Genomic DNA, 51,022 nt, shown 5'->3' on the forward strand with positions numbered 1-51,022 from the left:
AGCGAGCTTCAGTAACGCCTTTTCACTCATAGCGGGCGAGCCGTCGGCGCGCGCGACAACCACAATGTCGGTCACGGCCGGCTTGCCGCGGGTGACCGTGCCCGTCTTATCGAGCACCACGGTGCCCACGCTGCGCAGGTTCTCCAGCGCCTCAGCGCTCTTAAACAGAATGCCCATCTCGGCGCCCTTGCCGGTGCCCACCATAATGGCGACGGGCGTGGCCAGGCCGAGCGCGCACGGACAACTGATCACCAGCACGGCGACAGCGGAAGTGAGCGCCTCGTTGATGCTTCCGGTCAGCACCATCCACGCCACAAAAGTTACGGCAGAGATTACAAACACCACGGGCACGAACACGCCGGCGACTTTGTCGGCCATGCGGGCGATGGGCGCCTTGGTGGTGTTGGCGTCCTCGACGAGCTGGATAATCTTGGCGAGCGACGTGTCGGCGCCCACACGCGTGGCGCGGAAGGTAAACGAGCCCGTGCGGTTGACCGTGGCCGCGTTGACGGTGGCACCGGCGGTCTTTTCCACGGGGATGGACTCGCCGGTGAGCGCACTCTCGTCCACGGCCGAGCTGCCCTCGAGCACCACGCCATCGACGGGGATGGACTCTCCGGGGCGTACGCGCAGGACCTGGCCGGGAAGGATGCTGTCGACGTCGACGGTGGTCTCGGTGCCGTCCTCTGCCACGACGGTCGCGCTCTTGGGCGCCAGGTCGATGAGCGCCTCGATGGCGCCGCCGGTCTTGGATTTGCTGCGTGTCTCGAGGTATTTGCCCACGGTGACGAGCGACAGGATCGTGCCCGCACTCTCAAAATACAGGTTGCCCATGCTCGTCATCATGGCCTCGTGGATTTGCCCGGCGGCCAGCTGGTCGGCCATGATAAACATGGCATAGAACGACCAGGCGACGGAAGCGGTGGCGCCCACGGCAATAAGGGCGTCCATGGTGGGCGCGCCGTGCGCGAGCGATTTAAACCCGTTGATAAAGTACGCGTCGTTGACATAGACGATGGGGATAAGCAGGACGAGCTCGGTGAGGGCGAGCGTCATGCTGTGGGTATGGTCGGTGAAAATGCCGGGCAGCGGCCAGCCAAGCATGTGCCCCATGCCTATGTAGAACAGTGGGATGAGGAATACGATCGAGACGATGAGACGAGTGCGCATGGCAGAGGCGGCGGCCTCCAGTTTTTTGGTGGGCGACTCCATATGGGCGGCGCCGGACCTGGCTTGCGTACTGCCGCTTTGGGCGGCGTCGGTGCCCGTGCTGACGGGTGAGGCCGAGTAGCCAGCACGATCGACGGCGGTGCAGATGTCGTCGGGGGTGACCTGCGCGGGGTCATAGTCGACCATCATGGAGCCGGCGAGCAGATTGACCGCGACGCTCTCGACGCCATCGAGCTTGCTCACGGCACGGTCCACGTGCGCCTGGCAGGCGGCGCATGTCATGCCGCCCACGTCGAACTTATCTTGAGCCATGGTTTCTCCTTTCTGTGACGTAGTGTCGGAAATGTTAACCAACCGATACTATACACCCATACCCCCTGGGGGTGTCCAGTAATAGTTGGAATGTATGACTTTTCATTACAGATGAGGGTGGCTGCTCAATCGGTGGCAGCTCATGTCAAACATCTCGATCTGTAACATCTAGCGGGGAAAATGACCTCTAACTGTTACAGATCGAGATTATGTTTTGCGATGTTTGAGTTCGTCTCAATCTGTAACGTGTAGACCCGGTTTTGTCTCGTAACTGTTACAGATTGAGACAATCGGCCCAGACCCGCCCCGTCATCTGTGGTTTACGTGGGGGCATGCGAAGCGCGGGTATACTAACCGGCGGCGAATCTGCTCCATCGCTTAGGGCCGCTGCGTCTGGACGGCGCGTGATAGGGCTGCCAAAGCGATCGCCAGCGTGCTGAGCAACGTCCTCTCTGTGCGCACCTGTTTTGTATGTATTAGCGCACTACCAAGCACGCCCCGCGCGGCTGCATGCCGTGCCCATAACGCGTGCAGATAAGGAACAACAACATATGCGTAATTCTGTATCTGACGTCACGGACGCCGAGATTCTGGACGAGACCCGCGAGGCCATGACCCAGGCTGCCTTCGATGCTGCCGACGAGGCCAATGCTGCCCAGGCCGTCGAGTCCGCGACCGAGAACCTGCCCGCCTTTGACGAGCTGGGACTTTCGGACGAGATGCTTCGTGCCATCGAGAACCTGGGCTACACGGCGCCCACGCCCGTGCAGGCCGGCTCGATCCCCGTGGTGCTCGAGGGCCGCGACCTGCTTGCCGCCGCTCAGACCGGCACCGGCAAGACGGCCGCCTTCTTGCTGCCGACCATGAACAATCTGGAGCACATTGCTCCGCCCAAGCCCGTGCGCGAGCGCGGCGGCCGCAACCGCCGTCGCGGCGCCAAGAAGCCCGAGGGCAACGGCCGCGGCCCCGTGATGCTCGTCATTACCCCCACGCGCGAGCTCGCACAGCAGATCGACGAGGTCGCCAGCAAGATTGCCGACGTCACCGGCCATGTTGCCGTGACCGTCGTGGGCGGCGTGAGCTACAAGCCGCAGACCGCGGCGCTCAAGTACGGCTGCGACATTCTGGTCGCCACGCCGGGCCGTCTGGTCGATCTGATCGAGCAGGGCGCTTGCCACCTGGACGAGGTCAAGGTGCTGGTGCTGGACGAGGCCGACCGCATGCTCGACATGGGCTTTTTGCCCGCCGTCCGCCGCATCGTGCGCGAGACGCCGGCCGAGCGCCAGACGCTGCTGTTCTCGGCCACGCTCGACGAGGAGGCCGTGGGCGAGATCACCGACCTGGTGAGCGATCCGGCCCGCGTGGAGATCGCGCCTGCCACGTCGACCGCCGACACCGTCGACCAGTTTGTGTTCCCGGTGTCCATCGAGGCCAAGAACAACCTGCTGCCCGAGTTCCTCAAGAAGGAGGGTCCGGAGCGCACCATCGTCTTTATGCGTACCAAGCACCGCGCCGACAGCTGCTGCCGTCGTCTGGAGCGTAAGGGCATCAACGCCGCCGCGATTCACGGCAACCGTAGTCAGGCCCAGCGCGAGCGCGCGCTCTCGGCCTTCCGCGACGGTACCGTCGACGTGCTGGTGGCAACCGACGTGCTTGCCCGCGGCATCGACATCAGCGACGTGCGCTATGTCGTGAACTTTGACGTGCCGGCCGAGCCGACCGATTACATCCACCGCATCGGCCGCACGGGCCGTGCCGGTGAGCTGGGCTGGGCCATCACGTTTGTGACCGAGCAGGACGTCGATGAGTTCTATGAGATCGAGAAGCTCATGGACAAGACCGCCGACATCTACGAGGCCGGCGACCTGCATGTGGGTCCCAACCCGCCCGCGGTTGATCCCGAGCGCGACCCTGCGGCCTTTAAGGTGAAGAAGAAGACCAAGCGCGGCAAGTCCAAGAGCAAGAAGAAGCTCGAGCAGGCACGTCGCGACGGCAAGCGCAACGGCGACGATTACGGCGATGTTGCCGGTCGTTCCAACCGCGGTCGCGATGAGCGTCGCGGCGACGGCGAGCGTCCGAGCCGTCCCAAGCGCGGCGGCAAGACCCGCGTGCGCGAGGGCGTTCAGGCTCGCGTGGACGAGGCTGTGGAGAGCGTGGCTCGCGAGGTGGCTGCCGAGGAGCGCGGGGGTGCTGCTGCTGTCGAGCAGACCCCGCGTGGCAACCGTGCCGAGCGCCGTGCCAAGCAGTTCCAGGGCGAAGCGCACCGCCGTCGTCGTGAAGACGAGGACCGTGGCGGTCGTCGTCGTGTTGAGCGCGAAGACGAGGGCCGCGGTTCGCGCGGTGGCAAGCGCGGTTCGGGTGACCGTCGTCGCTCCGGTCGCGATGGCGAGCGTGGTGGCCGTGATGAGCGTCGCGGCGGCGAAGGCCGTGGTTCGCGTGACGAGCGTGGTACCCGCGGTGGCGAGTCCCGCGGCGGCAAGCGCTTTGACGAGCGCGGAGGCCGCGAGGGCGGCCGCGGTGGTGAGCGTCGCGAGGGCGCTCGTGGCAACGGTGGCCGCAGCGGCGCCGGTCGTTCGAATGAGTCGCGCGATCGTCGCGACCCGCGTGCCAGCCGCGATCGTCGCGATGACTGGCGCAACTACGACGACACCCGCGATGAGCGTCGTGGCGGCTATCGTGGCGGGCGTGGCGGCAACCAGGCCGGCTCCCGCGGCGGCCGTGCCGGCGGTCGCGATAATCGTGGCAGCTATGGCAACAGCCGTGGCGGCAAGCGCGGTAGCAGCTCCCGTCGCCCCGGCGACGGCGGCGGCAAGCGCAAATAACATACGCATCGCCCGCTAGAGCGAGGTGAACCAAGGGCCCCGAGCAACTACGTTCGGGGCCCTTTTGTTTGCCGTATCCGATCGCTAGTTCAAATGTGATTTCCTCGGGAATGCATCTAGAGGATGCCGTGGGCTTGTTTCCTGCCATGCAGCAATGGGTCCTATGGGGTGCGCCGTGCATTTTTTGGAGTATTCTGCAGTTCGAGTTGTCTGCATATGATTCGACGTCGCCAACGGTGGCCTTCGGATATCCCTAGCGAGCGTTCCGAGTCAGATTTCGCCGTTTTCCGGAGCAGGGGGCGCGTCATTCTCGCCATGTCGGGACTTAGAATGATACGGCGCCCTACAGTTTTGCCCACCCGCGGCGGTGCTGGCGCGGTCACGTTGCAGAATACTCCGTTTTTTGCACGGGCCAGGATGGGGTACCTCAGGAGAACGCGGCGGTATCCCGTAAATATATACAATCTGTACCGTAATTTATACAAAACGAAGAGGCAGACAGCGTAGGGTGGGTGCATTGGGGTGCCTGGCGCACCAAAACGGGGAGCTCCCCCCATGCGCCGTATACTCTGTCTGAATGTGAAAACGGCTTGACGCGTTGCCAGGCGTAGGGAGAGGGTGCCTCGATGAGCGTATTCGAAATTGTGTTTAGTCCGACGGGTGGAACGCGGAAGGTGTCTGGCCTTGTGGCCGGGGCGCTGGACAATAATACCGTTACCGTCGATCTGACCGATAGCGGGCTAGATCTCAGCGCTGTCTCGATGGCTGAGGACGACGTGGCCGTAATCTCTGTGCCGGCGTATGCCGGTAGAATCCCGGCTGTGGTGGCTGACCGGTTGGGCATGGTGCGCGGCAACGGGGCTCGGGCTGTTTTGGTTTGTGTATACGGAAACCGCGCGTTTGAGGACACGCTCGTAGAGCTGGAGGACGTTGCGAAGCGCGCCGGATTTAGGGTGGTTGCAGCTGTTTCTGCTATTGCTGAGCATTCCGTTGCTCGTCAGTTTGCTGCTGGGAGACCGGATGCGCAGGATGCGGCGCAGCTCGCAGAGTTTGCGCAGCAAATTCAGCAAAAGCTGTTGGCTGAGGATGCGTCCGAGCCCTCTATCCCCGGCAATCGTCCTTATAAACAAGCTGGAGGTCGCCGTATGGCACCCGAGGCAACAGAGGAATGCGTCTCCTGCGGTGCATGCGCCGCGGCGTGTCCCGTTTGTGCTATCGACAAGGGCGACCCCAAGCGAGCAGCTGACGAGGCGTGCATCTCCTGCATGCGCTGCATCGCCGTATGCCCGCGAGGCGCTCGCAAGCTTGATCCCAACAAGCTATCCGCTGTTTCCCAGATGCTGAGCAAGGCTTGCGTCGTGCGGAAGGAATGCGAGCTCTTCATCTAACGCATGCGAAATTGCTGCAAGGAGTGTCCCTGGGTGCCGGCGGGAAAGGAACGTCCCTAAGTGCCGCCTAAATACCGTTTATCGAAGAAAAAATACCGCTCACCGGTCATAATGATTGTTCTGGCTTTGGGCTTGTCTACAATAACTCCCGTAAAAAGAAATGCGGAAGGTTACCGAGTCCCTCGGACGTGGGCCTAACCAAAGTCTTTGAACGGGTGTGTCTCTATGGATGCATTCGCTTGATTTTGGTTGGGCTATATTTATGAAGGGACATGCCACCATGGGTTTCTTTTCTCGCCTGATGGGCGGTTCGGATGAGCAGAAGACTGCAGCTTCCGAGTTCGAAATCCTCGCTCCCGTTTCCGGCGAGCTGGTTCATCTAGAAAATACCAATGACCCCGCTTTTAGCAGCCGTGCCGTGGGCGATGGCGTTGCCGTGGTTCCCCAAGAGGGAACGGTGTGCGCTCCTGTTTCCGGCACCGTCGCGGCGCTGTTTCCGACTGAGCACGCGCTGGGCATCATGTCCGACGACAGCTCTGCTCAGGTGATGCTGCATATCGGAATCGACACTGTTAAACTTGAGGGCAAGGGCTTCCATGCGCTTGTTGCTCAGGGTGACCATGTCGATGCGGGCCAGCCCCTCGTCGAGGTCGATTTCGACGCGGTTCGCGCCGCTGGCTTCGACCCCACGGTCTTCGTTATCGTGTGCGAGCGCTCGGAGAACTCGACTCTTCGTGAGCATGCTTCCGGCCCTGTTGCTGCTAAAGAGCCTGTCGTCTGGCTTTCCGAGTAAATTCTTGTGGTGGGTACCGTGGTTATCAAGCGAGTTTTCAACAATAACGTCGCAATGGTCACTTCGGACGATGGCTCCGAGCTCATCGTCATCGGCCGAGGCCTCTGCTTTGGCCGCCATGCCGGCGACGCTATCGATGAGGCATCGGTCGAAAAGACCTATGCGCTGCAGGAGGGCACTTCTCAGGATTCGCGCACGATTGACCGCTTGGCACATCTTTTGGAGTCCATTCCCACCGTCAACCTCGTGATTTCCGAGGACATTGTTCAGATGCTCCGTCGAGAGCTCAATGTTGATATCAACGACAAGATTCTCATTGCTCTCGCAGACCATATCAGTCTTGCTTTGGAGCGCGAGCGTAAGGGCGTCCCCTGCGAGAATCCGTTGCTGCTCGAGATCCAGCAGTTCTATCGCAAGGAGTATGCGCTTGCGGGCCGTGCGCTGCAGATTATCAAGGAGTATATGGGCATCCAGATGAGCGAAGAAGAGCAGGGTTTTATTACGCTGCATATCGTCAACGCCACCATGCCGCAGCGCTCTGACCGTCTGATTGTTTCGGTCCAGCTTGTTCGCGACGTGCTTGCGATTGTTTCCGAGCGCTATGCCACGACCCTTGACGTCACCTCGTTGCCGTACGAGCGTTTCGTTCGCCATCTGCAGTTTTTTGCGCAGCGAGCGCTCGATCCCGCGGCGGGGCAGGTCAATGGCGACGCGCTGTTCCGTATCGATGAAACGGCGTATCCGAGGGCGTTCTCGTGCGCGGAGTCAATTGCCGACCACTTAGCGTCTACCTATAACGTTGTCGTTACCGATGCCGAGAAGAGTTATCTCGCATATCACATTGTTAACCTGCTTGGAGAACCTGGTCTCTAGGCATAACGTGCCCACACATCGATTGATATAAGGCAAGGCTCACGGTCTTGTCCAGGGCACATCTGTCTTAATTTGCGGAAAAGGAAGGGGAGTACCGCTATGACCGCAAAAAAGAAGTTCAATTTCAAAGCGCCGTTGGAGGTGTTCGCGAAGTCGATCGTTCAGCCGATGATGTATCTCTCGGTTGCCGGCATTCTGCTCATCGTGGGCATTATTCTGACCAACAAGACCATCTGCGCCGTGATCCCTGTGCTGGGCTCCGGTCCGTTCCAGCTTGTGGGCGCCGTTGTCTATCAGTCGCTGATGTTTATCATCAACAACCTCTCGATTCTGTTCTGCGTGGGCATCGCCGGCGCCATGGCAAAGAAGAACAAGGGCCATGCTTCGCTGATCGCCCTGATGTCGTTCTTCCTGTTCCTGCAGGCTAACAACATCGTGCTCAACGCCACCGGCTCTCTTGCCGAAGCGAGCGGCATGCTCGGCCTTACCGGAACCGGCCAGAGCACCGTTATGGGCATTCAGGTGCTCGATACCGGCGTGTTTGGCGGCATCATTCTTGGTTGCATCACCGGTGCCGTGTTCAACAAGTACTCGAACAAGCAGTTCCCCATTGCCCTTTCGATGTTCTCGGGCGTTCGTTTTCCGTTCCTGATCATGATCATCATCTCCTGGATCATGGGTGCTGGCTTCTGCATCGTTTGGCCTCCGGTTCAGGGCGCCATCTCCTCCGTTGCCGGCATCATTAAGGAGTCGGGCAACATCGGTCTGTTTATCTACGGCATGCTCAACAAGCTGCTCGTTCCCACCGGTCTGCATCACCTCATCTACACCCCGTTCCAGTTCTCCGATGTGGGCGGCACCCTGACGCTGGGCGATCAGGTTATCGCCGGCGCCTATCCCATCCGTGTCGCCGAGATGGCAATGACGGGCCAGCCCTTCTCCGATAGCACCTACTTCAACAGCTACACCTTCAACAACCTGTGGCCCTACATCGGTATCGGTCTCGCCTTTATCTTCACCGCTTACAAGGGGAACAAGGATAAGACCAAGGCCGTTATCATCCCGCTGATCATCACCGCCGTGCTCTCCTGTGTCACCGAGCCCATGGACTTCCTCTTTGTCTTTGCCGCTCCCGTGCTCTTTGTCGTTCACTCGGTTCTTTCCGGTATCTTCCTGGTCCTGCTCAAGGTCCTCTCCGTGCCCGCTTCGACTGCAGGCGGCATCATCAACATCGTGGTCTCCAACCTGGTCCTCGGTGTCGATAAGACCAACTGGCCGGTTATGCTGGTGCTTGGAGTCGTCAACGCCGCTCTGTACTTCTTCCTCTTCACCTTCCTTATTAAGAAGCTCAACCTCCACACGCCTGGTCGCGAGGAAGAGTCCGAGCTCGCCGAGTCCGTTGCCGAGGGCGAGGCCGCCGCGTCTGTCGCGGTGAAGCAGGGCGCTGTTGCCGCGGCTCCCGCAGAGGGCGTCGATGCAGGCATCGCCGACCTGGTCGCAGGTCTTGGTGGCAAGGACAACATCGAGGAGCTCGAGAACTGCTTTACGCGTCTCCGCGTGAACGTTAAGAACCCGGACCTCATCAATGAGGACCTCATCAACCACGTGCCCAACAGCGGCATCAACCGCAACGGCAATAATATCCAGATCATCTTTGGCATGAAGGTCGCCGAGATGCGTGACAAGGTCGAAAACGCAATTGAGAAGGAGCAGTAAACAATGATCATTACTCTGTGTGGTGGCGGATCCACCTTTACCCCCGGCATCGTCAAATCCATCGCCCTGCGCAAGGACGAGCTCGACGTTGACGAGATTCGTCTGTACGACATCAACGAGGAGCGCCAGCGCAAGATCGGCGTGCTCGTGGACTGGATTTTGCACGAGGACCTCGGCCTGGACATCAAGCTCACGGTGACCACCGACAAGGAGACTGCCTTTACGGACGCGAGCTTCGTGTTTGCCCAGATGCGCGTGGGCGGCTATGCCATGCGCGAGCAGGACGAGAAGATTCCGCTGCGTCACGGCTGCGTGGGCCAGGAGACCTGCGGCTGCGGCGGCCTTGCCTACGGCATGCGCACCATCTTCCCCATGGTCGAGCTGATCGATGACGTTGAGAAGTACGCTAAGAAGGACTACTGGATTCTCAACTACTCCAACCCTGCTGCCATCGTGTCCGAGGGCTGCCGCGTGCTGCGTCCCAACGCTCGCATCATCAACATCTGCGACATGCCGATCGCGATCATCGACGTGGTTTGCGCCGCACTCGATATCGACAAGAAGGATGTCGAGTACGATTACTTTGGCCTCAACCACTTTGGTTGGTTCACCTCGATCCGCCACAAGGGCGAGGAGGTGCTCCCGCAGCTGCGCGAGTACATCAAGGAGCATGAGATTCTGCTGCCCGACTCCTACCTCAAGGGCATGGGCTCGCTCATGGCAAAGAAGCCCGAGGAGGCCACTGACGAGCACCCCGAGCAGAACCGCCACACCAAGGGCAGCTGGTACTACGTCTGGAAGGGCGAGTACGAGATCATGGAGTGCTTCCCGGAGTACCTGCCCAACACGTATCTGAACTACTACCTGCAGCAGAAGGAGTTCGTCGAGCATTCCAACCCCGAGCGCACCCGTGCTAACGAGGTTGAGGAGACGCGTGAGAAGAACCTCTTCGACGGCATCGACCACTACGAGAAGACGGGCGAGATCGACGAGAGCACGTTCTATGCGGGCAGCCACGGCGACTGGATTGCCGATTTGGCTATCGCTCTGAAGAACGACACCAAGCAGCGCTTCCTGGTCATTTGCGAGAACAAGGGCGCTATCCCCAACATGCCCTACGACGCTATGGTCGAGCTGCCTGCCTACATTGGCAAGAATGGCCCCGAGGTCATCAGCCGCGACAACATTCCTCTGTTCCAGCAGGGCCTCATGATGCAGCAGCTGAACTCCGAGAAGCTCGTGGTCGAGGCTACGATCGAGGGTTCTTACGAGAAGGCGCTCAAGGCCTTTACGCTGAACAAGACCGTGCCTTCGATGAAGGTCGCCAAGGAGGTTCTCGACGACATGATCGAGGCCAACAAGGGTTACTGGCCCGAGCTTAAGTAAAAGCAACAGGGTCGCTGGCCGCATACCTGGAGCAATGCCCCGTCCACGTGATTGCGTGGGCGGGGCATTGTCATTTGGTAACGCGTTTTACCAAATATGGCATTTATCTGCGGTAATGTTCTATTTCACCGCCGAGGGTGACATTTCATACCGCCTGCCGAACTGCGTGGAGACCTAACAACTTTTTAGGTCAGTGTTGTGCGTGTAGCAACTTCGCCCGGCCTCGCCTCCGGGCTGCCATGTGAGAGGGGATCTTATGGCTCGACTGCACGTAATGGAACGCAGCCACGCTCAGGCCGTCATGGACGACCTGCACGATGCGCTCGGACGTCGTCTGGCGGTGAGTTCGCTCGCCCCGTGCCCCGTTGAGTTTACGGCAGCGCTCGTCAATCTGTGCTCCACCCAGAGCTGCGGCAAGTGCACGCCCTGCCGCGTGGGCCTGAGCGCGCTGAGCGACCTGCTCGCCGATGTGCTCGAAGGGCGCGCCGATGAGTCCACGCTCAACTTGATTGAGCGCACCGCCCGCACCATCTATCTTTCGAGCGATTGCGCCATCGGCTACGAAGCTGGCGCCATGGCACTCACGGCCATTCGCGGCTTCCGCGACGATTTTGAGCATCACATCCGCGAGCGCTCCTGCGGCTTTGACCGCGAGGCCCGCGTCCCGTGCGTTTCGGGCTGCCCGGCGCACGTCGACATTCCCGGGTACATTTCGCTGGTCGAGGCCGGCCGCTATGCCGACGCCGTCAAGGTCATCCGCAAGAACAATCCGCTGCCGCTCGTCTGCGGCCTGGTGTGCGAGCATCCCTGCGAGATGCACTGCCGCCGTGGCATGGTCGACGACCCCATGAACATCCTCGCCCTCAAGCGTTTTGCCGTCGAGCACGGTGAGCTCAACGACCACAAGCCGCATGTAGTGGACAACACCGGCAAGCGCGTCGCCGTGATCGGCGGCGGCCCGGCCGGCCTTTCCTGCGCCTACTACCTGGCCGTGATGGGCCATAAGGTGACCATCTTTGAGCAGCGCCACCACCTGGGCGGCATGCTGCGCTATGGCATCCCCAGCTATCGTCTGCCGCGCGAGCGCCTGCAGGCCGAGATCGACTGGATTTTGAGCGCCGGCATCGACGTTGAGCTCGATCACTCCGTCAACGGCGAGGAGCTTGCCCGCCTGCGCGACGAGTTCGATGCCGTCTACCTGGCCATTGGCGCCCACAGCGATAAGAAGCTCGGCCTTCCGGGCGAAGAGGCGCCCGGCGTGGAGTCGGCCGTCAAGATGCTGCGCGCCATCGGTGACGACGAGCTGCCCGACCTGAGCGGCCAGCGCGTGTGCGTCATCGGCGGCGGCAACGTGGCCATGGACGTGGCGCGCTCTGCCGTGCGCTGCGGTGCCGAAAAGGTGAGCATTGTCTACCGCCGCCGCATCTGCGATATGACGGCTCAGGACGCCGAGATTGCCGGTGCCCAGGCCGAGGGCTGCGAGGTTCTGGAGCTGACGGCGCCGCTCGCCATCGAGACGGGCGAGGACGGTCGCGTGAGCGGCCTGCGCGTGCAGCCGCAGATTATCGGCGAGCCCCGTCGCGGTCGTCCGGCCCCGCGTGCCGCCGCCACGCCCGAGCGCGTCATTCCCTGCGAGCGCGTGTTCGTGGCCATTGGCCAGGACATCGATTCCAAGCCGTTTGAGGACATGGGCATCGTCTGCAAGTGGGGTCGCGTCGTCACCGATTCGGATGGCGCCGTGCCCAACTTCGACGGCCTCTTTAGCGGCGGCGACTGCCAGACCGGTCCCGCCACCGTCATCCGGGCCATCAACGCCGGCCGCGTTGCTTCGGCAAATATCGACCGCTACCTGGGCTTCGACCACAAGATCAAGCTCGACGTTGAGCTGCCGACCGTGCAGTTTAAGGGCAAGCACGAGTGCGGCCGCTGCGAGCTGGGCGAGCGCGAGGCCGGCGAGCGCATCCGCGATTGGAATCTGGTCGAGCAGGGCCTTACCGAGGAAGAGGCACGCCAGGAGGCAAGCCGCTGCCTGCGTTGCGACCACTTTGGCTTTGGCGCGTTCCGCGGAGGGAGGAACCTGGAATGGTAGAGCCCAACAAAACCACTGTCAGCGACAACACCGAAAGCGGAGCACTCAACATGGTCAAGCTCACGATCGATAACTGCGAGGTCGTGGTGCCCGAGCACACCACGATCCTGGATGCGGCCAAGTCCGTCGGCATCCAGATTCCCACCCTGTGCTATCTGCGCGATCTGAACGAGATCGGCGGCTGCCGTGTGTGCGTGGTCGAGGTTGAGGGCTGCGACCAGCTGGTTGCCGCCTGCAACAACTACGTACTCGACGGCATGGTGGTCCACACCAACAGCCCCAAGGCCCGCGAGGCGCGTCGCACCAACGTGCAGCTGCTGCTGTCCCAGCACGACTCGCGCTGTACGAGCTGCGTGCGCAGCGGTAACTGCAACCTGCAGACCATCGCCAACGACCTGGGCATCTTCTATCTGCCGTACGAGCAGCACCTGGCGCGCGAGGGCTGGGACTTCGACTTTCCCATCATCCGCGACAACGACAAGTGCATCAAATGTATGCGCTGCATCAAGGTGTGCGAGAGCGTGCAGGGCTTAGGGATTTGGGACCTGACCAACCGCGCCACGCATACCGCCGTGGGCACCCGCGGGCGCGCGCCCATCGGCAAGACCGATTGCGTCGCGTGCGGTCAATGCATCACGCATTGCCCGACAGGCGCGCTGCGCGAGCGCGATGACACCGAGGCCGTGTTCGACGCTCTCGCTGATCCCGACAAGATCGTGCTGGTGCAGATCGCGCCGGCCGTGCGTAGCGCTTGGGGCGAGGAGCTCGGCATTCCGCGCGAGGAGGCCACCGTCGAGCGCCTGGCCTGCGCACTGCGCCGTGTGGGCTTTGAGTACGTGTTCGATACTGATTTCTCGGCCGACCTCACCATTATGGAGGAGGGCTCCGAGCTGCTCGAGCGCCTGGGTAAGGCCGCCAAGGGCGAGGGCGACAGCCGCGGCTGGCCCATGTTCACGAGCTGCTGCCCGGGCTGGGTACGCTTTGTGAAGGCGCGCTATCCGGAGTTTGTCGACAGCCTGTCCACGTCCAAGTCGCCGCAGCAGATGTTTGGCGCTGTCGCCAAGACTTATTACGCCAAGGTTCTGGGCGTGGAGCCCGAGCGCCTGTTTGTGGTGTCCGTGATGCCGTGCACGGCCAAAAAGGCCGAGTGTGCGCTGTCGAGCATGGTGGGCGAGGACGGCGCGCCCGACGTGGACGTTGCGCTGACGGTGCGCGAGATGGTACGCATGATCCGCGCAAGCCACGTGAGCGTCGGCACGCTGGTCGAGGAGCCGCTCGATACGCCGCTGGGCTTTGGCACGGGCGCGGGTGTGATCTTTGGCGCCACGGGCGGCGTGATGGAGGCCGCCGTGCGCTCGGCATATTACCTGGTGACGGGCGAGAACCCCGACGCCGACTTCTTTACCGACGTGCGCGGCCTGGACGGCTGGAAGGAAGCCGTGGCCGATATCGATGGCACCAAGGTGCGCGTCGCCGTGGCACACGGGCTGGGAAACGCTGCCCGTCTGCTCGACGCGATTCGCGACGGCCGCGTGAGTTATGACTTCGTTGAGGTTATGGCATGCCCGGGCGGCTGCGTCGGTGGCGGCGGTCAGCCCATCCATGACGGCTGTGAGCTGGCAGCCGAGCGCGGCCAGGTACTGTGGGGCCTCGATGCGAACGCCAAGATTCGCTTCTCGCACGAGAATCCCGATGTCCAGGCGTGCTATCGCGAGTTCTTGGGTGCGCCGCTGTCGCCGCTGGCCGAGGGATTGCTGCATACCGACCATCACGCATGGACGATGCCTAACGAGGGGACGTGCTAGCGATGCGCGCGTTTGATTTTGAAATGTCGCGCCGGGGATTTGCCTCGGCGCTTGCCGCGGGCGCGTTGTCGCTTGCGCTGGTTGGCTGTGGCGGCGGAGCTGCGGGGGCGAGGTCTTCTGCGGGTTCGGCTGCTGGGTCTGCGGCGAGTGGCGCTGCCGCTGAGTCGGTCGAGGTGCGCGTTGCCTCGCTCAAGGGACCGACGTCGATCGGTCTGGTGCAGTTTATGGACCAGGCTGCCGATGGCGAGACGGACAATGAGTTCGACTTTGCGATCAGCGCCGCGGCCGACGAGATTGTGCCCAAGGTCATTCAGGGCGATATCGACATTGCCCTGGTGCCGGCCAACTTGGCGAGCGTGCTCTACAACAAGACCGAGGGTGCGGTGCAGGTCATCGACATCAACACGCTGGGCGTGCTGAACGTTGTGACGGGCGACGCAGGCGTGGCCTCGTTTGGCGATCTGGCGGGTCGTACCGTCTACATGACGGGCAAGGGCACCACGCCGGAGTACGTCATGAACTACCTGCTGGAGCGCGCGGGCCTGACCGGTCAAGTGACGCTCGAGTTTAAGAGCGAACCCACCGAGGTGCTGTCGGCCCTGCTTGCCGACCCGTCCGCCGTGGGCGTGCTGCCGGAGCCATTCAAGACCGCTGCCATCGCCAAGAGCGAGGGCAAGCTGTCGGCACCGGTGAGCCTGACCGATGTGTGGGACGAGCTCGCGGGTGACACGGGCTCCCGTTTGCTGACGGGCGTGACCGTGGTGCGCCGTGCCTTTGCCGAGGAGCATCCCGAGGCCGTTGCGGAGTTCTTGAGCTGCCATGCGGCGAGCGTTAAGGCTGTCAATGCGGCGCCGGCAGACTGGGCGCAGGCCGTGGTCGATGCCGGCATCGTGGACAACGCCAAGATCGCCGAGAAGGCGATTCCCGGGTGCATGCTTGTCTGCCAGACGGGCAAGGATATGAAGGCGGCGCTCTGTGGGTACCTGCAGGTGCTGGCCGATGCGGACGCGAGCGCCGTGGGCGGTAAGCTCCCGGCCGATGATTTCTACTACATGGAGTAGCCCGTGCGTGCGTTTGCTCGACAAATGACAGAGCGTATGAAGGCGGTGTCGGCAGCAGGTGCCGTCGCCGCCTTTTGGCTTGCCGTGTGGATGCTGGTGGCGGCGCTGGTGGCGCAGCCGCTGATTTTGCCGGGGCCGGGTGCTGTTGCCTTGGCGCTGCTGCGCCTGATATGCGATGCCGGCACGTGGGCGATTCTGGCGGGCTCGGGCGCGCGGATACTGGGCGGGCTGGCGCTTGCCGCGGTATGCGGCGGTTTGTTGGCCGGGATTTCTGTACGGTCGCGGGCGTTTGCCCGCTTGGTGGCGCCGGCGCTTTCGTTTGTTAAGGCGACGCCGGTTGCCTGCGTGGTGGTCCTGCTGCTTATTTGGTTGGGGTCGGCACGTGTGAGCATCGCGGCGGTCTTTTTGATGGCGCTGCCGGGCGTATATTTCTCACTGGTCGAAGGCTTGTCGCAGGTGGATAAGCCACTGGAGCAGATGTTCCGTCTGCATGGCGTGCGCGGCTGGCGACTGTTTTGCGCCCATACCTGGCGCGAAGTCCTGCCGTTTGTGCTTTCGTGTGCGCGTGCCGTGATCGGCATGAGCTGGAAGGCCGGTGTGGCAGCCGAGCTGATCGGCATGGCGGTGGGCACCGTGGGTGAGCGCATCTATCAGGCGAAGCTTTTGATTGAGACGGCTGATCTGCTGGCGTGGACCGTGCTGGTCGTTGCCGCCTCATGGGCGTGCGAGCGCGTGCTGGTGTGGCTGCTGCGGGTTTCGGGGCCCGTGGCGTGGGGTGCGGCCGTGCGGGCGCATGGGCATGGGCTGCGCGGGCGTGCGAGGGCTGCGGGCGATGGCGCTGCAGCGGAGCTTGCGCTTGCCGTGGGCGATCGCGCGCCCTGGGCGCCGGCGCTCGACGGGCTGGTGCTCAACGTGCCCGCGGGTGGGCGTATCTGTGTGATGGGCGCCTCGGGTGCGGGTAAGTCGACGCTCCTTGCCCTTGCGGCAGGGGAGTGCGCACCGTGCTCGATGGTGTTTCAGGATGCACGCTTGGTCGAGTCCGCCTCGGCGCTGGATAACGTGCTGGTGTGCGCCGATGCACGCGTGGACGCCTCGAGTGCTGCGGCCCTGTTGCGCTTGCTGGTGCCGGGGGTCGATGTGCATGCTCGCGTGGCCGAGCTTTCGGGCGGGCAGCGCCGTCGTGTCGAGATCGCTCGAGCCCTGCTGTGTCCGGGCGGCGCGGTGATTCTTGACGAGCCCTTTACCGGTTTAGATACCGCTGCGCGCGACGCATGCGCCGAGGTCGTGCTCGACTTGCTCGACGGCCGCATGCTCCTGCTTGCCACGCACGATGTCGCCGACGCTCAGGCCCTCGATATCTCGGATATCATCACGCTCTAAATACTAACTCAGCAACAAAATGATCCGTTTTCCTTCGTCCCCATGGGGTCGGGTGTGGTATTCTATCTGCGGGGTAATACTTAGGAATACCAAGTAATACCAACGCCGTAGAAACAAACTCCAGATGCGGGCCAATCGGGTTGCCTTCACAGCCCGTCGCCCAGCCGCGTGGCCCGCATCTATCCGCACTACCGTCGTTTCAAAAAGGAAGCGCCATGGCAGAACACATGACCCCCGTAGTCGCGAAGGTCTTGCCCGAGGAGAAGGCAGCCTTCGCGGCGGCAACCCAGCTCGTGGGCACCACGCCGTCCAACGCCATCCGCATGTTTATCGCCGCGTTCAATCGCTGCGGCACCTTCCCGTTTGACATCTCGCCCAACGGGGCTTTTGGCACTGCGCCCGATTCTCATCAATAATGACTGTCCCAAACTGCCGGCATTTGGGGACGTTCCTTTTCTGCCGGCAGTTAAGGAACGTCCCTAAGTGCCGGGTTTTGAGGAGGTTGGCATGCTCAATGCGATGATTTGGGCGCTTGCCTGTTTTGGCGTCGTCGCTGCCGATATCGCCCTGAGCGTGGTTTTGTTCTCCGCTCTGGGCGTCGCATCGGTGTTCATGGGCTTTTCGATTGACGGCCTCGATATTCAATTGCTTCAGGCTGTCGCGCAGACGGCATCGTTTTTAATGGCGCTGCTGTGGTGGCGTTATCTGTGGCCGCGTTCGTTTATGGCACGCCGGCAATGCGCGCATCCGCTCGGCGGGGGAGCGCGTGGGGCGTGGAAGCGCATCGCCTGCGTTATCGTGATCGGCCTTGCCCTGCAGGTGGTCGTTGGCTACGTGACCGACGCCGTGCTGTCGCTGTTGCCCGAGGCTGCGGCCGACTACAGCGAGCTTGTCGAGGAAACAGGCATGGGCGACACCAGCTATCTCGCCGTCCTGACTACGGTGCTCGGCGCCCCATTTTGTGAAGAGCTGCTGGTACGCGGCATTATTTTTGAGTTTTCGCTTCGAGCGTTTAATCCGCAGTGCCGCCCACTTTGGAAGCGCCGGCGTCGTGCGGGTGCGCAGGACGGCGCCATGGTGCCCTGGGCGGCCCCGAGCACGTGGGGTATCACCGCGGCGATTGTGCTGCAGGCGGCAATCTTCGGTTTTATGCACATGAATTGGGTGCAAGGTTGCTACGCGGGTGCCGCTGGCCTCATCTTTGGTTGGGTGCTCGTGACGACCGGAAAGCTCCGCTACACGATCCTGCTGCACTTCGCCTTTAATGCCGGGTCGTATCTCATGACGTTGCTCTGGTTTGTGAACACGCCGTTCGACGTGGCAATTACGGTCGCCATCGCCGGCGTCATCCTCGTTGAGGCAATGCGGTCGCTGCGCCGCGCGTGTGGGATGGATGCAGCGAGCGCACCGCTGCCCTAGTTGCGACGCCCGCCGCCGTTGGCGCCCTGTCGCCCCTGGGCCGCGCGATTGCGCCCGGCGGTGTTCTGCGCACGCGACATGCCACCGTGCCCCTTGCTGCCTTTGGGTCCCTTGCCAGCGCCGCCAACGCCACCGTGGGCCTTGCCGCCCTTCTTGCCGGTGCCATGCCCCCCGCCGGCAGATGTCTCGCCCGGGCGCGGCGGCACGGGGCGAATCAGGCAATGCTTGGTGTAGCCAATCAGATCGCGGCGGCCGGCTTTTTCCAGCGCCTCACGCACGAGCTTGTAGTTCTCGGGCTTGCGGTATTGGATGAGCGCACGCTGCATGGCCTTCTCGTGTGGGTCGCGTGCCACGTAGATCGGCTTCATGGTGCGTGGGTCCACGCCGGTGTAGTACATGCAGGTCGACATGGTGGACGGCGTGGGGTAGAAGTCCTGCACCTGCTCGGGCATGTAGCCCATGTCGCGCACGGCCTCGGCAAGGTCCACGGCTTCCTTCATCGTTGAACCGGGGTGGCTCGAGATTAGGTACGGCACCACATACTGCTTGAGTCCGTATTCGCGGTTCAGGCGTTCAAATTTACGGCAGAACGCGTCGTAGACGGCGCGGCTCGGCTTGCCCATCACGGAGAGCACCGCGTCGCTCACGTGCTCGGGCGCTACGCGTAGCTGGCCCGAGACATGGTGTTCCAGCAGCTCGCGCAAAAACTCGTCCGAGGCGTCGGCCATGGTGTAGTCAAAGCGGATGCCGCTGCGCACGAAGACCTTCTTGACGCCTGGCAGCTGGCGCAGGTCGCGCAACAGCTGCGTGTAGCCGCTCTCGTCGACCACCATGTTCTTGCACACGCTCGGCCACAGGCAGCGCTTGTTCTTGCACACGCCGTGCTTGAGCTGTTTGTCGCAGGCAGGACGGCTAAAGTTGGCCGTCGGTCCGCCCACGTCGTTGATGTAGCCCTTAAACTCGGGGTCGCGCGTGAGTAGCTCGGCCTCGCGCATAATCGAATCGTGGCTACGCATCTGCAGCACGCGGCCCTGGTGGAAGGTCAGCGCGCAAAACGAGCACTCACCAAAGCAGCCGCGGTTAGAGCTGATGGAAAACTTGATCTCGGCAAAGGCCGGCACGCCGCCTGCCGCGTCGTAATCGGGATGCCAATCGCGTGCGTAGGGGAGTTCGGCAACCTCGTCCATCTCATCGGTGGTGAGCGTCGCCGACGGCGGGTTCTGCACCACATAGACGCTGTTGGGGTAGGGCTCTACCAGGCGGTGTCCGGTGATGGGATCCATGTTCTGCTGCTGCACATTAAAGCTGCGCGCGTAGTTGAGCTTGTCGGCGGCAAGGTCGTCCCAGCTGGGCAGCAGGTCGTAGTCGTAGACCTCGTCGAGCGAGTTGGTACGGTAGACGGTGCCGTTGATATAGGTGATTTGGTCGACGGGCAGGCCCGCGTCGAGCGCGTCGGCGATCTCGACGATCGCGTGCTCGCCCATGCCGTAGATGAGGATGTCGGCGCCCGAGTCGAGCAGCACCGAGCGCTTGAGCTTATCCTGCCAGTAGTCGTAGTGGGCCAGACGACGCAGGCTCGCCTCGATGCCGCCGATGATGATGGGCGCGTCCTTGAACGTTTGGCGGATGAGGTTGCCGTAGACCGTGACGGCGCGGTTGGGGCGGTGCCCCTCTTTACCGCCAGGGGTGTAGGCATCGGTGTGGCGACGATGCTTGGTCACCGAGTAGTGATTGACCATGGAGTCCATGTTGCCGGCGGAGACCAGAAAGCCCAGGCGCGGCTCGCCGAGCACGGTGATACTGGCGGGATCGGTCCAGTCGGGCTGACAGATAATGCCCACTTTGTAGCCGTGTGCGTCGAGCACGCGGCTGACGATGGCCATGCCAAAGCTGGGATGGTCCACGTAGGCGTCGCCGCAGATGTAGACGAAGTCGCACTGGTCCCAGCCACGCGCATCCATGTCGGCGCGGCTGACGGGGAGGAACTTGTCGCGGCCCGGACGCCAGGGGCGGACGGGTGTCGCCTTGACGGTTGTGGCCTGTGCCTTACCGCCGCGCTTTTGCTGCTGGCCCTGTTTGCCCTGCTGACTGCGCTGGTTGTTCTGAGCGTGCTGAGGCTTTTTTGCCACGATCCCTCCCGGTGTTTGTATGCTGCACGTAATTGTAACCAGTCTTTTTAGGACGGGGCTAAAAAGACTGGTGGAGTACACGAGGTCTCGGGTGTCGGTGCCGCGCCCGCCGTTTGTTTCCAGACTGTGTATCTGCGCGTTGGAGAACCCGTCTCGCGCGTACGCCATGTTGTCAATGGGTTACAGTATGAACGGCGGCTATGTTTCCGCCAACGCACGAGAGAGTCGTCAACAAGGAGGATGCACGACGATGCAGCGTGCCAAACAGATATCGGAATCCATTGAGCTGGGCATCATCTTGGCGCTCGCCGGTGGCTTTATGGATGTGTATTCGTACATTGGGCGCGACCATGTTTTCGCCAACGCGCAGACGGGCAACATCCTGCTGGTGGGCGTGAGCATCTCGGAGGGCAATTGGGCACTTGCGGGGCGTTACTTCTTCCCTGTGGTTTCGTTTGCTGTGGGCATTATGCTTGCCGACCTGGTACACGAGCGTTTTGGCAGCGTGATCCACTGGCGTCAGGTGACGGTGTTCTTTGAAGCCGTCATCTTGCTGGGCGTGAGTTTTATTCCCGGTGGCGATTTCAACCTGCTCGCCAACTGCCTTACTTCGTTTGCCTGCGGTATGCAGGTCGAGAGCTTCCGCAAGATTCATGGACACGGCATCGCCACGACCATGTGTATCGGCAACCTCCGTAATGCCTTGCAAAACGTGGACGACTACATCATTACCCACAAGCGCGGCTTTTTGGAAAACGGCCTGCTGTACTTTGGCGTGATCTTTACCTTTGTGTTTGGCGCCGTGTTGGGCAACTGGTGTATTGAGCGCATGGGCCTGCACGCCATCGTCGTGGCGAGCGTGCTGCTGTTTGTCGCGTTTGCCATCATGTTTATCGACCGCGAGCGCGACTTGCGTTTTCGCTGGAAGGTTGCGGCCGAGGCTTGGAAAGAGGGCTGCCGAAAGTAACCGAATGCGGCAAAGAGACAGCCCCTTTGCCGCATTATTTTTCATCTCTATGTAGTACAGCTTCAGGAGCCAGAAAAAAACTATCTAGCTCCTGAATGTTGTTACGAACTGCTTTTTGCAATTTATTCGAGATGCTCTTCAATCCGAGCCCTCAGAAGGGCAATGGCTGTGGGTATTCCAATTGCGGCGGCTAATTCGGCTTTATCCAAAACCTGTATGTTAAAGCACGATTGTTTATCACATTGAAGGACGTTAACTGAAGATAGCTTCACTTCCCGTTGACTGAATATATCGTAATCTCCAAATAGGAAGTTACCTTTTATTGTGTAATTCGGTATGTTCGTTACGCACTTCATCTCAAGTCTGTTTAGGCCATAATCGAACACCGCAACTTCCTTGTGTTCGATGATGAGCGCAACCCTGGGCATGTTACTAAAACCACCGTCGACGACAGTAAAGAGCTTTTCATTTGCATCGTCATAAACGGTGTATTTAAGACTCAATAGCTGTCCTAGTGGACCCGTGAACCCATGTCTTTTGATGTTGAGGTTGTCTCCCGCTGGGTTGACGAGAGCCAGAGCATGCGGATAAGGGTTACCTTCAATTGAGATTCGATATTCGTTTGTAGCCGTCTTGCTCGATTTAGGACCAGTAGCCTTCACGCGTCATCGCCTCGATTGAATTGGAACCGTCTTCTGCTTCGTGCGGAGAATTACGCTGTATGTTGCAGTACATGCAGCTGCAATAACCGCATGGGCAATTTCTAACAAAATGAATGACACTATTTGCTGCATGCATATTAATTACTATAAAGTATCCTTTTATAAACGTATTGTCAAACATATATTGCTAAAAAAGAAACAATTTATAGACTGAGTTGGTCGTATTCTTTGGGCAATTGCTCCTATAATCTAGCCTTCGCTGCAGTCGGGAGGGAAGGACTGGGGCTCCGTTATTATGTTGAAACGCTTTAACACTTTTGACGTTCTCATGCATTTTTTGTTTCAAAAGCGTTAGGATGGGACTCATAGCGTGGGGCGTAATGGGCGCCCCGCACACGATGGGAGGCTATCAATGGCTAATCGTTTCGTTCTCAACACCATTTCTTATCATGGTTCTGGCGCCATCAAGGAGATCCCCGGCGAGCTCCAGCGTCGTGGCTACAAGAAGATCTTCGTCTGCTCCGACCCCGATCTGGTCAAGTTTGGCGTTACCGCCAAGGTAACCGACGAGCTCGACGCCGCCGGTATTGCTTGGAGCCTCTACTCCGAGATTAAGCCCAACCCCACCATCCAGAACGTCAAGGACGGCGTCGAGGCCTTTAAGGCCGCCGAGGCTGACGCTATCGTGACCATCGGTGGTGGCTCCTCCATGGACACCGCCAAGGCTATCGGCATCATCATCAACAACCCCGAGTTCGCCGATGTCCGCAGCCTCGAGGGCGTTGCTCCGACTAAGAACCACGCTGTGTTCACCATCGCCGTGCCGACGACCGCCGGTACCGCTGCCGAGGTGACCATCAACTACGTTATCACCGACCCCGAGAAGGTCCGCAAGTTCGTGTGCGTCGATACCAACGACGCCCCCGAGGTCGCCGTCGTCGACCCCGACATGATGGCTTCCATGCCCGCCGGCCTGACCGCTTCCACCGGCATGGACGCTCTGACCCACGCTATCGAGGGCTACACCACCAAGGGCGCTTGGGAGCTCTCCGACATGTTCCACTTTGAGGCTATTAAGCTGATCAGCGAGAACCTGCGCGACTCCGTTGCCGAGGCCAAGTCCGGTCAGCCCGGCTCCGGCCGCGAGGGCATGGCTCTTGGCCAGTATGTCGCCGGCATGGGCTTCTCCAATGTCGGCCTGGGCATCGACCACGCCATGGCTCACACCCTGTCCGCTCACTACGACACCCCGCACGGCGTCGCTTGCGCCATGCTGCTGCCGATCGCTATGGAGTTCAACAAGCCGGTTTGCGCCGAGCGCCTGGCCAAGGTTGCCGTTGCCATGGGTGTTGACACCACGGGCATGAGCACCGACGAGGCTGCCGACGCCGCCATCGCCGCCGTCAAGCAGCTCTCCGCCGACGTGAACATCCCGCATGTCTGCGAGGCCATGAAGGCCGACGAGATCGAGGTCCTGGCCAAGGACGCCATGGCTGACGCCTGCTTCCCGGGCAACCCGCGCGAGGCGACGCTCGACGACGTCATCGAGCTCTTCAAGAAGATCTGCCCGGCTGCTTAACCTGGTTCGGCGGGCCCCGCCCGTTAGCCCCAGAATCGTCCTCGGACATGTCGGAGGCCCCGCTGCGCACTACGTGCGGCGGGGCCTCCTTCTGTCCTGCGGAAAGATTCTGGGGCTAACGGGCGGGGCCCGCCGGCTCGTTGTCGTGGCGGGCGCTGTTCGGAAGAGCTCGATGGGTCATCTCGCTGGGTAAATATTTGTGCGTGATGGTATCGTTGTTGGGGCTTTTACTGATTACGGGATGTTGACTTTGGAGTTGTGGATGGTGTCCCAAATGGATTCTACGCTTGGTTTTATTACTGACCAGCTTAAGACGCTGACTTCTATTGCCTCGCCTACGGGCTATACCCGTGCGGCTACTGACTATCTAATGGAAACGTTGCGCGATATGGGCTTTGGCCCCGAGCGCTCCAATAAGGGCAACGTGTTGGTTGAGCTTGGTGGTGAGGGCGAGCCGCTTGTCCTGGCGAGCCATGTCGATACCCTGGGCGCTATGGTGCGCTCCATCAAGGACAATGGTCGCCTGCGTCCCACGACGCTCGGCGGGCATCAGTGGTCTACGGCCGATGGCGAGAACTGCACCGTTTATACGCGCGATGGCAATAACTACACGGGTGTGGTCCTCAATACCGAGCCTTCGGCGCATGTGGCCGATGAGCCGGTCAAAACCATCGAGAAGAACATGGAGATCTTGCTCGACGAGAATGTCGACAGTAAGGACGACGTGCTTGAGCTGGGTATTCAGACGGGCGATATCATCGCTATGGATCCGCGTACCACGGTGACGGAGAGCGGCTACATTAAGAGTCGCTTCCTGGATGACAAACTGTCGGCGTCGATTCTACTGGGTCTGGCCCGCGCCGTTGCTGACGGCGAGGTGACCCTTTCGCGCAAGGTTTCGCTGCTCTTTACGGTGTACGAGGAGGTCGGCCACGGCGGTGCCTTTGTGCCGGCTGACACGCGCGAGATGATCAGCGTGGACATGGGCTGCGTGGGTGACGACCTGGGCTGCACCGAGCGCATGGTTTCGATTTGCGCTAAGGATTCGGGTGGCCCCTACAACTACGACCTGGTAACCACGCTGTCCAACATCGCGCGCGAGCTCGAGCTCGATTACGCCATCGACGTGTACCCGCATTACGGCTCGGACGTCGAGGCCACGCTCTCGGCCGGCTACGACATTCGCCATGGTCTGATCGGCCCCGGCGTGTACGCGAGCCACAACTACGAGCGCAGCCACATCGACGGCGTGCGCAATACCTACGAGCTGGTTCGTGCCTACGTTCAGCGCTAGACGCATCGACAATGCTCATCGAGCCTGCCGCCCCGGTTGTTGCAGCGATGCCAGCCGGGGCGTCCTCTATAACTTGCGGTGGCGGGGAGCTGTTATTTGATGGCTGACGTAACGGTGCCGCCGCCCAGGACGATGTCGCCGCGGTAGACGACGACTGCCTGGCCGGGGGCGATGGCTCGCTGTGGCTCGTCAAAAGTTAGCAGCATTTGCCCGTCTTCGCCACGTGTAAGGGTTGCTGCCTGGTCCTTTTGACGGTAGCGGTACTTGGCGCCCACGCGGATGCCGCCGGCATCCAGCTCGGCCTCCATGCGGTCGGCAGGGGCGCTCCAGATCCAGTCGTTGGCCGTGAGCGCCGTGGCCGTCAGGTCCTCTGCCTCGCCCAGATGTACGGTGTTGTTGACGGCGTCGACACCCGTTACGTACACGGGATGCGCCATCGCGACGCCCAGGCCCTTGCGCTGGCCGATGGTGTAGCGCAGCGCGCCGTTGTGGCGCCCGACCACGCTGCCGTCGCGCCACACAATGTCGCCCGGTGCAGCGGGATGTTCGCAACGGCGCTCGATATAGCCCGCGTAGTCACCGTCTGGAATAAAGCAGATGTCCTCGCTTTCGGCCTTCTGGGCGTTGGTAAAGCCCTGCTCGGCGGCTATGCGGCGCACGTCGCGCTCTTTGTCTAGGCCTGCCAGCGGAAAGATCGTGTGCGCCAGGCGCTCCTGCGTGAGCGAATACAAAAAGTAACTCTGGTCCTTTTTGGGGTCCTCGCCGCGATGCAGCTGCCAGGTGCCGTCGGGCGCCTGGCTCGTTTTGGCATAGTGGCCTGTGGCGATGTAGTCGCAGCCCATATCCAGCGCCGCATCCAGCAACGCGCCAAACTTAATATGGCGGTTGCAGATGATGCACGGATTGGGCGTCAGCCCCTCCTGGTAGGCGTTCATAAAACGCTCGACAACGTTGCGGTCGAAGGTTTGCTGCAAGTCGAGCACGTGATGGGGTATCCCCAGGCGCTCGGCGACGGCCTTTGCATCGGCGATGTCGCGGTCGACCTTACTCATGCCCGTGGTGGGATCGGGCGCGGGGCAGGTGAGGCGCATGGTGGCACCGACACATTCGTAACCCTGACTTTTGAGCAGATACGCGGTCACGCTGGAATCGACGCCGCCGCTCATGGCGACGAGCACGCGCTTGTTGTGCATGGGGAGGTTCTCCTTGGTGGCATGTGGCCAAAAAAGAAAAGCGGCGCGGGAGGCTGGTTCCGCGCCGCAGACATTGTAGCAAGTTCGGGCGTCCTGTGGGACACCCTGTTGGGATGAGCTCAGGCTGCCAGAAGAGAGGGGAGACCGGCGTGCCTTGGACTCGTTCTAAGAACGAGAGCTCTAGTCCTGGAAGAGTGCCGTGGACAGGTAGCGCTCGCCGGTGTCGGCGAGCAGCGCCACGATGGTCTTGCCCTCGTTCTCGGGGCGCTTGGCCAGCTGCAGTGCGGCCCACACGGCGGCGCCGGACGAAATGCCCACGAGCACGCCCTCCTTGTGGCCCACGGCGCGGCCGGTGGCAAAGGCGTCGTCGTTCTCGACGGGGATGATCTCGTCGTAGACCTGGGTGTCGAGGACGTCGGGCACAAAGCCGGCACCGATACCCTGGATCTTGTGCGGGCCGGCCTGGCCCTTAGAGAGCACCGGGGAGGTGGCGGGCTCGACGGCGACGACCTGAATCTCGGGGTTTTGCTCCTTGAGGAACTCGCCCACGCCGGTCACGGTGCCGCCGGTGCCGACGCCGGCGACGAAGATGTCGACCTTGCCGTCGGTGTCGTCCCAGATCTCGGGGCCGGTCGTGGCCTTGTGAATGGCCGGGTTCGCGGGGTTCACAAACTGGCCGGCGATGATGCTGTTGGGGGTCTCCTTCTGCAACTCTTCGGCCTTGGCGATAGCGCCCTTCATGCCTTTGGAGCCGTCGGTGAGCACGAGCTGCGCACCGTATGCCTGCATCAGCTTGCGGCGCTCGACGGACATGGTCTCGGGCATGGTGATGATCACCTTGTAGCCGCGGGCGGCCGCCACCGAGGCGATGCCGACGCCGGTGTTGCCGCTCGTGGGCTCGATGATGGTGTAGTCGCCGCCACGCACGAGCTTGCCTGCCTTCTCGGCCTCGTCAATCATGTTCTTGGCGACGCGGTCTTTAACGGATCCGGCGGGGTTGAAGTATTCCAGCTTGACGAGCACGCGGGCCTTGAGGTCCTCATCGGCCTCAAAGTGGGTGAGCTCCAGAAGCGGAGTGTGGCCGATAAGCTGATCAATGGATGTGTACACATTGCTCATGGTGAACCTCCAAAGTGTTCAAATGACTGGATACCGTGTGGTTTTACGGTGTGTGTAGCAACGAAACCCACAAACCTTATGGGTTGTTCGTTTTGCTGTTGGCAAGCATAGTAGGCACTAAAGCCTAGTAATGCAATAGGAAATAGAAGATTATTACGAGTCGATTAACCATCTTGACGGGAATAGGTATTTTCAAAACCAATTTTTCGGCTAGAATTTCTACGAATTAAAAGACCGAAAGGCAGCAATATATATGTTGGTTTCCACAAAGGGCAGATATGCCCTGCGCGTTATGGTCGACTTGGCCGAGCATCAGGCGGCAGGCCGCATTCCCCTCAAAGAGATCGCCGCGCGTCAGGGGATTTCGGAGAAATATTTGGAGAACATTTTGGCTACGCTCGTGCGCGCCAATATGCTCTCGGGCATGCGCGGCAAGGGCGGCGGCTACGTGCTCACGCGCCCGCCCGAGCAGTACACGGTGGGCGAGATCCTGCGCCTGACCGAGGGTAGCCTAGCACCGGTCGCATGCCTGGACGGCGACTGCAAAGGTTGCTCGCGATCTGATGAGTGTCCTACACTCGATGTTTGGAAGAACCTGGACAAGCTCATCAACGACTACCTCGACGGCGTGACACTCGATACGCTCGTTGCCCCCAACGAGGGCTACGACTACGTCATCTAGCCCCACCTGCTATTGGGGGACGGGGCAGAAATGGTAGATTTTCTTGTCCTCTGAGGCTTGGCAAATGACAAGGCCGCCCATCGTTGCGATGGACGGCCTTCGTTTTGGCGTGTTGTGGCGGCCCGTATCCGGTCGCTTTAGTTCCTGGCGATGCTGTCGAGAATGCTGCGCATGATGGATACCAGGATGCTGCCCATAAACGCCGATCCAAAGCTGGCGATGGAGATACCCGCGCCCAGCAGATTGACCGACAGGTAGCTGGCCAGCTCGAGCATAAAGCTGTTGACCACAAGCTGAAAAATACCAAGCGTGATAATAGTGAGTGGCAGCGAGATGACCGTCAGGAACGGCTTAACGAGCGAGTCGACGATGTTGAGGAACAGTCCCACGAAGGCAAAGCAGACCCAGGCGTCGGCCATGCCGAAGGGCTGAATGCCGGGGACGAGAAACGTTGCGATCGCGATGGCGATTGAGGTCAAAAGCCAGTTGAGCATAAAGCGCATGGTGTGAATCCTTTCTTGCGCATGGCGTGGTGAGGGAGCGTGAGAGGCACATGCCTTTGCAACTCGGACAGATGCTCGGGCACGGCTCTGTTTGGGCGCCCATTGTCTCAGATATTCGTGGAGCTTGCGTGCGCATTCGGTTTCAAAACGGCGTTCGTCCTAGAAAACGCGCCGCTGGCAGAGAGTTTTGTCGCTTTAGTTTGGTGGTGTGCTAAACTGCTACGGGCAAAAGCCACAGGCGTTGCCCTATTGCATAGAACGGGCGAACGATGCCCGATGTCAGTATCAACTTCGATGCCTTTTGGCGGGTTTGGCGGTGATCGATGAATATCGAGAACATGTTTGACAAGCCTGATGTCAAGCAGCTGGTCCACGCATTTAGCCTTTTGGACGACGAGAAAGATATCCAAGCGTTTTTGACCGATATCTGCACGCCGCGCGAGATTTGCGATCTATCGCAGCGTCTGCAGGTCGCGCGTTATCTGGACGAGGGCGAGCCCTATGTTGAGGTTCAGGCGCGTACCGGCGCTTCGTCCACCACGGTGAGCCGTGTGTCCAAGGCGCTCAACGGCGAGTACGGTGGCTACCGCAAAATCCTCATTAAGCTGGAGGATGGCGAGTAGGCCGCGCCAAAAACGAATTGTGCAAAACCGCTCCTCCGGGGGCGGTTTTTTGATCCCTTAAGGACGGAGGAAAACGGATCACCGGGTTAGACTGACCCCTTCGGTGATCCGTTTTCCTCCGTCCCCAAGGGATCAAATCTGTTGGCGTGGGGCAAATCTGTCCGCGTGGGCGGGTAGGATGGATACATTGATTATTGCGAACAGTTTGAGCGGAGGACCATGCCTGTTCGAATCTATACCACCAATGCCGGCACGGATTTGAGCGATGCCGAGTCGGCGTTGCTTGCCGACCTTATTGCCCGCCATGGACGTGCCGTGCTTCTGGCGTCAACGTTTGCCGAGCTCGACCTGTGTCGCCATGATGCGGCGGAAGCCGGGATTTCGCTGGGTATTGACTACAAAACGCCTACATCGTGGCTTCGCTCGCTTTGGGAGCTTTTGGGCGACGGGCGCGGTTTCGTCGACAACCTGCAGCGTCAGATGCTGTTCTCGGACATGGTCACGCGTCTCGACGATGCCGACCTGCAGCCGCTTTCGCGCAGCCAGGGCACAGTGCGCATGCTTGCGCGCATGGCCCGCGACGTGTTGCCGGGCGTTGCGGGGACGACGGCCGAGCGATGCCGTGGCAACAATTGCCAGCCTGAGCCAAAAAGCGATGCCGAGGCTCGTGTGTTCGAGCTTTTGCGTGCCTACGCGGGTGGTTTGGACCGTCGAGATATGGTCGAGCCCTGCGAGGCGGCTGACATTATGGCCGATGCCCTGGCCGATAACCTGCCGGCGTGCACCCGCGCCGTATGCGTGCGCGGTATCACGTCGATTACGCACGGCCTGCTCGAGCTGCTGTCTGCCGTGGCGAACAATGGGGGGGAGGTCGTCGTACTGCTTGCCTGCGAGCAGGCGGCGATGCGCGAGGAGCTTGCCGCGGCATTTGATGCCCGCGGTGTGCTGTTCGAGGCCGCGCCGCTGAGGGAGGACGCCGTCGCGTCTGATGCCGCTTGCGGGACCGCCGCTCAGCCTGCCTTTATTGAGGTCGCCGGCCCCCATGCCCGTGCCCATGCTTATGCGGACGCCATCGATACGTTGGTGAAAACGCACAAGGAGTCCAAGGACGATAAAGCTACTGCAACGCCCGCTGACCCCGTGCGCGTGCTCGTTGTTTCTGCCCGGGCACCCCAGCTGTTCGGTGAGCTCGCCTCTCGTCTGGCGGCCCGTCATATCGCTGCCGAGACAGTTGAGTTCACGGCGTTTTCTCAATCCATTGCGGGCAGGCAGTTCACGGCGCTCGCCAACCTGATCGAGCGTATGAAGGCCGCCGACGAAGGGGCAGCTTCTAAGACTGAGTGGTGGCCCGCGCCGGAGCTTACCGACTGGATTTACAGTCCGCTTTCGGGCGCTGATGCCGTCAATGCCCGTACCTTCGATAAGAATATGCGTCTCTCGCGCAGCAAGACTACCGCGGGCGTTAAGAGCCTGCTGCAGAGCGTCCAAGGCCAGGTGAGGGGCGCGCGCAAGGCGGCGAGCGACGAGAACTGGTTTAAGAACGTGCCGTGCGTGGTCTCGGACGTGTTCCAGGCGCTGTGGCGTGACAAGCCCGTGACGGCGCTCAAGGCCATGCTTGCCGTTGCCGAGGCACTGCCCGATCGCGCGCTTGGTGGTCTCGACGGCCAGGCCCGTCGCCAGGCGGAGGTGGCCCTGCTGCGCCACGCGATCGACATCCTTATGAACGATGCTCGCGCGCTCGACGTGTCGCAGGCCGCGACCGTGCCCGTGCTCGATGGCATTCGCACCAAGGTGGACAAGCGTAGCACCGCCTACGATTACGAGACCTACGAGGTTGACCGTGCGCCACGTGCCCAGGTTCGCTTTACTTCGCTTGCCGATGCGGCGGCCCTGCGCCCCGATAGCTACGATGCCGTGCTGTTTGCCGACGTCGACCTGGACAGTTATCCGCTCTCACATGAGGAGGGCCCGCTGGCAACGCTGACGGCGAGCCTCGGTCGCGAGGGCGTGACGCTTGAGCCTGCGGCCTTGCTGCGCGCACGCTTTGGCCGCGCGATACAAGCGTCGCGTGGTCCGGTTACGCTCGCCCGTGTGACCCACGATCGTCAGGCGCGCGAGTGCTATCCGGCGGCCGTGTGGACCGAGTTGCGGGCGCATGCCGAGGCCGCTAACGATGCTAAGGCCGCTGACGCCGACAAGGCCGCTGACGCCGACAAGGCCGCTGACGACGCTAAGGCCGTTGGCGCCGACAAGGCGAAGTGTGTGGGTGAGGGCGATATCGTAAGGGACTTCGATCCCGCGGCAGGCGAAGGTCTTAGGCGCGAGCGCGTGACCTGCGAAGCTCCTCAGCACCTGAGCGATGAAGCCATTCCGTATTTGGTCCTGCGTCGTCGCGATGGCGAGGGCGAGGATGCGCCGCTGGTGCCGCGCCTGACGTCTGCCTCGCAGATCGAGGCCTATTCGACCTGCCCGCTATGCTGGTTCGTCTCGTACCGCGTGAAGCCCCAGTCGATCGACGCTGGCTTTGGCAATATGGAGAAGGGCAACTTTGTCCACGACGTGCTGGAACACTTGCATGCCCGTCTGCCCCAGGAGGGCATGGAGCGCGTGACACCCATGAATCTGCCACGCGCGAAGGAGCTGCTGCGCGAGGTCTTTGACGAGACCTTGGCCGAGCATGCGGGCAAGCGCGGTACCGAGGGCCCGCTCGTGCCGCTCTCCCCGGTGGAGGAGCGCCAGGTGGCCGAGATTTTGCCGCAGCTGGAGGGCGTTCTTGCCTACGAGTCCGAGGCGCTCGCGCCCTTCGCGCCGCGCTACCTGGAGTTTGCGTTCAACGAGCTCCAGGTCGAGTATGCCGGCTGGCCGCTCGGCGGGCGCATCGACCGCGTGGATGTGGATGCCGAGAATCGCGCCGTGGTAATCGACTACAAGCATCGCACGGGCGTTGAGGAGTTTAAACTCGCCGACCCCACGGTGCGCGACGAGGAATCGGGCGAGGCCGCCATCGACGACCCGCGGTGGCTGCCGCCCCATACCCAGACGCTTATCTATGCGCAGGCCATGCGCCGGGCGCTGGATCTGGATGCCCGTGCGGCGCTCTATTTTTCGACCAAGGGCGGCAAACCGGCGCTGCGCGGCGCCGCGAGTGCCGAGCTGCTCGAGGAAGAGCGCGGCGACGGCCGCATCCCGGGGCTTAAGAAGGGCTTTCCCGGCGAGGGTGGCAGCATGGACTTCGACGCCCTGCTCGATCGCGTGGAGGCCGGCATCGCCGAGCGCCTGCACGAACTCGAGGCAGGCGACGTTGCCGCCGTCGACCCGACGTCGGCTCAGGCCGCGCATGCGCGCTGCTCGTATAACCACGAAGGAACGTTTGTAAGAAGGGACGTGTAGACCATGGATCTTTCGACTTTGATGCCGCAACAGCTGCAGATCGTCAAAACGCTCGACCGTCCGCTGTTTGTCTCGGCGGGTGCCGGTTCGGGCAAGACCTTTACCCTCACGCGCCGCATCGTCTACGCGCTCTCGCCCGAATCCGGTCCGTTCGTTGAGCATCTGGACCAGGTGCTCGCCATTACCTTTACCAAAGACGCCGCGGCCGAGATCCGTGACCGTGTGCGCCGCACGCTCATCGACGAGGGCATGGACGAGGAAGCCCTGACCGTCGACGATGCGTGGATCTCGACCATTCACGGCATGTGCTCGCGTATCCTGCGCGCACATGCGTTGGAGCTGGGCATCGATCCCGAGTTCACGGTGCTCACCGATACCGACGAGCTTATGGACCAGGCTGTTGAGCATGTGCTGGCCCGCGCGACGGCGCCCGATGCCGCCCCCGAGCTCGCCGCTTCGCTTAAGGCCCTCTACGCTTGGTATCCCATGGCGGGCGAGGGTGGGCCGTTTGGCGCCGGTACCACCATTAAAGGGCTGGTGCGTGAGCTGCTGGAGCTCTCGAGCCAGCTGCCGGGCGGTATGGACGACGTGTGCGTGGCGCGCGGCCAGGCCGATACCTCGGCACTCGCCGATGCCTATCGTGCGGCGCTGGGCGCAAGCAAGGCCGCGACCGAGAAAGCGCAGGTGGCACTCGATGCCATCGACGCGTTTGAGGCGAGCGGCAAAACCATGGAGGATGCGGCGCGACTCATGATGTCGTGCAGCATGCCTCGGGCGAGCAAGGCGTTTTCTAAGGAGCAGGTGGAGCTACTCAAGGCCGAGGCTGCCGATGCGTTTATCAATATCGTGCTGGCCTGCGGTGGTCCCGCGCTCGATGCGCTGGCGGGGCTTGCTCGTGCTGTGGAGGCGGAATACCGCGCGCTCAAGGCTGACCAGTCCGCGCTTGATAACAACGACCTGCTGCGCATGGCGTACGAGGCGCTGCGCGATTATCCCGCCATCCGAGCGGCCTATGAGGGTCGCTTTAAGATGGTCATGATCGATGAGTTCCAGGATACCGACCAGATGCAGGTCGATTTGATCCGTCACCTGACGGGCGCGGGGGAGCGCGCACTGTGCACCGTAGGCGATGCGCAGCAGTCGATCTACCGCTTCCGTGGTGCCGAGGTCGAGGTATTCCGTCGCCAGGAGCGCAAGGTGGGTTCGACGACGGCGTCCGAGACGGTCGCCACGTCCGATGCCCCCGCCGGCGAGCTCGTCAAGCTTGTACGCAACTTCCGCAGCCACGACGAGGTGCTGCGCTATGTGGCGCGCGTCTTTGACGGCGACACCGGTGGTTTGATGCAGGGGTTCTTGGATCTTGAACCGAGCGACGAACGCGAGGACAAGCTCAAGGCGAAGGCATCGCGCCGCCAGGCGATTTTCGTTGCCGGTGGCAGTACGCAGGAGCGAACGCAGGCGAAAGCTCGTGCGATTGCGGAGCGATTCCAAGCACTCGTTAAAGCGGGCCAGCCCCAGGGCAGCATGGTCCTGCTGCTGGGCCGCATGACCAACGCCGATGTCTATGCGCAGGCCTTCCGCGACCAGGGGCTCGACTGCGTGATCGCAGGCGGCTCGGTCTTTGCCCAGGCAGCCGAGGTGCAGACGGTGCGTGCCCTGGTGTGCGCGCTTGCTAACCCGGCCGATACGGCGCAGGGTCTTATGCCGCTGCTGGCCTCGCCGATGTTTGCGCTCGGCGCTCAGGAGTTCCTGGCGCTGGCGACCAAGCTGGACGACCAGACGGGGGAAACCTCGCGCCGCAACATCGACGTGGGCATCATGAGCGATTCCGATGTGCCGGGTTTGCAAGACTTGCCGCTCGTGACGCGCGCCCGCGAGGTGCTGCGGTATGCGCTCCGTCGCGTGGGCCGCGATTCGTTCGCCGCCATCGCGCGCGACGTGGTCAACGCCTCCGGCTGGTTTGTACGTCTGGCACAGCGTGGTCCCGAGGGCAAGGCCATTGCCGCCAACGTGCTCAAGGCGCTCGACGCCGTGGCCGAGGCAGAGGCCGAGCTCGGCAACTCGCCGCGCTCCATTGCGCTCGCCTTCGACCGCTTCTTGGCGGGCAAGGAGGCCCCGGGCGCGCTCAACGAGGAGGGCGACGGCGCGGTACGCATCATGACGGTGCATGCGTCCAAGGGTCTGGAGTATCCGGTCGTAGCGGTTGCCGAGTGTTTTGGCGTGCGTAAGTCCTCGGGTGCGGCACAGATGGGTCGCGTCGAGGGCGGAGCGCAGATCGTGGCGCTGCCGGCACGCTTCGACGGCGTTAAGCTCGCCGACGGAACCTTTGTGAAGGGCGACGACGTCAAAAAGCAGTTTGAGCATGCGTTTAAGGGCAAGGGCACGTCGTTGTGGCTGCCGCCAGAGCTCATGGAGGACGTCTGTGCGACGGGCTCTCCCGCCGAGGCATTTGCCCGCCTGCGCGACGACGACCTGCAGCTTTCGCTCGAGGAGCGGGCCCGCTTGCTCTATGTTGCCATGACGCGTGCGCGAGAGCTGGTGATCTTGGCGATGGATGCCGGCGTGAGCCGCGGCAAGCTGTGCGCGCCGACCTTCGACGTCGAGACCGATCTGACCTATGACGTGCTGCGTCGTATTCTGCCTACCGACGCTCTGGACATGCCGCAGCTCGATGCCGACCGCCTGGTGTTCGACAACTCCCAGCCGGGCGACTACGAGCTCATTTCGCTCGCGGACTTTTCCTTTGGCGAGCAGGCGTTTGAGGCCAACGCTTCGCTGGATGCCGAGGGCAGGCTTGTTCGCGGCGATGTCGATACAGATACTGCCGACGATTCGGCCAGTACAATCGTCCCCGGTCCTGCCGACCCCGAACCCGATGCGTTCGAGCTCGTGCATCCCCAAGCGGTGGGCGTACGCATGGGCATCTGCCCGTATCCGGTGCGCGATTCGTACAGCTACTCGTCAATTGCCGCGGCGCTGCATGCCGAGTCCGAGGACCGTGCCACCGAGGCGCATGTGCCCATGGACGAGGCTGGCGATGATGCGGAGTCTGATGGTTCCGAGATGGCGGATGCAGACGTGGCCGCTGTCGAGCCCGCCGGCAATCCCATGGCGCTGGGCTCGGCCTTCCACGCCGCCTGCCAGTGGCTGATCGAGATGGGTGCCGATGCGCTGCCCGCCGAGCGTGCCGACGCCCTGGCTCGCCTGTGGCGCCTGACGCCGGAACAGCGCGAACGCTTCGACGTTGCCCTGGATCGCTGGCTCAAGTCGGCGGTCCGTGCCGAGCTGCTTGCCTGGCCGTGCGTTCGCGCCGAGGTGCCGTTCTTTTCGCTGGGCTGCGAGGACGAGGACATCGCTCGCTACGGTGCATATGCCGAGGGCGCCATCGATGCTTTGGCGACGAACCCGGCGGATTCGTCACGCGCGCTGGTCATCGACTACAAGACGGGCGGCACACCGGACGAGACGCCGGAACAGCTGCAGGAGAAGCACGCCCTGCAGGCGCGCGTTTACGCTGATGTTCTGCACAAGGCGGGCTTTGAGGCCGTGACCGTCAAGTTCGTCCGCGTGGAGCAAGTCGACCCCGCCAACCCGTGCGAGCCTCAGGTGGTCACCTACAGCCTCTAGCCCTCAATAACTTGCGGTGGAATACGGACTGTTTTGGCCAAAAAAGCCGCCAAACAGTCCGCATTTCACCGCAACTGCGTGAGGAGCCGTGTGGGTTTGGCTAGGTTCGGGTGCCGTCCGCGCCGTGCGGTAAAATCGTTCAGTCAGAACACGAACCCGCATCGGAGCTCATCACATGGCATTCGTCCATCTGCACAATCACACTGTTTTCTCCATGCTCGACGGCGCAACCCGTATCCAGGATATGGTCAACCGTGCCGTTGAGCTTGGCATGCCTGCCGTGGCCATTACCGATCACGGCTACATGTATGGCGTGCCCGACTTGGCGCTGGCCTGCGACGCCGTTAACCACAACACGCCCGAGTACAAAACCTGGAGCCACGACAAGGCCTTCTTGGAAAAGGACCGCCGCGACGAGCTGGTGGAGCCCGACCCCGAGGAAAACCCGCGCGAGCATGCCCAGTACGTTAAGGACATGGCTATGTGGGACGAGAAGGGCAATATCGACGAGCTCAAGCCGCCCCTGGTCATCAAGCCCATCTTTGGCTGCGAGGTCTACTTTACGCCGGACGAGACCCTTGCCCGCGACCATAAGCCCGAGCTCTACCACATGATCCTCCTGGCCAAGGACCAGGAGGGCTACGTCAACCTGATGCAGACGGTTTCCGAGGCCGCCGTGCAGGGCTTTTACTACAAGCCCCGCGTGACGCTCGACAACCTGCGCCGCCATGCCAAGGGCATGATCTGCACGAGCGCCTGCATCGCGGGCATCATTCCCAAATACATCGACCGCGGTGACATGGAGGGCGCCATCAAGTGGGCCGAGACCTTCCGCGATACCTTCGAACCCGGCGACTTTTATATCGAGATCCAGGAACACGGCATCACCACCGACAACGGCCTGACCGATGAGCAGATGGACCGCACGCTCATCGACATCGCCAAGCAGGTAGGCGTCAAGGTCATCGCCACCAACGACTTCCACTACCTGCGCCGCGAGGACGCTCCCGTGCAGGACGTCATCATGTGCATCGGCATGAACGCCAAGGTCGACGACCCCAACCGCATGCGCATGACTGGCTCGGAGTTTTACATGAAGACCGAGGAGGAGATGCGGGCGATGTTCCCGTATTGCCCCGAGGCCTGCGACAACACGCTCGAGATCGCCGACAAGTGCTACGTCGAGCTGGACTGGGACTCCATCATCCTGCCGCGCTTCCCGTTGCTCGACCCCGGCGAGACGCACGAGAGTCAGTTCCGCCGCGAGTGCGAGAAGGGCCTGCGCCAGCACTACGGTGACGACTGGGCCACGCGCGAGATCGGTGGCGTCAACATCAAAGAGCGCTTTGAGTACGAATACAAAGTCATCTGCGACAAGGGCTTTGCCGCCTACTTTTTGATTGTTGCCGAGTACGTGCAATGGGCCAAAGACAACGGCATCGGCGTCGGCCCCGGCCGTGGCTCGGCTGCCGGCGCTATCGTCGCCTACGCCATGAACATCACCGCGTTCGATCCGCTCGAGAACGGCCTGATGTTCGAGAGGTTCCTGTCCCCGCAGCGTACCGAGATGCCCGATATCGATATGGACTTCGACGATGAGCGGCGCCTCGAGGTCGTGGAGCACGTTCGCCAGCTCTACGGCCCCGAGAAGGTCACCCACGTCATCACCTACTCGACCATTAAGGCCAAGCAGGCCATCAACGACGCCGCTCGCGTCCTGGACTACCCGGTCTACATGGGCCAGCGTCTGTCCAAGATGGTCTCGAGCGACCCCAAGGTCAAGCTCAAGCAGGTGCTCGAAAAGCAACCCGGCAAAGAGGACCTGTTTAACCCCGATTTTGCCGAGGCATATAAAAAGGACGACGACGCCCGCCGCATCATCGACACGGCGCTCTCAATCGAGGGCCTCACCCGTGGCGAGGGCGTGCACGCGTGCGCCGTTCTGATCTGCCGCGACCCCGTCAACGAGCACGTGCCCACCAAGCTCGATACCAAGGGCGGCGTCGAGATTACCCAGTACGAGGGCCATACCGTCGCCGACATGGGCCTGCTCAAGATGGACTTCCTGGGCCTGCGCACGCTGACGGTTATCTCCAAGGCCAAGGCAAACATCAAAAAGAACTTTGGCATCGACATCAAAGAGGAAGAGATTCCCTTTGACGATCCCGAGATCTTTAAGCTCATGGGCTCCGGCCACACCGCCGGCGTCTTCCAGGTCGAGTCCGCCGGCATGACGGCCACGATCAAGAACATGAAGCCCACCGAGTACAAACACGTCGTGGCATTGATCGCTCTGTACCGCCCGGGCCCGCTGGGCGCCGGCATGGTCTCGTCCTACATCAACCGTATGAACGGCAAGGAACCGGCGGTTTCCTACGACGACCGCCTGGACGACATCCTGGGCGAAACCTACGGCACCATGGTCTACCAGGAGCAGGTTATGCTCATCTCCGTCGAGATGTGTGGCTTCTCCAAGGGCGAATCGGACTCGCGTATCCGTAAACCCGTGGCTAAGAAAAAGATCAAGCTGCTCACGTCGACGGTGCTGCACTGGGAGGATGGCTCGGACGAGACCACCTACGACCACTGGATGAACGGCGCTATCAAGAACAACTACACGCGCGAGGTCGCCCAGAAGATTTGGGACGATGTTCTCGAGTTCGCATCTTACGCCTTTAACAAGTCGCACTCCGCCGGCTACGCCATCCTGGTTATGCAGACGGCGTGGCTCAAGGCGCACTATCCGCACGAGTACATGGCGGCCGTTCTGACGTCCTACACGGGCAAGACCGACAAGATCGTTCATTACGTCTCGGCGTGCCGTCACGACGGCATCCCCGTGCTTTCGCCAGATGTCAATGAGTCCGGTACCGAGTTCACGGCTACCAAGGAGGGCGTGCGCTTTGGTCTGGCCGGCATCCGCGGCGTGGGCACCGGCGTGGCGCAGGCGATTATCGCCGAGCGCGAGGCGGGCGGTCCGTTTAAGACGCTGCACGATTTTGTCGAGCGCGTGGACTCGAGCCAGGCCAACCGCCGCGTGATCGAATCGCTCATCAAGGCAGGCGCCTTCGACTCCACGGGGTATCCGCGTCGCCAGATGATGCACTTTGTGGACAAGAACAACCCCGAGAACATCATCGATGCCGCGGTAAAGCGCCAGAAGGATCGCGCGAGCGGCCAGACGTCGTTCTTCGATATGTTTGGCGACGTTGAGGGCTCGGGCTTTGAGGTGAGCGTGCCCGATCCGGATGGCCAGGAATGGGACCGCCACCTTAAGTTGAGTCAGGAGAAGGAGGTTCTGGGCATCTATGTCTCGGACCACCCGCTGCGCCCGTTTGAGTATGCACTAGCCAAGGCGCGTGACTTCTCGTTCTCGCAGATCGACACCGGCTACGAAGTTCAGAATCCTACGGGCGGCACCATCAACCAGGAAATTCCCGAGGGCAAGGCGCTGTGGTGGGCCGGCATGGTCTCGAGCGTGTCCAAGCGCGTGACCAAAAACGGTGACCCCATGGGCATCGTGCAGCTCGAGGACATGGAAGGCGAGGCCACGGTCGTGGTGTTCCCCAAGACCTACAAGGAGGCCGAGGGGTACCTGTACGGCGAGGTCGATCCCGAGACCGGCGCGCAGCTGTCCGATGCCTTTGTGCGCATTAAGGGCAAACTCGAGCGCTCGGACCGCGGCGACCAGATCATCGCGCAGGAGATCGTGCCGCTCGAGCTTAACGAGGAGAACAACAAGCCCAAGGTGTTTGAGGTCATGGTGCCCAACAGCCGCTTTAGCCAGGGCAATATGGCGCGCCTGGCCACGGTGCTCACCGCTAACCCGGGCGGCGACCGCGTGGAGATCTTTATCGAGCAGGTGGACGGGCGCGTGCTGCGTGCCGAGGTACCTGCCAAGGTCAACGCGCGTTCGATTCCGCTGCTGGCCGAGGCCAAGGCCATTGTGGGTAACCAGGGTCGCGTGACGGTGATCTAAGCTACCCCGGGTGAGATTGGAGGAAGTGATGGCGCAGGGGACGTTTGCGCAGGCGCTTCGCAAAGAGGCGGCGTTGAGCGGCACCTTTATGAAGGGGCGTTCGCTCATGCTCAACGGCGCCGTGCTGTCGATCGAGGACAGCGGCTCGCGCTTCTCCAAAAACGTGACGGTTGAGGGCTCGGTGCGCGGTTCGCGTGGCGACCTGTACAAGACGCACGTGGCGCTCGACATGGACGAGCACGAGGTGATCGACTACGACTGCGATTGCCCCGCCGCCTATCGTTACCCCGGTATGTGCAAGCACGCTATTGCCACGGCTCTGGCGTACCTGGACACCAGCGGCATTGAGCCTGTTGAGGGGCTGCGCACGCCGGTTCGCACGTTTACGGCGCAGCCGAAACAGCCCGCGCGCGCCGCGTCCGCCGCGCCGGCCGTCAACCCCAACTTTCCCTTCCCGGCGCCCGTCCCCACGAGCCCGAGCCTTGTGGCGGCGCTTTCCGATCTTTCGGACGCGCGCATGGATGAGCTGGCGAGCATGCGCCGCAAACTTGCCGGTGCCGTTGATCCCGACGCCCCCAAAGCGGCGTTGGAGCCCTCGTTGGTGCCGTACTACAATCCGCTGTTCGCTGACCGCTTTAGCTGGGCGCTCGAGTTCCGCATTCGCTGTGGATCGGTCTCCTACGTGGTCAAGGACATCGACGGCATGGCCGATGCCTACGTGCGCGGCGGCACGTTCTCCTATGGCAAGAAGCTCACGTTTGTCCATTCATCTGAGGCCTTTGACGAAACATCGACAAAGCTGCTCAACCTTGTTGTGACGACAGTTGCCTATCTCGATGACATCACAAGCTCGCGTTCGGCGTCGTACGACTTTGCCCGCAGCGGTTTTGTTGCCGAGCGTCAGTTGCCGCTGTCCGAGCATAGCATCGTATATGTGCTGGACCTGCTGCGCGGCCAGACCATCTCCTTTGAGCCCGCCTGGTCGCGGGGGATGACGACGCATCGCACCTACGACGTGGCGGTTGAGCTGTCTCCGCAAGGGGAGGACGAGGCGTCCGCTAAGCGCCCACCACTTCTTGCCGCCAAAATCGCGCCGGCGGCTGGTGGTAGCTATGACCTGCGCCTGCCCGCCGATATGTACTGCTTTGCGTCGGGCGATGCCGCCTACTTGGTTGACACGCGCCGCGCGCGCCGTACCGACGCTGCATTTGCTCAGCATGCCGCACCTTTTTTGTCGCGCTTGCTGCCGTGCCGCACGCCCGCCCATATTGCCGCCGAGCAGGTGGGTGAGTTCTGCCGTATGGCGCTGCCCATTTTGCGCGACTATACCGACCTCACCGCGCCCGCCGCGCTCGATACCGTGGCGCCCGAGCCGAGCTTTGCCATGGCAATCGGCGTCGACGATGGGCTCGTGACCTGCAAGATTACGGTTACCTACGGCGACTGGTCGGCGGATCTCTTTAGCCTGGGCGCTCCGGGCAGTCCCTTTGAAGAGCAGCGCCCCGGCGTGCCGCCCCGCGACGAGGTGGCGGAGTTTCGCGTTATGGATACGGCGGCCCTGTACTTCGATTTCTACGAGGGCGGTCTGGCGTTTGAGGAGCGCGATGATGAGAGCTTGTTCTGCCTGCTGACCGAGGGTCTGTCCGCCCTGTCCGAGCTGGGTGAGGTCATGCTCAGCGACCGTCTGCGCCAGATTTCGGTGCGCCCCGCGCCCAAGCTCTCGGTTCGTGCGACCGTCAAGAGCAATCTGCTCGATGTCGAGCTGGGCGCGAGCGCGCTTTCGGCCGCGGACCTTGCCGTCTATCTCGATTCGTACAAGCGCCATCAAACGTTTGCGCGCCTTACGTCCGGCGACATCATTCGCCTGGACGAGGGGGCGCGCGCCGCGTTTGGCCTTGCCGAGGACCTGGGTGTCGATGCCGTCGACCTGCTCGACGGCGTGTCGCTTCCCGCGTCGAGCACCCTGTTCGTCGACAGCATGCTCGCACGCACGCCGGCGCTCGAGGCCGATCGCGACGCTGCGTTCCGCCGTACCGTCGAGCGCCTGGACACGCTCGGCAAGATGGACTTTACGGTGCCGGCATCGCTCAAGGCAACGATGCGCGGCTACCAGGTCGACGGATACCAGTGGCTCGGCTCGCTCGAACACCTGGGCCTTGGCGGCATCTTGGCCGACGACATGGGCCTGGGCAAAACGCTCCAGATGATTGCGCATATTCTGGCGCGCGTGGAGGCGGGGGACACCAAGCCCACGCTCGTGGTATGCCCGGCCTCACTCGTGTACAACTGGACTGCCGAGCTGGAGCGCTTTGCCCCGTCGCTCGATGTGTGCGCCATTGTGGGCGCCAAGGCTCAACGCCGCGTACAGATTGCCGGCGTGGCCGAGCATAACGTGGTCGTGACGTCGTATGACCTTATGCGCCGCGATATCGACGAGTACGTCGAGCAGGATTTTACCCGCGTGGTGCTCGATGAGGCCCACTACATTAAAAATCCGCTCACGCAGGTGGCGCGCGCCGCCAAGCGCCTGCCTGCCGGCGTGCGCTTTGCCCTGACGGGCACGCCCATCGAAAACCGCCTGTCCGAGCTCTGGAGCATCTTCGACTTTTTGATGCCGGGCCTTTTGGGGACGCGCGAGTCGTTTGCCAAGCGCTTTGAGAGCCCGGTCGAGCACGCCGAGGGTGACAGTGCCGCTCGCCTGCAGGCGCTCGTGTCGCCGTTTGTGCTACGCCGCGTAAAGGAAGACGTGGTGGCCGATCTACCCGAAAAGATCGAGGACACCGTCATGGCACAGCTCACCGGCGAGCAGCGCAAGCTCTACCTGGCCAACCAGGACCGCATCGCCCAGCAGGTGCAGCACCGCGAGGCATCCGAGTTTAAAAAAGACAAGCTCAAAGTGCTCGCCGAGCTCACCAAGCTGCGCCAGATCTGCTGCGACCCGCGTCTACACTACGAGGATTACAAGGCGGGGAGCGCCAAGCTCGATACGTGCATGGAGCTCGTGCACGGCGCACTCGACGGCGGGCATCGCATCCTGTTGTTCAGCCAGTTTACGGGCATGCTCGATATCATCGGCAAGCGCTTGGCCAAGGAGGACATCGCCTTCCTTAAGCTCACGGGCGCTTCGTCTAAGGAGAGCCGCGCCAAGATGGTCGCGCAGTTCCAAGCGGGCGAGGTTCCGGTCTTTTTGATTTCGCTCAAGGCGGGCGGCGTGGGCCTCAACCTGACGGCGGCCGACGTGGTCATTCACTACGACCCGTGGTGGAACGTGGCGGCGCAGGACCAAGCGACCGACCGCGCGCATCGTATTGGCCAGCAACATACCGTGACCGTGTACAAGCTCATCGCCAAGGACACGATCGAGGAACGCATTATGCAGATGCAGGAGTCCAAGCGCGACCTGGTCAACAGCGTGCTTGGCGGCGACGGCATCTCGTCGGCGCTGTTCACGCGCGAGGATGTTCTGGCACTGCTCGGCGGTGACGGTCGCTAGCCGCGCGCGGGGTGGGACTGCTGGAGTGGGCAGGACGGTCGACGCATTTTGGCCCGACCGCTTGCCTGATCCGTTATGTGTTCATTTGCAATGCCGTGGATGGTTTGTCTGCCTTTGGGCATAAGAACCATTAAGAACATTGGCACGTCAGCAAAGGAGAACATCATGGCGAAATTCTTTAAGGACCCCGACGGTAAGCTCATTGCCGCCCTTGGCAACGACGCTGCAACCCCTGCCGGTTGCACGGAACTGACCGCAAACACTGAGGACGCGGCGCACGAGAAGCACGTGCCTGTTGTCGAGACCGAGCGCGACGGTCACGTGATTCGCGCATGCGTTGGCTCGGTCGAGCACCCCAGCCTGCCCGAGCACTATATTGAGTGGATCGCCCTTGAGGCCGAGGGCCGCTTAGAGGTCCATTACCTTGAGCCCGGCATGAAGCCCGCGACGTTTTTTGCCGGCGGTTCCAAGACCGGTACCGTCTATGCCTACTGCAACCTGCACGGGCTGTGGTCCGCGACGTTCTAGGAGCGCGCCCCCGCTCGGGGTATCATAGCTAGCATATGCACATGCGAGCGCCGACTGCATCATGCGGCCGGCGCTTTTACTACGATTTCGATGGTTAACGACGGAAAGGGCTGAGCCATGAAGCTCGCGCTTGCACAGATCGATATGCGCCTGGGTGATATTGAGGGCATTTGCGGCCGCATCGAGGACCAGGCTCGTCTGGCCCACGAGCGCGGGGCGCGCGTGCTGTGCGTTCCGGCTCCGCTCTTTATGGGCGCCATGCCCGGTGGCCTGGTGGGCGCTGCCGACTTTGAGCACGACATGCTTGCCGGCTTGACTGGTGTCGCCGAGCGCATCCAGGAGCTTGACATGATCTGCATCGTGCCCGCGGCGGTTTCGTTTGAGGGCCAGCCGCTACTCGACTACATGATGCTCAAGGACGGTCATGTGGTGCCGGCGCGTTCGAGCATTGCCCTGCAGCGTGGCGAGAACAACGACACGCGTTGGGCGCCGCCGGTGTTCGACGTGGATGGCGTGCGCATCGCCGTGATTTTTGACTTGGACCGCGAGCTCGAGATGTTGCCGACCGGTGTTGACCTCATTGCGTATTTCCAATTCAATGCGTTTGACATGACCGACCGCGAGACTGCCGCCATTGCCGCCGTTCGCAGCGGCGCCTACCGCAAGATCGCATCCAAGCGCAGCGTGTGGTTTGCCTGTATGGCGCCGGTCGGTGCCTATGACGAGTCGGTGTATACCGGCGGTTCGTTTGTGCTCGACGACTGCGGTCGCGTGGTGGCCCAAGCGCCGTGTTTTGAGGAGAGCCTGCTGGTTCAGGAGATTCAGCGCGGCGTGATGCTCGATGCCCTGGAAGATCACGAACTGACCGAGTTCCGTTCCGAGGAGTGGCTGTGGCAGGCACTGGTGCTCGCCGTGCGCGACAACGCCCGGGCCCACGGTGCGTCGCGCGCCGTGGTGGCACTCGAGGGCGACTTGCCGTCGTCCCTGCTGGCGGCGCTGGCCGTCGACGCTCTGGGCCCGCGTAATGTGATTGGCCTGGTGCTGGGGCGCAACCGTATCTTTACGCCGGCGCAGGAAGAGGCCGAGGCTGCCCGCTGTGCCGCCGTCCGCGCCATCGCCGAGCGTCTGCACATTCGCACCGTCGAGCGCGATGCACCGGATGCGGCGCGTGTGCTCGATCGCGACGTGTCGGCGGGCGATGCAGAGCGCCTGCGCTCGCGCACGCTGGGCCTCATGCTGGAGGACACGGCGCTCGAGCTGGGTGCGATGGCGCTGAGCCCGCTGTCCAAAACCGAGTACGCGCTGGCGGCGCCGGCGCTTTGCGGCGGCTACCAGGGCGATTACGCGCCCTTTGGCGATGTGTACCTGTCGACGCTTGAGTTTGTGGCGCGTGTGCGCAATCGCACGTCTGCCGTGGTACCCCAAGAGCTCGTGACGCTCAACGCGGTGGAAGATTGTATGGAGCGAGTGCTGGCGCAGGCGCTCTCGACGCTCGACGGTCCGGTCGATATGCTCGACCGCGCGGCACAGCTGCTCGGCGGGCTCGAGCCGGGTGAGATCGATGGCGCGCTTGAGGCGCACGTGGACCGCAATCGATCTTTCGACGACATCCCGATGGCCGCTGGCAAGCCTGAGGCCTGCTCGCTGCTGCTGATGCTCGTTCGACAGGGTGAGGCTGCCCGCCGCATGTTGCCGACGGCGCCGATCGTTTCGTCCCGTTCGTTTGCCGAGCGCTCCTGGCCGTACATGCTCGCGTGGTCCGACCTGGGGCTTAACGGCAAGGAGCGTATGACGGTCGATTCGCTGGCGCGCGCCGAGGTGCGCCGTTTTGCTGACGAGGATACGAGCGAGCGCGTGCGAAACGAGATGATGGGCGTGCTGGGCGAGCTACTGGGTATTTCGCCCGAACAAATGGAGGAGTTGCGCTCTGAAGACGGTCAGCGTCGTTTACACGAGGGAATGAAAAAGTTCGAGGGCGAGGTTCAGGACGCCATCGATAAGATGATGGGCGGCCAGGGCGGACCGCAAGGTGGTCCTCAGGGTGGCCCGATGCCGCATCCGCCGGTTAATCCCCGACAGTTCCCATTCTTCTCGCAGAACTAAACTGGGGATGGGATTCGCTCTCAACCCCGATACTTCAACTAAGCATCTTGACCCCGTTGTGTTATTCTAGAACAGACGTTCGTGAGTAGTGCGCGGGGCCTTGCCTTGCGCTTGGTAAAAGACGAGGGGAGGTTGGCTTGGTTATTTTGGGCATCGACCCCGGTTTGGCTCATACGGGTTGGGGGATTATCGAGGAGCGGCGTGGCGAGGTTCGCTGCCGTGCCTATGGCTGCATCGAGACCAGCGCAGGCAGTCCGCTCGCGGTGCGCCTGTCGCATATCGCCCGCGACCTCAAGGGTGTCGTGGAGCGTTATCGACCCGATACCGCTGCCATCGAGAGCATCTACTTTGGCGCTAATGTCCGCTCGGCAATCCCCACGGCACATGCCCGCGGTGCCGCGCTCGTGGCGCTTTCGGAGTGCGCGCTCGAGATCGGCGAGTACACGCCTATGCAGATCAAGCAGGCTGTGGTGGGTACCGGTGCCGCAGATAAGCGGCAGGTCGCCTACATGGTGCGCACGCTCACGCAGCTCGATCACGACCCGCATCCCGACCATGCCGCCGATGCCCTGGCCTGCGCCATCTGCCACGTTAACCTCAGCCGTACCCGGGCGCTTACCGGCGGCGAGTTCTATCAACAGAGAGGAACCGGATACTGATGATCTCCCAGCTCCACGGAACGCTTGTCGAGGCCACGATGAGCTCTGCTGTCGTCGATGTGTCGGGCGTTGGCTTTGAGCTCGGCATCTCGGGCAGCACTGCGGCCACGTTGCCGACGCCCGGCGGCGAGGTCCGCCTCTACACGCGTATGCAGGTGCGCGAGGACGCCATGACACTTTTCGGTTTTTCCTCTAAGGATGAGCGCACGATGTTCGATCGGCTCGTGTCTGTCTCGGGCGTTGGCCCGCGCTTGGCGCTCGCCGTGCTTTCCACCTATACCGTGGGGCAATTGTGCTCGCTGGTGATGGCCGAGGACGACAAGGGCATGGCCAAGGTGCCCGGTGTGGGCAAAAAGACAGCTCAGCGTCTGATCCTGGAGCTCAAGAGCACCTTTGCCAAGGACAAGGGCTTTGTGCCGGTCGACGTGATTCCCGGCCAGGTTGCGATGCCCGTGCCCGCTGCCGCTCCCTCAGCCATCGATGACGCCCGTGCGGCGCTCCTTTCCATGGGCTTTAGCCCGCAGGAGACCGATGTTGCCCTGAGCGGGTATGATGGGCAGGATATGCGTGTCGAGGATTTGCTCGGCGCGGCGCTTAAGCGACTCGGAATGGATGCGTGATGTGGGAAGCCGATGACTCTCAGGACCTGTGGGCGACGCCCGGCAACTCGCCGGCGGCATCCATGGCGCACGGCGAGCGCATGGTGGGCTCGGAGCTGACGGCCGAGGACCTCGATGTCGATCGCACTTTGCGCCCCCAGCGCCTGGACGATTACTGCGGCCAGGAGCATATCAAGCAGAGCCTGCGCGTGTTGATCGAAGCGGCGCAGAGCCGTGGCGAGACGCTCGACCACGTGATCTTCTCGGGCCCTCCGGGTCTGGGCAAGACCACGCTGGCTACGGTTATCGCCAACGAGCTGGGCGCTCAGATCAAGACCACGAGTGGCCCCGCCATCGCGCGCACGGGCGACCTGGCGGCCATCCTTACTAACTTGCAGCCGGGTGATGTGCTGTTTATCGACGAGATCCACCGCCTCAACCGTTCGGTCGAGGAAGTCCTGTACCCCGCGATGGAGGACTTTGCCCTCGATATCGTGATTGGCAAGGGTCCGGCGGCGCGCTCGATTCGCCTGGATATCCCCAAGTTTACGCTGGTAGCAGCAACGACCCGCTCAGGTATGCTGACTGGCCCGCTGCGCGATCGCTTTGGCATTTCATATCGCCTGGATTACTACACGGTCGAAGAACTCGCGCAGATTGTGACGCGCTCGGCGTCCATCCTGGGTGTGACAATAGACCATCCGAGCGCGCTCGAGATCGGCTCGCGCTCGCGTGGCACGCCGCGCTTGGCTAACCGTTTGCTCAAGCGCGTGCGCGACTATGCGCAGGTGCGTGGCAACGGTCCCATTGAGCTTGGTATTTGCCGTCAGGCGCTCGAGTTCTTCGAGATCGATGAGCTTGGTCTGGACTGGATGGATATTCGCATTTTGGAGACACTCGCTAAGACGTTCTCCGGACGTGCCGTGGGCCTGACAACGCTTGCCAGCGCTGTGGGCGAGGACCCGGGAACGCTCGAGGATGTCTATGAGCCCTATCTGCTGCAGTGCGGGTTGATGATTCGTACGCCGCAGGGCCGTCAGGCAACCCTGCGCACCTTTGAGCACCTGGGGATTGAACCTACCGTTTAGGGCGCTTTGTTTTGGCGGGCTGTTGGGCTATCGCCGGGCATCGGGCGCGCGAAATAAGGCTTTTTCACCCCCTAAATGTACACGCTGCGGTGTTAGCATATAGAAAGCACTGTTCATAGAAAAGTTGCAAAAAAACATTTGCAATGCACTTGCAAATGTCACGAATATTGAATATAATATTAGTGCAAGCTAAAAATGACGAGGAAAGGAGTGCTATTATGGCTAAAGGAAATATGACGATAAGAATGGAGCCGGAGCTGAAAGCACAGGCGGCAGCTCTCTTTAAGTCCCTCGGAATGGATTTGAGTACGGCAACGGGTATTTTTTATCGACAGGCACTTAGGTGTCATGGACTTCCCTTTGAAGTCAAGGTTGACGAGCCGAATGCTGTTACCTATGCGGCGATGGAGGCGGCAGAAAAGGGAGAGGATATGTATGGTCCGTTTGATAGCGTTGCAGATCTGATGGAGGCGCTGAATGCTTAAGCCGGAGTTTTCGGGGCAGTTCAAACGAGATTACAAGCTTGCGATCAAGAGAGGCTGCGATCCGAAGAAGTTGGAGGAAGTGATCACGCTGTTGTGTAACGAGCAGCCGTTGCCGGAGGCGTATCGAGATCATGCTCTCACTAATTCCAGAAATTATAAGGACATGAGAGAATGTCACATCGAGCCGGACTGGCTGTTGGTCTATAAAGTTGTTCGGCAGACTTTGATTTTGAAATTGATAAGGACGGGATCTCATAGCGATTTGTTTTGAGATTAACTCCGGATGAAAGAGTGGTGATGATATTTGGCGGGTGTAATAACGGAAATTGCAATAGAATGTGGCGTGTCGGAACAGGCAGTTCGTGCATGGTGTAGGCGAAACCATGTTGCGAAAGATGCGAAAGGAAGTTTCGCAATCAGCGAAAGTCAAAAAACCGCCATATATCAGCATTATTTAGGTGTTGAACGAAAGCAAGTTTCGCAACAGGCGAAAGCAAGTTGCGAAACTTGCGAAACCACTTTGATCGCTATGCTGCAGGGAGAATTAGACCGGAAAAGCGAGCAACTTGCTGTAAAGGACAAGCAGATCGAGGAACTGAACGCAAGGTTGGCGGAGGTCAGCTCGGCGTTGGTGACGGCACAGCAGACTGCGGCAGCGGCCCAGGCTCTCCATGCTGGGACAATGCATCAGCAGCTTCTTTCCGGCAAGTCCGGAGCCGATCAGCCGGAGCGTGAGACAGAACCGGTTCAAAAGCGTAGCTGGTTTAGTAGGTTCTTTGGGGACTAAACAGAACGACAAATCGGGAATTTGTGGAGGTAAAATATAGATGAATCAAGGTAGAATTATTGTAATCACAGGTGCGCCGGGGACAGGAAAAACTACAACGGCATCTGTTGTTGCAAAAGAATCAGATTTGGAAAAGTCTGTGCATATGCACACAGATGACTTTTATCATTATTTGAGTAAAGGGGCAATACATGAACAAAAATATAAAATATTCTTAAAACTTTTTAACGAGTGAAAAAGTACTCAACCAAATAATAAAACAATTGAATTTAAAAGAAACCGATACCGTTTACGAAATTGGAACAGGTAAAGGGCATTTAACGACGAAACTGGCTAAAATAAGTAAACAGGTAACGTCTATTGAATTAGACAGTCATCTATTCAACTTATCGTCAGAAAAATTAAAACTGAATACTCGTGTCACTTTAATTCACCAAGATATTCTACAGTTTCAATTCCCTAACAAACAGAGGTATAAAATTGTTGGGAGTATTCCTTACAATTTAAGCACACAAATTATTAAAAAAGTGGTTTTTGAAAGCCATGCGTCTGACATCTATCTGATTGTTGAAGAAGGATTCTACAAGCGTACCTTGGATATTCACCGAACACTAGGGTTGCTCTTGCACACTCAAGTCTCGATTCAGCAATTGCTTAAGCTGCCAGCGGAATGCTTTCATCCTAAACCAAAAGTAAACAGTGTCTTAATAAAACTTACCCGCCATACCACAGATGTTCCAGATAAATATTGGAAGCTATATACGTACTTTGTTTCAAAATGGGTCAATCGAGAATATCGTCAACTGTTTACTAAAAATCAGTTTCATCAAGCAATGAAACACGCCAAAGTAAACAATTTAAGTACCGTTACTTATGAGCAAGTATTGTCTATTTTTAATAGTTATCTATTATTTAACGGGAGGAAATAATTCTATGAGTCGCTTTTGTAAATTTGGTTGATTTCCGATCTCAGCCGAACACATTGAGCAAATAGGCCATTCCCGCAGTTAGCCGAACGCCCCCGCGGCCCCTCCTGGGGCCCGGGGGCGCCGTTTTCCCAGTTGAAGGAACGGTGGAGATGTGTTTCGATGGGTCCGGCGGCCATGCTCCGCCCGCCGCCCGGCGCCTCTTCCCAGACTCAGCCGAACGGTCGGTCAGTCTATTCCGTTTTCCCTTAGGCTAGGACAGCGGGGCATCGCCCCTCTCCTCGCGCGCCCGCGCGATGAGCCCCGGCGTCAGGTCGAGCTCGCCGATGGGCACGTCCTCGATGCCGCACGCCTCCAGCAGCGCCGCCGCGTCGTCGCCGAGCATCGCCCGGA

The 51,022-nt window shown here is 61.2% G+C and carries 36 protein-coding genes and 1 pseudogene (1 of these 37 running past the window's edge); 31 read left to right on the top strand and 6 right to left on the bottom strand.

Annotated features, from left to right (window positions below):
* Positions 1–1,482 carry the 5' portion of a cation-translocating P-type ATPase gene (locus tag DW899_RS01140; protein WP_117790259.1) on the bottom strand. 858 nt of this gene lie to the left of the window's left edge, so 1,482 of the gene's 2,340 nt are visible here — the first part of the coding sequence; its start codon is at positions 1,480–1,482; its stop codon lies beyond the left edge, outside the window.
* Between the two features lie 551 nt (positions 1,483–2,033).
* On the opposite strand from DW899_RS01140, the gene DW899_RS01145 reads away from it, so the two are divergent.
* The 12 genes from DW899_RS01145 to DW899_RS01200 all read left to right on the top strand — a co-directional run bounded on the left by DW899_RS01145 (position 2,034) and on the right by DW899_RS01200 (position 18,214).
* Positions 2,034–4,304 carry a DEAD/DEAH box helicase gene (locus DW899_RS01145; RefSeq protein ID WP_199570236.1) on the top strand — a complete coding sequence of 757 codons (2,271 nt, stop codon included), beginning with the start codon at positions 2,034–2,036 and terminating at the stop codon, positions 4,302–4,304.
* Between the two features lie 626 nt (positions 4,305–4,930).
* Positions 4,931–5,692 (top strand): 4Fe-4S dicluster domain-containing protein, encoded by a 762-nt coding sequence (locus DW899_RS01150; protein ID WP_117799737.1) that lies wholly within the window; start codon positions 4,931–4,933, stop codon positions 5,690–5,692.
* Positions 5,693–5,972: 280 nt separating this feature from the next.
* On the top strand, positions 5,973–6,485 hold the full coding sequence (locus DW899_RS01155; protein WP_158566541.1) for a PTS glucose transporter subunit IIA: 513 nt from the start codon (positions 5,973–5,975) through the stop codon (positions 6,483–6,485).
* 18 nt (positions 6,486–6,503) lie between these two features.
* Positions 6,504–7,358 carry a PRD domain-containing protein gene (locus DW899_RS01160; RefSeq protein ID WP_117799748.1) on the top strand — a complete coding sequence of 285 codons (855 nt, stop codon included), beginning with the start codon at positions 6,504–6,506 and terminating at the stop codon, positions 7,356–7,358.
* 99 nt (positions 7,359–7,457) lie between these two features.
* Positions 7,458–9,074 (top strand): PTS transporter subunit EIIC, encoded by a 1,617-nt coding sequence (locus tag DW899_RS01165; RefSeq protein WP_117790255.1) that lies wholly within the window; start codon positions 7,458–7,460, stop codon positions 9,072–9,074.
* Between the two features lie 3 nt (positions 9,075–9,077).
* Positions 9,078–10,460, top strand: a complete 1,383-nt coding sequence (locus DW899_RS01170) for a 6-phospho-alpha-glucosidase (protein WP_055310193.1) — start codon at positions 9,078–9,080, stop codon at positions 10,458–10,460.
* A 256-nt stretch (positions 10,461–10,716) separates the two neighbouring features.
* On the top strand, positions 10,717–12,549 hold the full coding sequence (locus DW899_RS01175; protein ID WP_117583958.1) for an NAD(P)-binding protein: 1,833 nt from the start codon (positions 10,717–10,719) through the stop codon (positions 12,547–12,549).
* A gap of 50 nt (positions 12,550–12,599) precedes the next feature.
* Positions 12,600–14,354 (top strand): [FeFe] hydrogenase, group A, encoded by a 1,755-nt coding sequence (locus DW899_RS01180; RefSeq protein ID WP_117584000.1) that lies wholly within the window; start codon positions 12,600–12,602, stop codon positions 14,352–14,354.
* A gap of 2 nt (positions 14,355–14,356) precedes the next feature.
* Positions 14,357–15,415 (top strand): ABC transporter substrate-binding protein, encoded by a 1,059-nt coding sequence (locus DW899_RS01185; protein WP_117629576.1) that lies wholly within the window; start codon positions 14,357–14,359, stop codon positions 15,413–15,415.
* A 36-nt stretch (positions 15,416–15,451) separates the two neighbouring features.
* Positions 15,452–16,795, top strand: coding sequence for an ATP-binding cassette domain-containing protein (locus tag DW899_RS01190; RefSeq protein WP_158566542.1), 1,344 nt, complete (start codon positions 15,452–15,454; stop codon positions 16,793–16,795).
* A 215-nt stretch (positions 16,796–17,010) separates the two neighbouring features.
* A complete protein-coding gene (locus DW899_RS01195; protein WP_117583961.1) occupies positions 17,011–17,211 on the top strand; it encodes a hypothetical protein in 201 nt (66 codons plus the stop codon).
* Positions 17,212–17,302: 91 nt separating this feature from the next.
* Complete coding sequence (locus tag DW899_RS01200; protein ID WP_147329348.1) at positions 17,303–18,214, top strand: CPBP family intramembrane glutamic endopeptidase; 912 nt, start codon at positions 17,303–17,305, stop codon at positions 18,212–18,214.
* On the opposite strand, the gene DW899_RS01205 is transcribed toward DW899_RS01200, so the two are convergent.
* Complete coding sequence (locus DW899_RS01205) at positions 18,211–20,343, bottom strand: YgiQ family radical SAM protein (protein ID WP_233503843.1); 2,133 nt, start codon at positions 20,341–20,343, stop codon at positions 18,211–18,213. The genes DW899_RS01200 and DW899_RS01205 overlap by 4 nt on opposite strands.
* A gap of 250 nt (positions 20,344–20,593) precedes the next feature.
* Here DW899_RS01205 and DW899_RS01210 point away from each other — a divergent pair, with 250 nt between their 5' ends.
* Positions 20,594–21,310, top strand: a complete 717-nt coding sequence (locus DW899_RS01210; RefSeq protein ID WP_089572184.1) for a YoaK family protein — start codon at positions 20,594–20,596, stop codon at positions 21,308–21,310.
* Between the two features lie 122 nt (positions 21,311–21,432).
* Here the strand turns inward: DW899_RS01210 and DW899_RS01215 are convergent, their stop codons facing one another.
* Positions 21,433–21,972, bottom strand: coding sequence for a hypothetical protein (locus tag DW899_RS01215; RefSeq protein ID WP_147329349.1), 540 nt, complete (start codon positions 21,970–21,972; stop codon positions 21,433–21,435).
* Positions 21,973–22,384: 412 nt separating this feature from the next.
* Between DW899_RS01215 and fucO the strand changes: the two genes are divergently transcribed.
* Together fucO and DW899_RS01225 are read left to right on the top strand one after the other, a co-directional pair.
* A complete protein-coding gene (fucO, locus tag DW899_RS01220; RefSeq protein ID WP_022094861.1) occupies positions 22,385–23,551 on the top strand; it encodes a lactaldehyde reductase in 1,167 nt (388 codons plus the stop codon).
* A 274-nt stretch (positions 23,552–23,825) separates the two neighbouring features.
* Positions 23,826–24,845 (top strand): M42 family metallopeptidase, encoded by a 1,020-nt coding sequence (locus DW899_RS01225; protein WP_117583964.1) that lies wholly within the window; start codon positions 23,826–23,828, stop codon positions 24,843–24,845.
* A gap of 92 nt (positions 24,846–24,937) precedes the next feature.
* Here the strand turns inward: DW899_RS01225 and mnmA are convergent, their stop codons facing one another.
* Together mnmA and cysK are read right to left on the bottom strand one after the other, a co-directional pair.
* On the bottom strand, positions 24,938–26,161 hold the full coding sequence (mnmA, locus tag DW899_RS01230) for a tRNA 2-thiouridine(34) synthase MnmA (RefSeq protein WP_255413309.1): 1,224 nt from the start codon (positions 26,159–26,161) through the stop codon (positions 24,938–24,940).
* A gap of 57 nt (positions 26,162–26,218) precedes the next feature.
* Positions 26,219–27,157 carry a cysteine synthase A gene (gene cysK, locus DW899_RS01235; protein WP_055250951.1) on the bottom strand — a complete coding sequence of 313 codons (939 nt, stop codon included), beginning with the start codon at positions 27,155–27,157 and terminating at the stop codon, positions 26,219–26,221.
* Between the two features lie 253 nt (positions 27,158–27,410).
* Here cysK and DW899_RS01240 point away from each other — a divergent pair, with 253 nt between their 5' ends.
* On the top strand, positions 27,411–27,839 hold the full coding sequence (locus DW899_RS01240) for an Rrf2 family transcriptional regulator (RefSeq protein WP_117583966.1): 429 nt from the start codon (positions 27,411–27,413) through the stop codon (positions 27,837–27,839).
* A gap of 137 nt (positions 27,840–27,976) precedes the next feature.
* Here the strand turns inward: DW899_RS01240 and DW899_RS01245 are convergent, their stop codons facing one another.
* Complete coding sequence (locus tag DW899_RS01245; RefSeq protein ID WP_117583967.1) at positions 27,977–28,342, bottom strand: phage holin family protein; 366 nt, start codon at positions 28,340–28,342, stop codon at positions 27,977–27,979.
* A 323-nt stretch (positions 28,343–28,665) separates the two neighbouring features.
* Between DW899_RS01245 and DW899_RS01250 the strand changes: the two genes are divergently transcribed.
* From DW899_RS01250 to erm, 15 genes and pseudogenes are all read left to right on the top strand, one after another.
* Positions 28,666–28,965, top strand: coding sequence for a YerC/YecD family TrpR-related protein (locus DW899_RS01250; RefSeq protein WP_022094855.1), 300 nt, complete (start codon positions 28,666–28,668; stop codon positions 28,963–28,965).
* A 219-nt stretch (positions 28,966–29,184) separates the two neighbouring features.
* A complete protein-coding gene (locus tag DW899_RS01255) occupies positions 29,185–32,355 on the top strand; it encodes a PD-(D/E)XK nuclease family protein (protein WP_117583968.1) in 3,171 nt (1,056 codons plus the stop codon).
* Positions 32,356–32,358: 3 nt separating this feature from the next.
* On the top strand, positions 32,359–35,982 hold the full coding sequence (locus DW899_RS01260) for a UvrD-helicase domain-containing protein (RefSeq protein ID WP_117583969.1): 3,624 nt from the start codon (positions 32,359–32,361) through the stop codon (positions 35,980–35,982).
* Positions 35,983–36,157: 175 nt separating this feature from the next.
* Positions 36,158–39,961: a DNA polymerase III subunit alpha gene (gene dnaE / locus DW899_RS01265; RefSeq protein WP_117716861.1), complete on the top strand. Its 3,804-nt coding sequence runs from the start codon at positions 36,158–36,160 to the stop codon at positions 39,959–39,961.
* Positions 39,962–39,989: 28 nt separating this feature from the next.
* Entirely contained in the window at positions 39,990–43,454 is a 3,465-nt protein-coding gene (locus DW899_RS01270; RefSeq protein ID WP_117799740.1) for an SNF2-related protein, read from the top strand.
* A gap of 165 nt (positions 43,455–43,619) precedes the next feature.
* On the top strand, positions 43,620–43,982 hold the full coding sequence (locus DW899_RS01275; protein ID WP_117799741.1) for a desulfoferrodoxin family protein: 363 nt from the start codon (positions 43,620–43,622) through the stop codon (positions 43,980–43,982).
* A 117-nt stretch (positions 43,983–44,099) separates the two neighbouring features.
* Positions 44,100–46,085, top strand: coding sequence for a hypothetical protein (locus DW899_RS01280; protein ID WP_117799742.1), 1,986 nt, complete (start codon positions 44,100–44,102; stop codon positions 46,083–46,085).
* A 137-nt stretch (positions 46,086–46,222) separates the two neighbouring features.
* Positions 46,223–46,744, top strand: coding sequence for a crossover junction endodeoxyribonuclease RuvC (ruvC, locus tag DW899_RS01285; RefSeq protein WP_035137351.1), 522 nt, complete (start codon positions 46,223–46,225; stop codon positions 46,742–46,744).
* Positions 46,744–47,364: a Holliday junction branch migration protein RuvA gene (ruvA, locus tag DW899_RS01290; protein WP_117799743.1), complete on the top strand. Its 621-nt coding sequence runs from the start codon at positions 46,744–46,746 to the stop codon at positions 47,362–47,364. Before ruvC ends, ruvA begins: the two co-directional genes overlap by 1 nt.
* Positions 47,364–48,431, top strand: coding sequence for a Holliday junction branch migration DNA helicase RuvB (ruvB, locus tag DW899_RS01295; RefSeq protein WP_117786693.1), 1,068 nt, complete (start codon positions 47,364–47,366; stop codon positions 48,429–48,431). The genes ruvA and ruvB overlap by 1 nt, the downstream gene beginning before the upstream one ends.
* A gap of 218 nt (positions 48,432–48,649) precedes the next feature.
* On the top strand, positions 48,650–48,916 hold the full coding sequence (locus tag DW899_RS01300) for a type II toxin-antitoxin system RelB/DinJ family antitoxin (protein ID WP_033119556.1): 267 nt from the start codon (positions 48,650–48,652) through the stop codon (positions 48,914–48,916).
* Positions 48,909–49,187 carry a type II toxin-antitoxin system YafQ family toxin gene (locus tag DW899_RS01305; RefSeq protein ID WP_021632616.1) on the top strand — a complete coding sequence of 93 codons (279 nt, stop codon included), beginning with the start codon at positions 48,909–48,911 and terminating at the stop codon, positions 49,185–49,187. Before DW899_RS01300 ends, DW899_RS01305 begins: the two co-directional genes overlap by 8 nt.
* A 33-nt stretch (positions 49,188–49,220) precedes the next feature.
* Positions 49,221–49,703, top strand: a complete 483-nt coding sequence (locus DW899_RS01310; RefSeq protein WP_076917214.1) for a hypothetical protein — start codon at positions 49,221–49,223, stop codon at positions 49,701–49,703.
* A 40-nt stretch (positions 49,704–49,743) separates the two neighbouring features.
* Positions 49,744–49,893 (top strand): annotated as a pseudogene (locus DW899_RS01315) (zeta toxin family protein); the annotation flags it as partial.
* A 61-nt stretch (positions 49,894–49,954) separates the two neighbouring features.
* Positions 49,955–50,632: a 23S ribosomal RNA methyltransferase Erm gene (erm, locus tag DW899_RS01320; protein WP_233539864.1), complete on the top strand. Its 678-nt coding sequence runs from the start codon at positions 49,955–49,957 to the stop codon at positions 50,630–50,632.
* The last annotated feature ends 390 nt before the right edge of the window (positions 50,633–51,022 follow it).

It is taken from the genome of Collinsella sp. AM41-2BH, from assembly GCF_003468085.1.
GTDB lineage: Bacteria > Actinomycetota > Coriobacteriia > Coriobacteriales > Coriobacteriaceae > Collinsella.

Bases quoted from the DNA above. Each gene is read 5' to 3' on its own strand.
- DW899_RS01145 (WP_199570236.1), top strand. From the start codon at position 2,034: ATGCGTAATTCTGTATCTGACGTCACGGACGCCGAGATTCTGGACGAG.
- DW899_RS01150 (WP_117799737.1), top strand. From the start codon at position 4,931: ATGAGCGTATTCGAAATTGTGTTTAGTCCGACGGGTGGAACGCGGAAG.
- DW899_RS01155 (WP_158566541.1), top strand. From the start codon at position 5,973: ATGGGTTTCTTTTCTCGCCTGATGGGCGGTTCGGATGAGCAGAAGACT.
- DW899_RS01165 (WP_117790255.1), top strand. From the start codon at position 7,458: ATGACCGCAAAAAAGAAGTTCAATTTCAAAGCGCCGTTGGAGGTGTTC.
- DW899_RS01170 (WP_055310193.1), top strand. From the start codon at position 9,078: ATGATCATTACTCTGTGTGGTGGCGGATCCACCTTTACCCCCGGCATC.
- DW899_RS01175 (WP_117583958.1), top strand. From the start codon at position 10,717: ATGGCTCGACTGCACGTAATGGAACGCAGCCACGCTCAGGCCGTCATG.
- DW899_RS01180 (WP_117584000.1), top strand. From the start codon at position 12,600: ATGGTCAAGCTCACGATCGATAACTGCGAGGTCGTGGTGCCCGAGCAC.
- DW899_RS01185 (WP_117629576.1), top strand. From the start codon at position 14,357: ATGCGCGCGTTTGATTTTGAAATGTCGCGCCGGGGATTTGCCTCGGCG.
- DW899_RS01190 (WP_158566542.1), top strand. From the start codon at position 15,452: ATGAAGGCGGTGTCGGCAGCAGGTGCCGTCGCCGCCTTTTGGCTTGCC.
- DW899_RS01195 (WP_117583961.1), top strand. From the start codon at position 17,011: ATGGCAGAACACATGACCCCCGTAGTCGCGAAGGTCTTGCCCGAGGAG.
- DW899_RS01200 (WP_147329348.1), top strand. From the start codon at position 17,303: ATGCTCAATGCGATGATTTGGGCGCTTGCCTGTTTTGGCGTCGTCGCT.
- DW899_RS01210 (WP_089572184.1), top strand. From the start codon at position 20,594: ATGCAGCGTGCCAAACAGATATCGGAATCCATTGAGCTGGGCATCATC.
- fucO (WP_022094861.1), top strand. From the start codon at position 22,385: ATGGCTAATCGTTTCGTTCTCAACACCATTTCTTATCATGGTTCTGGC.
- DW899_RS01225 (WP_117583964.1), top strand. From the start codon at position 23,826: ATGGATTCTACGCTTGGTTTTATTACTGACCAGCTTAAGACGCTGACT.
- cysK (WP_055250951.1), bottom strand. From the start codon at position 27,157: ATGAGCAATGTGTACACATCCATTGATCAGCTTATCGGCCACACTCCG.
- DW899_RS01240 (WP_117583966.1), top strand. From the start codon at position 27,411: ATGTTGGTTTCCACAAAGGGCAGATATGCCCTGCGCGTTATGGTCGAC.
- DW899_RS01245 (WP_117583967.1), bottom strand. From the start codon at position 28,342: ATGCGCTTTATGCTCAACTGGCTTTTGACCTCAATCGCCATCGCGATC.
- DW899_RS01250 (WP_022094855.1), top strand. From the start codon at position 28,666: ATGAATATCGAGAACATGTTTGACAAGCCTGATGTCAAGCAGCTGGTC.
- DW899_RS01255 (WP_117583968.1), top strand. From the start codon at position 29,185: ATGCCTGTTCGAATCTATACCACCAATGCCGGCACGGATTTGAGCGAT.
- DW899_RS01260 (WP_117583969.1), top strand. From the start codon at position 32,359: ATGGATCTTTCGACTTTGATGCCGCAACAGCTGCAGATCGTCAAAACG.
- dnaE (WP_117716861.1), top strand. From the start codon at position 36,158: ATGGCATTCGTCCATCTGCACAATCACACTGTTTTCTCCATGCTCGAC.
- DW899_RS01270 (WP_117799740.1), top strand. From the start codon at position 39,990: ATGGCGCAGGGGACGTTTGCGCAGGCGCTTCGCAAAGAGGCGGCGTTG.
- DW899_RS01275 (WP_117799741.1), top strand. From the start codon at position 43,620: ATGGCGAAATTCTTTAAGGACCCCGACGGTAAGCTCATTGCCGCCCTT.
- DW899_RS01280 (WP_117799742.1), top strand. From the start codon at position 44,100: ATGAAGCTCGCGCTTGCACAGATCGATATGCGCCTGGGTGATATTGAG.
- ruvA (WP_117799743.1), top strand. From the start codon at position 46,744: ATGATCTCCCAGCTCCACGGAACGCTTGTCGAGGCCACGATGAGCTCT.
- ruvB (WP_117786693.1), top strand. From the start codon at position 47,364: ATGTGGGAAGCCGATGACTCTCAGGACCTGTGGGCGACGCCCGGCAAC.
- DW899_RS01300 (WP_033119556.1), top strand. From the start codon at position 48,650: ATGGCTAAAGGAAATATGACGATAAGAATGGAGCCGGAGCTGAAAGCA.
- DW899_RS01305 (WP_021632616.1), top strand. From the start codon at position 48,909: ATGCTTAAGCCGGAGTTTTCGGGGCAGTTCAAACGAGATTACAAGCTT.